45 protein-coding genes (1 of these 45 running past the window's edge) are annotated in these 57,671 nt (G+C 46.0%); 33 read left to right on the forward strand and 12 right to left on the reverse strand.

Features of this window, described 5'->3' with window-relative positions:
- Positions 1-390: 390 nt before the first annotated feature.
- The 4 genes from LI091_RS11965 to LI091_RS11980 all read left to right on the forward strand — a co-directional run bounded on the left by LI091_RS11965 (position 391) and on the right by LI091_RS11980 (position 7,373).
- Complete coding sequence (locus tag LI091_RS11965) at positions 391-2,091, forward strand: AAA family ATPase (RefSeq protein WP_173740677.1); 1,701 nt, start codon at positions 391-393, stop codon at positions 2,089-2,091.
- Between the two features lie 128 nt (positions 2,092-2,219).
- The gene (gene glmM / locus LI091_RS11970) at positions 2,220-3,608 is read left to right on the forward strand and encodes a phosphoglucosamine mutase (RefSeq protein ID WP_129975949.1); all 1,389 of its coding nucleotides are present in this window, start codon (positions 2,220-2,222) and stop codon (positions 3,606-3,608) included.
- Positions 3,609-3,689: 81 nt separating this feature from the next.
- Entirely contained in the window at positions 3,690-5,528 is a 1,839-nt protein-coding gene (gene glmS, locus LI091_RS11975) for a glutamine--fructose-6-phosphate transaminase (isomerizing) (protein ID WP_110102076.1), read from the forward strand.
- A gap of 219 nt (positions 5,529-5,747) precedes the next feature.
- The gene (locus LI091_RS11980; RefSeq protein WP_129975947.1) at positions 5,748-7,373 is read left to right on the forward strand and encodes an LCP family glycopolymer transferase; all 1,626 of its coding nucleotides are present in this window, start codon (positions 5,748-5,750) and stop codon (positions 7,371-7,373) included.
- Between the two features lie 120 nt (positions 7,374-7,493).
- On the opposite strand, the gene rfbD is transcribed toward LI091_RS11980, so the two are convergent.
- The 4 genes from rfbD to LI091_RS12000 all read right to left on the reverse strand — a co-directional run bounded on the left by rfbD (position 7,494) and on the right by LI091_RS12000 (position 11,758).
- Positions 7,494-8,426, reverse strand: coding sequence for a dTDP-4-dehydrorhamnose reductase (gene rfbD / locus LI091_RS11985; RefSeq protein ID WP_092069245.1), 933 nt, complete (start codon positions 8,424-8,426; stop codon positions 7,494-7,496).
- A complete protein-coding gene (rfbB, locus tag LI091_RS11990; protein ID WP_015525710.1) occupies positions 8,423-9,457 on the reverse strand; it encodes a dTDP-glucose 4,6-dehydratase in 1,035 nt (344 codons plus the stop codon). Before rfbB ends, rfbD begins: the two co-directional genes overlap by 4 nt.
- 93 nt (positions 9,458-9,550) lie before the next feature.
- The gene (rfbA, locus tag LI091_RS11995; protein ID WP_015525711.1) at positions 9,551-10,447 is read right to left on the reverse strand and encodes a glucose-1-phosphate thymidylyltransferase RfbA; all 897 of its coding nucleotides are present in this window, start codon (positions 10,445-10,447) and stop codon (positions 9,551-9,553) included.
- A 129-nt stretch (positions 10,448-10,576) separates the two neighbouring features.
- Positions 10,577-11,758, reverse strand: coding sequence for a MerR family transcriptional regulator (locus tag LI091_RS12000; protein WP_021976536.1), 1,182 nt, complete (start codon positions 11,756-11,758; stop codon positions 10,577-10,579).
- 233 nt (positions 11,759-11,991) lie between these two features.
- Between LI091_RS12000 and LI091_RS12005 the strand changes: the two genes are divergently transcribed.
- Positions 11,992-12,990, forward strand: coding sequence for an acyltransferase (locus LI091_RS12005; RefSeq protein WP_265191183.1), 999 nt, complete (start codon positions 11,992-11,994; stop codon positions 12,988-12,990).
- Between the two features lie 170 nt (positions 12,991-13,160).
- Positions 13,161-13,871 (forward strand): hypothetical protein, encoded by a 711-nt coding sequence (locus LI091_RS12010; RefSeq protein WP_265191184.1) that lies wholly within the window; start codon positions 13,161-13,163, stop codon positions 13,869-13,871.
- A gap of 86 nt (positions 13,872-13,957) precedes the next feature.
- On the opposite strand, the gene glgD is transcribed toward LI091_RS12010, so the two are convergent.
- Together glgD and LI091_RS12020 are read right to left on the reverse strand one after the other, a co-directional pair.
- Positions 13,958-15,079 carry a glucose-1-phosphate adenylyltransferase subunit GlgD gene (glgD, locus tag LI091_RS12015; protein ID WP_265191185.1) on the reverse strand — a complete coding sequence of 374 codons (1,122 nt, stop codon included), beginning with the start codon at positions 15,077-15,079 and terminating at the stop codon, positions 13,958-13,960.
- Position 15,080: 1 nt separating this feature from the next.
- Positions 15,081-16,220 (reverse strand): glucose-1-phosphate adenylyltransferase, encoded by a 1,140-nt coding sequence (locus tag LI091_RS12020; protein WP_021651100.1) that lies wholly within the window; start codon positions 16,218-16,220, stop codon positions 15,081-15,083.
- A gap of 356 nt (positions 16,221-16,576) precedes the next feature.
- Here LI091_RS12020 and LI091_RS12025 point away from each other — a divergent pair, with 356 nt between their 5' ends.
- On the forward strand, positions 16,577-17,230 hold the full coding sequence (locus LI091_RS12025) for a DUF3786 domain-containing protein (protein WP_015525717.1): 654 nt from the start codon (positions 16,577-16,579) through the stop codon (positions 17,228-17,230).
- Between the two features lie 159 nt (positions 17,231-17,389).
- Positions 17,390-19,816 carry a two-component system response regulator gene (locus LI091_RS12030; protein ID WP_265191186.1) on the forward strand — a complete coding sequence of 809 codons (2,427 nt, stop codon included), beginning with the start codon at positions 17,390-17,392 and terminating at the stop codon, positions 19,814-19,816.
- Between the two features lie 29 nt (positions 19,817-19,845).
- Here LI091_RS12030 and LI091_RS12035 read toward each other — a convergent pair whose 3' ends face one another.
- Both LI091_RS12035 and LI091_RS12040 read right to left on the reverse strand, forming a co-directional pair.
- Entirely contained in the window at positions 19,846-20,640 is a 795-nt protein-coding gene (locus tag LI091_RS12035) for an ABC transporter permease (protein WP_022426268.1), read from the reverse strand.
- Positions 20,633-21,400: an ABC transporter ATP-binding protein gene (locus LI091_RS12040; RefSeq protein ID WP_022426267.1), complete on the reverse strand. Its 768-nt coding sequence runs from the start codon at positions 21,398-21,400 to the stop codon at positions 20,633-20,635. The genes LI091_RS12035 and LI091_RS12040 overlap by 8 nt, the downstream gene beginning before the upstream one ends.
- A gap of 129 nt (positions 21,401-21,529) precedes the next feature.
- Between LI091_RS12040 and LI091_RS12045 the strand changes: the two genes are divergently transcribed.
- From LI091_RS12045 to LI091_RS12075, 7 genes are all read left to right on the forward strand, one after another.
- A complete protein-coding gene (locus LI091_RS12045; protein WP_022426266.1) occupies positions 21,530-22,195 on the forward strand; it encodes an epoxyqueuosine reductase QueH in 666 nt (221 codons plus the stop codon).
- Positions 22,196-22,346: 151 nt separating this feature from the next.
- The gene (gene argH, locus LI091_RS12050) at positions 22,347-23,726 is read left to right on the forward strand and encodes an argininosuccinate lyase (RefSeq protein WP_015525719.1); all 1,380 of its coding nucleotides are present in this window, start codon (positions 22,347-22,349) and stop codon (positions 23,724-23,726) included.
- A 93-nt stretch (positions 23,727-23,819) separates the two neighbouring features.
- Complete coding sequence (gene asd, locus LI091_RS12055) at positions 23,820-24,905, forward strand: aspartate-semialdehyde dehydrogenase (RefSeq protein ID WP_015525720.1); 1,086 nt, start codon at positions 23,820-23,822, stop codon at positions 24,903-24,905.
- A 99-nt stretch (positions 24,906-25,004) separates the two neighbouring features.
- Complete coding sequence (locus tag LI091_RS12060) at positions 25,005-25,241, forward strand: DUF3343 domain-containing protein (RefSeq protein ID WP_015525721.1); 237 nt, start codon at positions 25,005-25,007, stop codon at positions 25,239-25,241.
- Positions 25,242-25,422: 181 nt separating this feature from the next.
- Positions 25,423-26,178: a formate/nitrite transporter family protein gene (locus tag LI091_RS12065; protein WP_015525722.1), complete on the forward strand. Its 756-nt coding sequence runs from the start codon at positions 25,423-25,425 to the stop codon at positions 26,176-26,178.
- Position 26,179: 1 nt separating this feature from the next.
- Complete coding sequence (locus LI091_RS12070; protein WP_114001427.1) at positions 26,180-28,231, forward strand: DNA topoisomerase; 2,052 nt, start codon at positions 26,180-26,182, stop codon at positions 28,229-28,231.
- The gene (locus LI091_RS12075; RefSeq protein WP_021651109.1) at positions 28,228-28,896 is read left to right on the forward strand and encodes a transferase; all 669 of its coding nucleotides are present in this window, start codon (positions 28,228-28,230) and stop codon (positions 28,894-28,896) included. The genes LI091_RS12070 and LI091_RS12075 overlap by 4 nt, the downstream gene beginning before the upstream one ends.
- Before the next feature lie 124 nt (positions 28,897-29,020).
- Here LI091_RS12075 and LI091_RS12080 read toward each other — a convergent pair whose 3' ends face one another.
- Positions 29,021-29,758 (reverse strand): TraX family protein, encoded by a 738-nt coding sequence (locus LI091_RS12080; RefSeq protein ID WP_015525725.1) that lies wholly within the window; start codon positions 29,756-29,758, stop codon positions 29,021-29,023.
- Positions 29,759-30,004: 246 nt separating this feature from the next.
- Here LI091_RS12080 and LI091_RS12085 point away from each other — a divergent pair, with 246 nt between their 5' ends.
- From LI091_RS12085 to LI091_RS12095, 3 genes are all read left to right on the forward strand, one after another.
- Positions 30,005-30,697: an iron-sulfur cluster assembly scaffold protein gene (locus LI091_RS12085; RefSeq protein ID WP_015525726.1), complete on the forward strand. Its 693-nt coding sequence runs from the start codon at positions 30,005-30,007 to the stop codon at positions 30,695-30,697.
- Positions 30,698-30,737: 40 nt separating this feature from the next.
- Complete coding sequence (locus tag LI091_RS12090) at positions 30,738-31,748, forward strand: GGGtGRT protein (protein WP_015525727.1); 1,011 nt, start codon at positions 30,738-30,740, stop codon at positions 31,746-31,748.
- Positions 31,749-31,960: 212 nt separating this feature from the next.
- Positions 31,961-32,254, forward strand: a complete 294-nt coding sequence (locus tag LI091_RS12095) for a phage holin family protein (RefSeq protein WP_059086307.1) — start codon at positions 31,961-31,963, stop codon at positions 32,252-32,254.
- A 189-nt stretch (positions 32,255-32,443) separates the two neighbouring features.
- Here LI091_RS12095 and LI091_RS12100 read toward each other — a convergent pair whose 3' ends face one another.
- Positions 32,444-33,727: an O-acetylhomoserine aminocarboxypropyltransferase/cysteine synthase family protein gene (locus tag LI091_RS12100; RefSeq protein WP_265191187.1), complete on the reverse strand. Its 1,284-nt coding sequence runs from the start codon at positions 33,725-33,727 to the stop codon at positions 32,444-32,446.
- 512 nt (positions 33,728-34,239) lie between these two features.
- Between LI091_RS12100 and LI091_RS12105 the strand changes: the two genes are divergently transcribed.
- The 10 genes from LI091_RS12105 (at position 34,240) to LI091_RS12150 (ending at position 44,624) form a co-directional block, all read left to right on the forward strand.
- Positions 34,240-35,244 carry a Gfo/Idh/MocA family protein gene (locus tag LI091_RS12105; RefSeq protein ID WP_015525730.1) on the forward strand — a complete coding sequence of 335 codons (1,005 nt, stop codon included), beginning with the start codon at positions 34,240-34,242 and terminating at the stop codon, positions 35,242-35,244.
- Positions 35,245-35,446: 202 nt separating this feature from the next.
- Entirely contained in the window at positions 35,447-36,280 is an 834-nt protein-coding gene (locus tag LI091_RS12110) for a sugar phosphate isomerase/epimerase family protein (RefSeq protein WP_021651116.1), read from the forward strand.
- Positions 36,281-36,325: 45 nt separating this feature from the next.
- Complete coding sequence (locus LI091_RS12115) at positions 36,326-38,434, forward strand: cytidylate kinase family protein (RefSeq protein WP_265191188.1); 2,109 nt, start codon at positions 36,326-36,328, stop codon at positions 38,432-38,434.
- Positions 38,431-39,351 (forward strand): sugar phosphate isomerase/epimerase family protein, encoded by a 921-nt coding sequence (locus LI091_RS12120; RefSeq protein ID WP_195634923.1) that lies wholly within the window; start codon positions 38,431-38,433, stop codon positions 39,349-39,351. The genes LI091_RS12115 and LI091_RS12120 overlap by 4 nt, the downstream gene beginning before the upstream one ends.
- A 374-nt stretch (positions 39,352-39,725) precedes the next feature.
- Positions 39,726-39,854, forward strand: coding sequence for a hypothetical protein (locus LI091_RS12125; RefSeq protein ID WP_265191189.1), 129 nt, complete (start codon positions 39,726-39,728; stop codon positions 39,852-39,854).
- Positions 39,855-39,860: 6 nt separating this feature from the next.
- Complete coding sequence (gene nadA / locus LI091_RS12130; protein WP_195634922.1) at positions 39,861-40,766, forward strand: quinolinate synthase NadA; 906 nt, start codon at positions 39,861-39,863, stop codon at positions 40,764-40,766.
- Positions 40,767-40,839: 73 nt separating this feature from the next.
- Positions 40,840-42,099 carry an FAD-binding protein gene (locus LI091_RS12135; RefSeq protein WP_195634921.1) on the forward strand — a complete coding sequence of 420 codons (1,260 nt, stop codon included), beginning with the start codon at positions 40,840-40,842 and terminating at the stop codon, positions 42,097-42,099.
- Between the two features lie 101 nt (positions 42,100-42,200).
- Entirely contained in the window at positions 42,201-43,055 is an 855-nt protein-coding gene (gene nadC, locus LI091_RS12140; RefSeq protein WP_021651122.1) for a carboxylating nicotinate-nucleotide diphosphorylase, read from the forward strand.
- Between the two features lie 188 nt (positions 43,056-43,243).
- Complete coding sequence (locus tag LI091_RS12145; protein ID WP_021651124.1) at positions 43,244-43,756, forward strand: transcription repressor NadR; 513 nt, start codon at positions 43,244-43,246, stop codon at positions 43,754-43,756.
- 217 nt (positions 43,757-43,973) lie between these two features.
- A complete protein-coding gene (locus LI091_RS12150; RefSeq protein WP_022426741.1) occupies positions 43,974-44,624 on the forward strand; it encodes a trimeric intracellular cation channel family protein in 651 nt (216 codons plus the stop codon).
- A gap of 110 nt (positions 44,625-44,734) precedes the next feature.
- Here the strand turns inward: LI091_RS12150 and LI091_RS12155 are convergent, their stop codons facing one another.
- Both LI091_RS12155 and LI091_RS12160 read right to left on the reverse strand, forming a co-directional pair.
- Positions 44,735-46,459 carry an ammonium transporter gene (locus LI091_RS12155; RefSeq protein WP_022426742.1) on the reverse strand — a complete coding sequence of 575 codons (1,725 nt, stop codon included), beginning with the start codon at positions 46,457-46,459 and terminating at the stop codon, positions 44,735-44,737.
- A 292-nt stretch (positions 46,460-46,751) separates the two neighbouring features.
- Positions 46,752-48,854 carry a glutamine synthetase III family protein gene (locus LI091_RS12160; RefSeq protein ID WP_110102042.1) on the reverse strand — a complete coding sequence of 701 codons (2,103 nt, stop codon included), beginning with the start codon at positions 48,852-48,854 and terminating at the stop codon, positions 46,752-46,754.
- Between the two features lie 391 nt (positions 48,855-49,245).
- On the opposite strand from LI091_RS12160, the gene purF reads away from it, so the two are divergent.
- The 5 genes from purF to LI091_RS12185 all read left to right on the forward strand — a co-directional run.
- Positions 49,246-50,640, forward strand: a complete 1,395-nt coding sequence (gene purF / locus LI091_RS12165) for an amidophosphoribosyltransferase (RefSeq protein ID WP_015525743.1) — start codon at positions 49,246-49,248, stop codon at positions 50,638-50,640.
- A 287-nt stretch (positions 50,641-50,927) separates the two neighbouring features.
- The gene (locus LI091_RS12170) at positions 50,928-51,152 is read left to right on the forward strand and encodes an HPr family phosphocarrier protein (protein ID WP_022426744.1); all 225 of its coding nucleotides are present in this window, start codon (positions 50,928-50,930) and stop codon (positions 51,150-51,152) included.
- A gap of 321 nt (positions 51,153-51,473) precedes the next feature.
- Positions 51,474-53,102 carry a CTP synthase gene (locus tag LI091_RS12175; protein WP_022426745.1) on the forward strand — a complete coding sequence of 543 codons (1,629 nt, stop codon included), beginning with the start codon at positions 51,474-51,476 and terminating at the stop codon, positions 53,100-53,102.
- On the forward strand, positions 53,099-57,652 hold the full coding sequence (gltB, locus tag LI091_RS12180; RefSeq protein ID WP_215638515.1) for a glutamate synthase large subunit: 4,554 nt from the start codon (positions 53,099-53,101) through the stop codon (positions 57,650-57,652). The genes LI091_RS12175 and gltB overlap by 4 nt, the downstream gene beginning before the upstream one ends.
- A 13-nt stretch (positions 57,653-57,665) precedes the next feature.
- Positions 57,666-57,671, forward strand: partial view of a glutamate synthase subunit beta gene (locus LI091_RS12185; protein ID WP_173759092.1) — the beginning only. The gene runs 1,482 nt beyond the window's last position; 6 of the gene's 1,488 nt are visible here — the first part of the coding sequence; it begins with the start codon at positions 57,666-57,668; the stop codon falls past the right edge of the window.

Genomic DNA, 57,671 nt, shown 5'->3' on the forward strand with positions numbered 1-57,671 from the left:
TTGTGAAAAAGCTTCAGAGCTGCGCAGGTAAGGCGGATATGTTTGTCGAACGGAGTCGAAATAAATCAATAGACAAAAAGAGCGTATTGTGCTACTCTGAAAGCACGAATCACGTGGCGATTGGCATATTTGTATGTGATTTTTCGCATTGAAAGGGAGTGGAACGCGGAATATGAAGAGACCGAAGCTACCGGTGGGAATTGAGAATTTTCAGGAAATTGTGAAAAAGCTTCAGAGCTGCGCAGGTAAGGCGGATATGTTTGTCGAACGGAGTCGAAATAAATCAATAGACAAAAAGAGCGTATTGTGCTACTCTGAAAGCACGAATCACGTGGCGATTGGCATATTTGTATGTGATTTTTCGCATTGAAAGGGAGTGGAACGCGGAATATGAAGAGACCGAAGCTACCGGTGGGAATTGAGAATTTTCAGGAAATTCGTCAGGCGGATTTTTATTATGTAGATAAGACCAGGCTTATCGAACAACTGATCGATCAGTGGGGGAAAGTAAATCTTTTTACAAGACCTCGGCGTTTTGGGAAAACATTGAATATGAGTATGCTTCGTTGTTTCTTCGAGATCGGGGCAGATGAAGCGCTGTTTGAAGGTCTTTATATTTCCCGGAAACAAGAACTGTGTGAACAGTATATGGGGAAATTTCCGGTAGTGTTTTTATCGCTGAAGAATGTTGATGGACTTACCTTTGAGAATGCACGCTATCAGCTGACAGAACTGGTAGGCAGAGAGGCCAGTCGTTTTCTGTTTTTATTGGAGAGTGACAGACTGACAGAAACGGATAAAGATATATATCGTACATTGATCTCTGTGGAGAATGGCCGATATTCTATGGATGAAAATATTCTTTCTTCTGCGTTGCAGATGTTGTCTCAGCTGTTGCATAAGCATTATGGGCAGAAGACGATCATTCTTATAGATGAATATGATGTTCCTCTGGATAAGGCTTTTCAGCATGGATATTATAAAGAAATGGTGCTCATGATACGCGGTGTGTTCGGACAGGCACTTAAGACTAACGATTCTCTGTATTTTGCAGTATTAACAGGGTGTCTTCGCGTGTCTAAAGAGAGTATTTTTACAGGACTTAATAACTTCAAAGTGCTTTCGATCACGGATCATCGATTTGATGAGCATTTTGGTTTCACAGATGATGAGGTCTGCAGATTGCTTACAGCATATGGCATGGAGGATCATCTTTCCGAAACAAAGGAATGGTATGATGGATATCATTTTGGAAATACGGATGTGTACTGTCCATGGGATGTGATCAATCATGTAGATTGTCTGCGTGGGAATCCGGATGCGGAGCCGCTGTCTTATTGGATCAATACCAGTGGGAATGAACTGGTAAGGAGATTTATTGACAGGGCAGATAAGACTACGAGAGATGAGATAGAGCGTCTGATCGCAGGTGAGTCTATTGAGAAAACGATCCGTATGGAGTTGACCTATGATGAAATCGATAACAGTCTGGATAATCTCTGGAGTGTATTATTTACTACAGGATATCTTACACAGGCAGGGAAGACCGAACGGGGAGTGTATCGTCTGACCATTCCGAACAGGGAGATAAGAGAAGTTTATGTGCTTCAGATAAAGGAATGGTTTGACCGCGCAGTGCTGAAAGAGGCGGAGCCGACGAAAAATCTGCTGAAAGCAATAAAAGAAGGGAATGCAGGTGAGATTGAGGAACGCCTTACAAAGATTCTGGGAAATACGATCAGTATTTTTGATACAAAAGGACGAAATGAAGAAAAAGAAATTTTTTATCATGGACTTTTGTTGGGGCTTTTGCGTAGTGATCCAAACTGGCTTGTTCAGTCTAATGCGGAATCTGGAGATGGTTTTGCAGATATTCTGGCAGAACCGGAAGATCCGGATGCCGGGATCGTTATCGAGCTGAAGTATTCTCAGACTTTTTCAGGACTGCAAAATGCATGTGAAAGAGCGCTGGCACAGATCAGAGAAAAGCGGTACGATGAACGGTTACGTAATGAAGGAAGAAATAATATTCTGGCGTATGGAGTTGCTTTTTGTAAGAAGCGATGTAAAGTGGCTGTTCAGAGGCTGTAAATCTGCTGGAAATATAGATAATATTATTGATGTTCATACAGAAAGATAAGAACAATTCTGATCGATCTGTATGACACATCAATATATAAGATAAGTTATAAATATTAACACACAAAGGAGAGCAAGAAATGGGAAAATATTTTGGTACAGATGGCTTCCGTGGAGAAGCGGGTGTTTCGTTAACTGCAGATCATGCATTTAAGATCGGGCGTTTTCTGGGATGGTATTATAATGAGCTGCGCAGAAGAGCGGGGGAGACGGCTGCGGCCAGGATCGTGATCGGCAAGGATACCCGACGTTCCAGCTATATGTTTGAGTATTCGCTGGTTGGCGGGCTGGTGGCATCCGGAGCGGATGCTTATCTTCTTCATGTGACAACAACGCCGTCTGTGGCTTATGTTGCCCGTACCGATGGCTTTGACTGCGGTATCATGATCTCTGCCAGCCATAATCCTTATTATGATAACGGGATCAAGCTGATCAACGGCCAGGGTGAGAAGATGGAGGAGGAGATCATCGCTCTGGTGGAGGATTATCTGGATGACCGTCTTCAGCTGTTCGGAGAGAAATGGCATGAGATTCCTTTTACAAAGGGCGGTGAGATCGGCAGGACGGTGGATTATTCGGCAGGCCGGAACCGTTACATAGGATATCTGATCTCCTTGGGAGTATATTCCTTTAAGGGAATGCGGATTGGACTGGACTGTGCCAACGGAAGTGCATGGAATATCGCAAAGGCGGTTTTTGATGCGCTGGGAGCGAAGACTTATGTGATCAATGCTGAGCCGGATGGTACCAATATCAATAACAATGCCGGTTCCACCCATATCGAGGGTCTCCAGAAGTTTGTAGTGGAGAAGGGACTGGATGTTGGCTTTGCCTACGACGGAGATGCGGACCGCTGTCTCTGTGTGGATGAGAAGGGAAATGTGGTTAGCGGGGATGCGATCCTTTATGTGTACGGCCGTTATATGAAGGAGCGCGGAAAGCTTCTCACCAATACGGTTGTGACTACGGTAATGTCCAATTTTGGCCTTTACAAGGCTTTTGATGCTCTTGATATCGAGTATGCGAAGACTGCAGTAGGGGATAAATATGTTTATGAATATATGATGCAGAATGGCTGCCGTATTGGTGGTGAGCAGTCCGGGCACATTATTTTTTCCAAGTATGCATCTACCGGGGATGGCATCCTTACAAGTCTGAAGATGATGGAAGTTATAATGGCAAGGAAGAAAAAGCTCAGTGAGCTTACTGCTGATCTGGCGATCTATCCCCAGGTTCTTGAGAACGTGCGTGTCCATGACAAGGCAGCAGCGCAGGCAGATGTGGATGTGCAGGCAGCAGTAGAGAGTGTGGCTGAGGCGCTTGGAGACACCGGAAGGATCCTGGTGAGAGAATCCGGCACAGAACCTCTGCTTCGTGTTATGGTAGAGGCAGAGAGTGAGGAGCTTTGCAGAAAATATGTGGACCAGGTGGTTGAGATCGTCCGTAAGAAGGGGCATGTGGCAGAGTGATGTCCTGGATGCAGACCGCAGGTGTCTGAAGAACGGAGCAGTCAGAAGAATATAAAAATGCAATAAGAGGAGAAAAAAATCATGTGTGGAATTGTAGGTTTTACAGGCAGGCATCAGGCAGCACCCATCCTTCTGGACGGGCTTTCCAAACTAGAATACAGAGGATATGATTCCGCCGGCATCGCAGTGCGTGACGGGGAAAAGGATATTGAGATCATTAAGGCGAAGGGCCGTCTGAAGGTCCTTCTGGAGAAAACAAACGCAGGTGAATCTGTTCCGGGTATGTGCGGGATCGGTCATACCCGCTGGGCAACTCACGGAGAACCATCAGAGGTCAATGCCCATCCTCATGTCAGTGATAACGGAAATGTGGCAGCTGTGCATAACGGTATTATCGAGAATTACCAGGAGCTGAAGGAGAAGCTTCTCCGCAGGGGATATTCTTTTTATTCTTCCACAGATACGGAGGTTGCTGTGAAGCTGGTGGATTATTACTACCAGAAATACGGCGGATCTCCGGTTGAGGCAGTGCGTCATGCCATGGTGCGTATCCGTGGTTCCTATGCGCTGGTAATGATGTTCCGTGATTATCCGGAAGAGATCTTTGTAGCGAGAAAAGACAGCCCTATGATCCTGGGTGTGGAGAATGGAGAATCCTATATCGCATCGGATGTTCCTGCGATCCTGAAGTATACAAGAAATGTTTATTATATCGGAAATCTGGAGCTGGCATGTGTAAAACCGGGTGAGATCACTTTTTACAATCTGGATGGTGAGGAGATCGAGAAGGAGCCTAAGATCATTGAGTGGGATGCAGAGGCAGCGGAGAAAGCCGGTTTTGAGCATTTCATGATGAAGGAGATCCATGAGCAGCCGAAGGCAGTCGCAGATACACTGAATTCCGTTATCCGGGAGGACAAGCTGGATCTGACAGAGATCGGTCTGGATGATGAGAGGATCCGCAGCATCAGCCAGGTTTATATCGTGGCCTGCGGCTCTGCTTACCATGTGGGAATGGCTGCACAGTATGTGATCGAGGATCTTGCAGGTCTTCCGGTGCGTGTGGAGCTTGCTTCGGAGTTCCGTTACCGGAAGCCGCTTCTGGATCCTGCCGGCCTGGCAGTGATCATCAGTCAGTCCGGTGAGACTGCGGACAGTCTGGCTGCGCTTCGGGAATGTAAGGAGAAGGGGATCCGCACGCTGGCTATTGTCAATGTGGTGGGCTCTTCCATTGCAAGAGAGGCGGATCATGTATTCTACACACTTGCAGGACCGGAGATCTCGGTTGCTACCACCAAGGCGTACAGTACACAGCTGATCGCTTCCTATGTGCTGGCATTGCAGATGGCACTGGTCCGCGGAAAGATCTCAGAGGAGCAGTGTGAGTCCTACATTAAGGAACTGAAGACACTTCCGGACAAGATCGGCAGGATCATCGAGGATAAGGAAAGGCTTCAGTGGTTTGCCTCCAAGCAGGCCAATGCAAAGGATATCTTTTTTATCGGAAGAGGGATCGATTATGCCATCAGCCTTGAGGGCAGCCTTAAGATGAAGGAGATCAGCTACATCCATTCTGAGGCGTATGCGGCTGGCGAGCTGAAGCATGGCACCATTTCCCTGATCGAGGACGGCACCCTTGTGATCGGTGTCCTGACACAGCCGGAGCTTTATGAGAAAACAGTCAGCAACATGGTGGAGTGCAGGAGCCGTGGAGCGTATCTGATGGGGCTTACTACGTTTGGAAACTATAATATCGAGGATACTGCAGATTTTACGGTTTATATCCCGAAAACAGACCCGCATTTTGCAACTTCTCTGGCAGTGATCCCGCTGCAGCTTCTGGGTTACTATGTCAGTGTAAATAAAGGTCTGGATGTGGATAAGCCGAGAAATCTTGCCAAGAGTGTTACCGTGGAATAAGGAGATCCATTTCACAGAAGGAACATTTTAGCGGCAGTTCCGTGACATCGTGAGAGCATAAAAGGATCATGATATCACGGAACTGTTTTTGCATTTGGCGATTTACGATATTTCTTGCTTTTATCAGTAAAAAAGCGTAAAATGATTAGGATATTTGAATCTGTACAGAGAGTGTCCATATGTAATATTCTCTGTACCATCAAAAATGGAGGATTGCATATGAGAAAAATGGGGAAACATATCCCAGGGCTGATCGTGACGCTTGTGGTTCTGATCACAGCAATCGTATTTGCGGTCATGCTTCTGAATATGAAGGTGATCCCGACGAAGTTCATTGCAGTGATCGGACTGGTAATGCTGGTCCTGATCGTGATCGTCGGGGCGCTTGTATGGAGTACGGATGGTAAGATAAGATTTGTAGTGGGAGTGATCCTGGCAGCAGTTTTTGCAGCAGTATTCATTCTCGGAAGTATGTATGTTTATAAGACACATTCCACACTGGCAGGGATCTCCGGTGTGAACACAGAGATTACGGAGGTCGGCATTTATGTCCGTGCAGATGATTCTGCAGATTCCATAGAGGCTACAGCAGATTATGTGTATGGTGTGCTGACAGATCTTGACAGAGCCAATTCGGACAAGGCTATCCAGGAAGTGGATTCCGAGACAGGCAAGACTGTGCAGGTCCAGGAGTATGCAGGACTTACAGAGCTGGTTGACGGTCTTCTGAACGGACAGACAGGTGCGATCGTGCTGAACAGCGCATATTTAAGTGTTATTGAAGAGATGGATGGATATTCCGATATTTCTTCCAGGATCAAAGAGCTGACCGTGAAGAAGGTGGAGACGACCATTGAGCCCCAGGAGACAGAGGCGAAGGCTGAAGAGCGTACCAATGACGGTTCTGTATATACCATCTTTATCAGTGGTATCGACAGCCGCAGCGGCCTTGTTGCAAAGAGCCGAAGCGATTCCAATATCATTGCTACGGTAAATACAGCTACCAGACAGGTGCTTCTGGTTTCCACACCTCGTGATTATTTTGTACCGCTTTCTATTTCAGGCGGACAGAGAGATAAGCTGACACATGCAGGTATCTATGGTATCAATGTATGTATGGATACTCTGGGAATGCTTTATAATGAGGATATCAACTATTATTTCCGTATCAACTTTGCGGGATTTGAGCAGCTGATCAATTCGCTTGGCGGAGTTACTGTTTATTCTGACTATGACTTTGATTCCAAGAATGAGACAGGATATCACTTCAATCAGGGAGAGAACTACCTGAACGGTGAGCAGGCTCTGGTATTCAGCCGTGAGCGTTATGCCTTTAAAGAGGGCGACCGTCAGCGTGGCAAGAACCAGATGGCAGTGATCAAGGGTGTGATCAACAAGGCTCTTTCACCGGAGCTTCTGAAGAATTATTCTTCTGTTCTTTCCAGCATCCAGGGATGCTTTGAGACCAATATCTCCTACGAGGAGATCGCCAGACTGCTCCAGCAGCAGTTGAACAACGGCGGTGACTGGAACATCGTAAGCTACAGTGTAAATGGTACCGGTGACACACAGAAGCCGTATTCTATGAGCCAGAAGGCTTACGTTATGATTCCGGATGAGTCTACCGTTCAGAAGGCGGAGGCCATGATGAAGAAGGTTCGTGACGGAGAGACTGTTTCCCAGGAGGAGGCAGACAGTGCAACATCAGCGGCAGCAACTACGGATAATGATGCACAGGCAGCTGCAGAGGGAAGTACAGCAGAAGCGCAGGGTGAGACTGCAGATGCCACACAGAATGGCACAGCAGATGCCCAGGCAGCAGACGGAACTGTTGCACAGCAGTAAGATAAAATTATTAAATTTTAGCATAAGAACAGCCGGGGAAGCGTAAAGCTTTCCACCGGCTGTTTTTTCATGAGAAACAGAACGAAAAAAATCCACCGGCGATCACCGATGGATTTTTTTTTACAGGATCTCTTTCAGATATCTTTCCAGGGCATCCTGCCATGTTGGAAGTGGCTGAAAGCCGTTTTTTACAAGCTTGGATTTATCCAGGCGGCTGTTGAATGGACGTACAGCCTTGGAAACGCCGTACTCTGCAGTTGTGACAGGAGATACCTCTACTTTTTCGTATTCCTTGTGGCCGAGGGCAGCAGCCTGGCGGAAGATCTCTTTAGTGAAATCATACCAGCTGATGAAGCCGCCTTCGTTGGTTGCGTGATAGTAGCCGTATTTCTCTGTCTCGACCATGTCTACCAGAAGACGTGCAAGGTCGTAGGTGTAGGTCGGAGTTCCGATCTGGTCACTGACTACGGTAAGCTTGTCATGGGTTTTTCCCAGATTTACCATGGTACGGATAAAGTTTTTGCCGTTTTTGCCGAATACCCATGCAATACGTACGATAAAGAATTTATCTACAGTGCCGGATACTGCCAGTTCACCGTCAAGCTTGGTCTGACCGTATACGTTCTGTGGAGCGTAGTCCTTGCAGTCCGGATCCCATGGTGTGGTTCCCTGGCCGTCAAAAACGTAGTCTGTGGAAATATACATCATCTTGATGCCAAGCTCCTTGCAGATGTCCGCAATGTTCTGTGTTCCTACAACATTGACAAGACGTACCTTCTCACGGTTTTCCTCGTCCTCTGCAGCGTCTACGGCTGTCCATGCGGCACAGTGTACCACTGCATCAGGCTTTACCTCACGGATGGTTTTTGCTACCGCTTCTTTATCTGTGATATCAAGCTGCACATAAGGCATGGTGGTAACAGGAGTACCATCAGCGATGCCGCTGTAGGAAGGAGCAATGTCACTTCCTACGCCTTCATGTCCACGGCCGGACAGTTCATTCATTACGTCATGGCCAAGCTGGCCGCCAACACCTGTTACGAAAAATCTCATGCTTTAACCTCCTCGCGGTTTCCATACATTTTTTCGTAGTAGTTCTGATACTCACCGGAGATGATGGTTTCCCACCATTCCTTGTTGTCAAGGTACCATTTGATGGTCTTTTTGATTCCGTCTGCGAATTTTGTTTCAGGAAGCCATCCAAGCTCATTGTGGATCTTGGTCGGGTCGATAGCGTAGCGCATGTCATGGCCTTTACGGTCTGCTACATGTGTGATCAGGCTTTCCGGTTTGCCAAGCTCCTTGCAGATCAGTTTTACGATATCGATGTTTTTCATCTCATTATGTCCGCCTACATTGTAAACCTCGCCTACACGTCCTTTGTGGATGATCAGGTCGATGGCACGGCAGTGATCCTCAACATAGAGCCAGTCGCGGACATTTTCGCCCTTTCCGTAAACCGGGAGTGGTTTGTCGTTCAGAGCGTTGGCGATCATCAGCGGGATCAGCTTTTCCGGGAAGTGATACGGGCCGTAGTTGTTGGAGCAGCGGCTGATGGTCACAGGCAGGCCGTAGGTTCTGTGGTATGCGAGAACAAGAAGGTCAGCACCTGCTTTGGAGGAGCTGTACGGGCTGCTTGTATGGATCGGAGTTTCCTCTGTGAAGAAGAGGTCCGGTCTGTCAAGCGGAAGATCTCCGTAAACCTCGTCTGTGGAAACCTGATGATAACGCTGGATTCCGTATTTACGGCAGGCATCCATGAGAACAGCAGTCCCCTTGATGTTGGTGTCAAGGAATACCTCCGGGTTTTCGATGGAACGGTCTACGTGGCTCTCAGCTGCGAAGTTTACCACGATGTCAGGATGCTCCTCCTCGAAAAGCTTGTAAACAGCGTCACGGTCTGTGATGCTTTCCTTTACAAAGCGGAAGTTCGGTTTGTCCATGACCGGTGCAAGAGTGGAAAGGTTTCCGGCATAGGTCAGGCAGTCCAGGCATACGATACGGTAATCCGGATGAGCCTCCATCATATGAAAAATAAAGTTGCTTCCGATAAATCCGGCGCCGCCGGTAACGATGATTGTCATAAAAAATCTCCTTTATAATAAATGATTGATCTTATGCGGATTCCGTCGAAACGGAGTCCGCAGGTAAATGCAGTGTCGGAAAATCAGATCGGCTTAGTGAAGCGCGTCCAGATATTTTCCGTCCAGAACATCCTTGAGATACTGGCCATACTGGTTTTTCTTAAGGATTTCGTAAACCTTGAGCACGTCCTCCTTTGTGATCCAGCCGTTTAAGTAAGCAATCTCCTCAAGGCATGCGATCTTGCGGTGCTGATGCTGCTCCATGGTTTTTACGAAGTTGGTTGCCTCTACAAGGCTTTCGTGTGTACCGGTATCCAGCCATGTGAAGCCCTGGCCCAGAAGCTCAACGTTCAGCTGTCCCTTCTCAAGGTAGATACGGTTCAGGTCAGTGATCTCAAGCTCGCCTCTTGCGCTTGGCTTTAGATTTTTTGCGTACTCTACAACCTTGTTGTCGTAGAAGTAGAGACCGGTTACACAGTAGTTGCTTTTTGGCTTTTCCGGTTTCTCTTCAATGGAAACAGCTTTTCCGTTCTGGTCGAATTCCACGATGCCGAAACGCTCCGGATCATCTACATAGTATCCGAAAACAGTGGCACCTTTGCCTGTTTCTGCGTTGTCTACAGCAGCTTTCAGGCGCTTTTTGAGGCCATGTCCTGCGAAAATGTTGTCACCAAGGACCATACATACGGTGTCGTTGCCGATGAATTCCTCGCCGATGATAAATGCCTGAGCAAGTCCGTCCGGGCTTGGCTGTACAGCGTAGGTAAGGTTGACACCGAACTGATGGCCGTCACCGAGAAGCTCCTCAAATCTCGGGGTATCCTGCGGGGTGGAGATGATCAGGATATCACGGATGCCTGCGTTCATAAGAACAGACATAGGATAGTAGATCATCGGTTTGTCAAAGATCGGCAGAAGCTGTTTGGAGGTCACCATGGTAAGTGGGTAAAGACGTGTTCCGGAGCCTCCGGCTAAAATAATTCCTTTCATATGTTTTCTCCTTTGCGTGATGATGTGCAGCATAAGTCGTGCCTGCACATAACTTTGTTACTGTAACTGTATTATAAAAGGTGACGCAAGGTCACCTTCAAGAGCTTTTTTCATATTTTTTATTTTTGGCTATTTTTCACAAAGAAATACGCCGGCATCCTTGGTAATGCGGAATCCTTTGGCAGTTTTTCTGGCGGTGTAGGCCCGGAATTCCTTGTAACGGTCCAATATATACTGATTCTGGTTGCCGTGGCAGGAGAGGACGTAGGAGATCAGCGGCTCCGCATCCTGGACCAGAAGGCAGTCTTCATAAGAAAGCCACTGAGCCTTTGGGAAAAAGGGCGCCAGGATACTCTGGCCGTTTTCACGTCCGAACCGTTCATAAAGCCGGTCTGCGGAAAGCACGATCCGTTCATCAAAATCCTGCACCAGCTGGCTGACCTCCTGCATATGTGCCTTTCCGTAAGCACTGCAGAGAAATCTTCCGCCGGGAGCGAGGACACGGCGGACTTCCTTCAGGACGGAGGGAATATCATCGCAGTAAAAAAGCACGTGATTGGCGATCACCAGATCAAAGCTTTCGTCCTTGCAGGGGATTTTTCTGCAGTCAAAGGCCCGGAACGCAAACCGGGTATCCGAGGAACCGATGGCTCGTCTGGCATCGCGGAGCATACCGCTGGAAATATCGGAAAGTGTGATGGAGATATCCTCCGGCAGAAGGGAAAGGTTGTCGGTCCATAACGTTCCGTCCCCGCAGCCCAGCTCCAGAATACGAAGACCGGGTGAGATCCGGCACTGCTCAAAGATCCAGGGAAACCATCCCTGTTTGTTCTGGGAGTACAGGCTGTGAAGGTTGATCCTGGAGGAAATGTTGGTGGCATTCTGATACTGATTCTTGAGGCTTTTTTCCATGCCGGTCAGGTGGATCAGGTTCAGCATCTGGCTCCAGTCAATGGTGTGCTGTTCCTTTATCATCTGTGCGGTATCCTGGATCGCTTTTTCCACCAGCTGCATCTGTTCGATCCGGTCACGGACCAGACGAAGCTGGATATTCAGAGAATTCAGCATGAAATGATAATCGGAATCACCGATGGTCATTTCACGGATGTCATCCAGGGAAAAGCCCAGGTATTTCAGAAGGAGGATCTGCTGAAGCCTTGCAAAATCCTCATCTGTATAAAAACGTGCGCCGGATTCGGTGACGAGAGAGGGTTTCAGGATATCCTGTTTATCATAATAGCGGACAGTACGCAGAGTTACGTGTGCCATGCGTGCAAATTCGCCGGAAGAATAGTAGCCGTCTTTTTTCATAAAAAATAGAATCCTTTCTGAGGAAATAACAAACATCCTGTCATAGAAGTCATAAAAGAATTATAATTCAGATCCGGAAGCCGTACAAGAGTAAAACGTATAAGAGTAAACCGTACAGGAGAAAAACAGCATTGACAAAATTCTGCTGGTTTGTTAGTATATCGTTTCGAAAAAAAGGAACCCCGGAATCATATTTCCGGGATAAGCGTTCGATATAAAAAGGAGTAATTTTTATGCGAAACCGTACTCTGGATATGGTAAAGGCGATCTGTGCTTATGCAGTTGTGCTTCTTCACGTCCATTTTCCGGGAAATGCCGGAATTATAGCCAATGTACTTGCCAGATTTGCAGTACCTGTGTTTTTTATGGTATCCGGATATTTTTGTTTCCGTGGCGATGATACGGAATTTATAAGAACCGGAAAAAAGATCCGGCATGTTCTGAAGCTGATGCTTGTGGCATTTCCGGTCTGCTGTCTGTGGGAGCTGATCCAGAACCACATCGACGGAGCAAGCCAGAAGGAATGGCTGGAAGCCCTGGTTTCGGGGGAACATATCCGCCAGTTTCTTCTATATAATAACAGCTCTCAGGTGAAATGGCATCTGTGGTTTCTCCCGGCACTGCTCTATTGTTATCTTCTTTTTGCCCTGGCAGCAAGATTCCGGATTTGTAAGCAGGCATATGTTCTGATACCGGTGCTTCTTCTGATCCATTTCGGAATGGAGGAATTTTCGACCTTCCTGTTCCCGGAAAGGCATTTCCGTGTTATGCAGTTTCGCAACTATCTGTTTACCGGATTTCCGTTTTTTATGTTGGGACATCTGATACACAGATATCAGGAAAAGCTGGAAGCCTGTTTTGCAGGAAAAAAAGTGCTTCTTTTGTATGGCATGGCAGCTGGCGGCGGGATCGCAAGTCTGCTGGAATACCGGTATTTTGGCAAACTGGAATTGTTTCTGGGTTCAGTATTTATGGCTGTTGGCCTTTTTCTCATTGCAATCATGGGAAAGAATCGGAAAGTGCCCGAGCTTCCGGTAGCCATCGGTCAGAAATATGCATTTTTTATTTATCTGTTCCATCTCTGTGTGGCTGACATCCTGAAGGATGTGGCTGTGGCAGCAGGAATTGAGAAAAATCTCTTATATTTGTGGATGAGACCGGTGATGGTCTGTGTTCTTGTGACTGCTGTGGCGGTAATGTATGGATATGGAATGAGGATCTGTCGGAAATAGAAGAGTTTATGGTATTTTCATATTTATGCGCTGTGATTTTGTACCAAAATATGCTAAAATATCCTTTATTGATAAGTCACAGCACCCACCCGGAAGATGCGGGGAAAGCGACTGGAATATCCCGCTTCAGGGTAAAAAATACTGAGATATGAAAGACAAAGGAGATTTTTATGGATTTACAAAACAGAGCGGAGGCCGGCAGTGACGGACACGATGAGAGTGTACTGAATCCGGAGATGCCCAACGAAACTGATCTGACGAAGAAGGAACGCCGCCGGATCGAAAGAGAGAAACTGAAGGGAATGGGAACAGGTAAGAAGATTCAGTATATCTGGATGTATTATAAGATACATATGCTGTGCGTGCTTCTTGCCATTGGCGGAGTCTGTCTGGGAGTGAATATTTATCGTCACGCACAGATGAAGACGGTGCTTTCCATTGCGGTGGTGAATGCAGGAAATTATGACTCTGAGAAGGTGGAAGAGGATGCTCTGAAGACACTGGGAACAGAGGATAAATATGCAGAAGTCAGTGTGGCGCAGAATCTGATGACGGACGAGACAGGAGAGGATTTTGATTACTATGCCAGGATCGCATATGTGACGGAAATCCAGAGTGCTACCGTTGATGTCCTGATCATGCCGAAGGAACTCTATGAACATGAGAAAGACAGCGGAATGTATGCAGATCTCAGGGAAACGTTTGGAGATGAGGTGTTTGAGTCTCTGGGCGCTGTGGATGATCAGCATCTGGAGCTTGACGGCAGCAGTAGTGTTGCTCAGGAATTTGGCCTGAGATATGATCCGGTGTGCATCTGCCTTCCGGGTAATGTGAAGAATAAAGAGAATGCGTTGAAATGGATCCAGTCTGTTCTGAAATGATGGATCCATATGCTTAGCTGAGTACAGAGATAAATAAGGCCTCCGGTTCGTAACACAGGAACCGGAGGCCTTATTATATATGAATATTACAGTGTATCGTTACGTTTGATGTATCCTAGCTCATCCGCAGGACGGATGATCTCCTTGGCATGCGTGATCTTGGCATGCTTGTCTACCACCAGATTTTCGATATGGACATTCTCACCGATGGTGCAGTCTGCAAGAACTACACAGTTCTTGATAACAGCGCCCTTTTTGATGGTACAGCCACGTCCGACAATGGAATTCTCTACAGTTCCCTCGATCATGGAGCCGTTGGAAATAACGGAGTTGGAAACATTGGCTGTGTCAAAATAATGGGTCGGACAGGAGTTGTTGGTGCGTGTATAGATCGGCCAGTTATCATGGAAAAGATCGGTTGCAGTTTTGTAGTCGATCAGATCCATATTTGCATCGTGATAGCTCTTGAAATCAGTGATCGATGCAAAATATCCGCGATGAGATATACCACGCACATCCAGCTCACCGTCTCTGCAGCCGGCATTGATCACGTCTGCAAGGGTATAAAGAGAGGAGATCTCTTTTGCCTTATGGATGAGGCTGATGAAAAGCTCCTTGCTCATTACGTAGGTATCCATGAAAATGTTGCGGTTCTTTGCATTGCCGTGGTTGTGCTCAATGGAGAGAACACCCTTCTGACGGTTCAGGTTCAGGATGTGGCAGTTCAGATAGTTCTCCTTGGCATTATCAACGGAATGATAAAGCATGGTCACATCTGCACCGGATTCGATATGGGCATCGATCAGCTTGGAATAGTCGGTGGTGTAGATCATGTAATTCGGAGCGATAACAACATACGGATAATGAACTGCTTCGATGCACTCCAGATTGGAGTAGTAGTTGTCGATATCGGTGTTATAGATATCGTTGACTCCGGAATGCTCTGAAAAGAGGAGTTGGAGATTACCGCTCTTGGAGTTGATGTTGTAGTGACGTCCGGTTCCGAGATGTTCTACAAGAGAACGGGGTTTGTTCTTTACATAGACCTGAATGTACTCAATTCCGCTGTTGGTCATATTTGAGATCGGGAAGTCGATGACACGATATCTTCCGAGAAATGAAAAGGCGCCGATCGCACGGTAGTCCTGAAGCCCCTCCACATGGATATTTCTTTCTGAGGAATTCACGATTCCAAATGCTTTAAACATATTACTCAGCCCCCTTTACACGTTTTGATACAAGTTCGATGTGCTCACTGTCCTTGGAACCGACACGAGCATTGGCACCGATCACGACTCCGTCTGCAACGAGAGCACGCTGGACAACGGCACCTGCTTCAACAACAACACCCGGCATCAGGACACTGTCGATGATCTTGGCACCAGGACCGACCTTGACGCCTGTGAAAAGTACGGAGTTGGTGATCTCACCTTCTACAACACAGCCCTGAGTAATGAAAGCAGTGTTGATCACAGCTGTATCACAGATATACTGTGGAAGAGAGGTAGCATCCTCAGTGTAGATTTTCCAGGTAGGATCGTTAAGATCCAGTTCACTGTTAGGACTGAGAAGATCCATGTTTGCTTCCCAGAGGGAATCGATGGTTCCTACATCCTTCCAGTAGCCTTTGAACTTGTAGGCGTAGAGTGCTTTGTCCTGTGCAAGGAGTGTAGGGATGATGTCTTTACCGAAATCGTGATTGGAATCCGGATTTTTGATATCTGCCAGCAGGAGCTTGCGCAGAAGCTTCCAGTTGAATATGTAGATACCCATGGAGGCAAGATTGCTCTTCGGGTGTTCCGGTTTCTCCTCAAATTCCACGATGCGATCATCTTCACCGGTGTTCATGATACCGAAACGGCTGGCTTCCTTCATGGGAACCTCGATAACTGCAATAGTCGCATCTGCCTTATGCTGGATATGGTCATCAAGCATCTTTGCATAATTCATCTTATAGATATGGTCACCGGAAAGGATCAGAAGGTATTCCGGGTTCTGTGAGTCGATGAAATCAATATTCTGAGAGATCGCATCAGCTGTTCCACGGTATACATCCAGACCGGCATCAGCCTTCTCACGTGGGGGAAGTACATAAACTCCGCTGTCCTTGGCATCAAGGCCCCAGCGGCCACCGGCTGCTACATAGCTGTTCAGTAAAACTGATTCATACTGTGTCAGTACACCTACGACATCAATGCCGCTGTTGGCACAGTTACTGAGCGGAAAATCCACGATACGGTATTTACCGCCATAACCAACGGCTGGCTTGGCAACTTTATTCGTCAACTCGTGAAGACGACTTCCTCTTCCACCGGCCAGGATCATTGCTAACATACTGTTTTGTTTCATGGCGAATCCTCACTTTCATTTCTTGTTTACTGCCAGGTGTCTTTAACCATAAAAACAATAAACTTTGTTAATATTATACACCTTTCAAAAAAGAAAATCCAGTTTTTTGTGCAAAAAAACGTTATTTTTATATTGGGAAATTAGACGGATTTGGGAAAATTGATGGATGATCTGTCGAAAAAAAGAAACGCTTAAGAAGGTTCCGGGATGCTGAAAAAACAGTAACACTGAAAATAGCCGGATTTCGGATACATCGGCGAAGATTCTTGCGGAAAATGTGAAAGCAGTGTATTCTGTAAAAAAAGTCCGGAATACAGCGGAGAAAGGATATCGATATCAGACAGGGAGAAGACAGGATGAAAGAAGAAAGAATTTCCAATTATGTAAAACTATGTGAAGAGTGGGCACAACGCTTTTTGAAGATGGATCAGGCAGATCTGCATAAACGGGTGCCGGAACTGAAGGAAGAAAACGGGTTTCTCACGATCATTCATTTCGGAAGAAGATATGGGGTGAGTCTGGAAGACGGCAGTATCCGGAGCCTGGATGGACAGAGAGAACCGGATACTACGGAGATGCTGAATATTTATACGCTTCTGGGGTATGCGAAAGAGGGGGCTTTTATTATGGATAAGTGGGTCCCTTTTGCAGATCTCAGGAATGCAAGACCATTTGCGCCGGCGTATCAGATCGGAGAGACGGATGTGTTCAGTGCTACATTTTCCGGCCATGAAAAGGAATTGAGGGAGGCGTTTCAGAAGCTTGACGGCAGGGAACTGCCCCAGGGTGATGTGGGATATGAGATCAGGGCCTTTGACTGTATGCCTATGAGATTCTTTTTCTGGGAACGGGACGAGGAGTTTGAAGCACAGGGAAATATCCTGTTTGATTACAGTGCCACAGATTTCAATCATGTGGAGAGTGCGGTATCCATAGCAGATTCCGGGATCAAAAGGCTTGCGGAGCTTGCAGGGGTTCCGCTCAGGGGGAAATCCTTTCAGATGCGCTGATAATCGAAATATAATAAAACCAATATGAAAAATAAATAATACGAAAGATAATTGCAGTTATCAGAAAAATCGTATATAATGAAGGAATATTTAAGGATTTTGAGACAGTAACTGTCACGAAGGATCTATGAGAAATTTACGAATCCGGAGGTGATGCTCGTGGGGAAAAATGCATCGGGAATGTATGTCATAGATGAGGATTATAAGATTATCAGCTATAACCTGGCAGCACGTGAGATCTATCCGCAGCTGAAGAGGGGCGAGAAATGCTATCACTGTCTGAGAAACAGAGAAACTCCCTGTGAGATCTGTCCGGTCGTTAACGGGATCAAAGGTCCGAAGAACTATCTGGAATCGGGACGGAATATCCTGCGTTCGGTTGATGCTGTGGAGATTCCGCTGGAATCCGGCGGGACAGGACATGCCCTTGTTTTTTCGGATACAGAGACGAATGATGAGATCAGCAGCGGAATGATGGAGAATCCGCTTCTTATGGGGATCATTAATGTTCTCGGAAAAAATTTTATCAATATCTACTCTGTTGACAGAGAGACTCATAAGGTTCAGGTATGCCGCTTCCAGGGGCAGAGTGGAGCTTATGGGGAGGAGGGACTTCGCAGGGATGAATCCTATGAGAAGATCATGGATATTTATATTGAGAGCAGTGTTGCGGCAGAGGACAGGATCCGGATGCATCAGATGATGGATTTTGAGAAGATATGCCAACGTCTTACAAGGATTCCCCAGTTGATGGTACATTATCGTGTACGCCGAAGCAACGGGAGGATTGAATATTTCTATGTGAAATGTGCCAGGGTAGGAACGGCTGAGGATTTTCAGACCGTGGTGTTTGCTTTTGCCAATGAGGATATGGATGTACGGTACAGTGAGATGGAGTCCATACTGGAACCAGGAGGAACAGCATCCGGAAGAAAACTTCTTATTGTAGTGAATGACGAGACGGATCGGAAAGCGCTTACAGAACATCTGGAGGGCAGTTTTGAGGTTATCACTGCGATGAATGAAGCAGAGGGGATGAAGCGTCTGTCTGAGAATTACAAAACCCTTTCTGCAATTCTTCTTGATATGAGTGTGCCGGTATGTGATGAATTTCAGTTTCTGGAGCTGATCCGTGATGATGTGATGCTGACCTCTGTGCCTGTGATCATCATGACCGGAAGTAACCGGTTGGAGGATGAGGTGCGATGTCTGGAACTGGGAGCAGTGGATTTTGTACGGAAACCGTATAATGTCCGTATATTAAAAAGTAAGATCAACAATGTGATCAAGCTGAGAGAGTCCGTGATGGTACTCTCAGCTCTGGAATATGATGATCTTACAGGGCTTTATATCAGACAGGCCTTTTTCCATCATGCAAAGACGCTGATGCGCTTTAATACGAATCAGGATTTTCATGTGGTGGTGGCAGATATAAAGAACTTTAAATGGATCAACGGAACCTATGGAGAGAAGACCGGTGATCAGGTTCTTACTTATCTGGGAGATACGTATAGAAATCAGGTTCGCTACGGGACGGTGGGCAGATATGGAGGAGACCAGTTTGTAGCCATCATATATGGAAAGAAAGAGATCCGTATGGCAGATATGGAGAAATTTATCCACAGGGTCGAGAGTGGAGCACCGATTCCTAATCTGGTGGTCAACTATGGGGTCTATGAGAATGTGGATAAGACACTGCCTTTTACCCTGATCTGTGACAGGGCTTTTCTGGCCATGAAGAGTATCCGGGATGACTATGAGCACCAGATCGCTTTTTATGATGATGAGATGAGACAGAGGCATATCCGTAACGGACAGATGGAGAATGCTTTCGTGGAGGCTATACGCAATGAAGAATTCGTAGTCTACCTGCAGCCGAAATACAGTGTGGAGACAGAAGAGATCGTTGGGGCGGAGGCACTGGTGCGCTGGAAGAGAGCGGAAGGAACTATGGTTTCGCCGGGAGAATTTATCCCTCTTTTTGAGAAGGATGGTCTGATCGTACGCCTTGATGAATATGTTTTCCGAAAGGTATGCAGCATCCAGGGGGAACGTATAAGATCAGGGAAAAAGATACTTCCGATTTCGGTGAATCTGTCACGTGCCAGTATCCATTACGATAATATGATCTGTCGTTATGTGAAGATCGTGGAAGAAAATGGCATTCCGTTTTCTTCTGTTCCCATTGAATTGACAGAAACTGCTGCGTTGTATAATGATCAGATCAGTAAACTCATAGAGGAGATGGTGGATGCAGGATTCAAGCTTCATATGGATGATTTTGGCTCCGGCTATTCATCTATGACAAGCCTGAACCAGCTGCCATTCGATACTCTGAAGCTGGATAAAAGTCTGATCGATTACATAGAGAATTTTCGTGGGCAGCAGGTGATCCGTCATACCATTTCGCTGGCACACAGCCTGGGAATGAAGGTTCTTGCCGAGGGCGTGGAGAAAGCAAAACAGGTGGAGATATTGCGAAGCCTGAACTGCGATGAGATCCAGGGTTTTTATTATGCACGGCCTTTGTCGTGGGAAAACTTTGAAACAGAGGTTATAAGAGCAAAAGGGGCGTGTAAAAAATGAGAGATCATTTTTACACGCCCTTTTTACAGCTAATGCTTCCGGACCTGCTTTTCAATAAGATAAAGTGCAAAATACAGCAGCATGGCAATGATGCAGAGGATCACAATGGACATCAGGACCCATGTAAGCCTGAATGTCTGGCTTCCGTAAATGATCAGGTATCCCAGGCCTTTTCGGGCACCGATAAATTCTCCGATGATCACGCCCACCAGGCAAAGCCCGATGTTGACCTTCATCACACTCAGGATAAGAGGAACGGAGGAGGGCAGGACGATCTTCAGAAGCTTTTCCTTTTTGTGTCCCCCCAGAGTTTCAATCAGCTTCAGCTTTTCCGGATCTGCCTGGCAGAAGCCGGAGTACAGATTGATAACGGAACCGAAGATGGCTACAGACATGCCGGCGACCACAATGGTACGTTCGTTGGCACCAAGCCATACGATCAGAAGAGGGGCCAGAGCAGATTTCGGGAGACTGTTCAGTACCACCAGACATGGCTCCAGGATCCGTGCGATCCGTCGGGAGCACCAGAGAAGTACTGCGGTTCCTACACCCAGGATCACAACAAAAAAGAAACTGACAAGAGTTTCTGCCAGTGTCACGGCAATATGTGCAAACAGGGACTGATCCCTGCACATGGAAAGAAAGGTCTTTGCGATCAGGGAAGGACTGCTGAAGATAAAGGAATCGATCCATCCAAGATCAGAGGATATTTCCCAAAGTCCCATAAACAGAACAAAAAGAAGTGTCCGTGCAGCCAGGATAATGTGTTTTTCTTTTTTCTGCCGTGCAAGGTATTGTTTCTGCTGTCTGGAAATTTCAGGCATTTTCATTGAGCTCCTTCCATATGATGTTAAAATATTTCTTAAAATCCGGAGCATTTCTGGAGGAGAGGGGAGTGCGGTCGCTGATATCCAGATCGATATCAATGATCTTTCGTACAGTGGCAGGACGTGCAGAAAGGATCAGTACCCGGTCGGCCATGCTGATGGCCTCTGAGATATCGTGAGTGACCAGGATCGCAGGCTTGCCGGAGCTTTTGAGGATTTTTCCGATATCATCACTGACATTTAAGCGGGTCTGGTAATCCAGAGCGGAAAATGGTTCGTCCAGAAGAAGGAGCTCCGGTTCCAGCACCAGGGTCCGGATCAGAGCGGCACGTTGGCGCATTCCGCCGGAAAGCTGGGAAGGGCGGGCATCACGGAAACGGTCCAGACCGTAGGTCTGAAGAAGGGCTTCTGCATGTGCCAGTTTTTCAGGTGTGAGCTCTTTCCGGATCTCCAGGCCGAGAAGGATGTTTTTGTAGATGCTCCGCCATTCCAGAAGATGATCCTTCTGGAGCATATATCCTACAGCGGCACTGCCGGAGGATATCGGACGGTCTCCCAGAGTAATGGAACCGTGCTCCGGAGTGAGCAGGCCGGCAATGAGATTCAGAAGAGTGGATTTTCCGCATCCGGAAGGTCCTACAATGGACAGGAATTCACCGGGCATCAGGTCAAAGGATATATGAGAAAGGGCGGGTGTCTCACCGGACAATGTGTGATAGGAGAGACACACGTCCCGCACTTTCAGGACAGGATTCATGGATGTTGCCTCCTTTTCGTAGATAATGATATAATATTATCATATGTCTGAAACATGAGAAGGCCAATGGCAGAGATGCATACTTTGATGTCTGCCTGAAAACAGTCATAGAGAAAGGAATTACAAACATTGAACAAGAGAAACTACCAGAAAGAACTGGATAAACTGATTGAAAGAAACCAGAAAGAAGGGAAAACCCCCAGACTTTTTCTGCATGCCTGCTGTGCGCCATGCAGCAGCTATGTGATGGAATATCTGTCGCAGTATTTTGAAATCACGATATTTTTTTATAATCCCAATATTGCACCGGTGGAGGAATATTCACACCGCGTGGCTGAGATCCGCCGCCTGATCGGGGAGATGGAGTTTGTCCATCCGGTAACGCTGGTGGAGGGACGGTATGACCCGGAGGAGTTTTACGAGATGGCCAAAGGCCTGGAGAACGTTCCGGAAGGAGGAGAACGGTGCTTTCGGTGTTACCGCCTGCGGATGGAAGAGGCGGCAAAGCTGGCGAAGGAGGGAGGATATGATTATTTCACCACAACATTAAGTATCAGTCCGCTGAAAAATGCACAGAAGATCAATGAGATTGGCGAGGAGCTGGCAGAAATCTATAAAGTGCCACATCTGACTTCAGATTTTAAGAAAAAGAATGGCTACAAGCGTTCTATTGAACTGTCTCATGAGCATGCTTTGTACCGGCAGAATTACTGCGGCTGTGTATTTTCAAAGAAAGAAGCCATGGACAGAGAACGGCTGGTTACTGAGAACCGAGTGAACAGTAACAACGGCTGAAGACAGCAAACGTATAATTATGAAAAACTTTGCATTTTTATAAAAATATGTTACACTAACACAGAAAAGTGCAGACGTCCGGGAGACGGAGCTCGTGTATGTCCGGAGAAGACAGTTCTGCCGCAAAAAAGAAAAGTGAGGAAGAATCAATATGGCACAGTTATGGGGAGGCCGTTTTACAAAAGAAACGGACAAGCTGGTTTACAATTTTAACGCATCCATTTCCTTTGATCAAAAATTTTACAGACAGGATATCCGTGGAAGCAAGGCACATGTTGCCATGCTTGCAAAACAGGGGATCCTGACAGAGGAAGAAAAGGAGCAGATCACAGAAGGACTGGACGGTATCCTTGCAGACGTGGAAGCAGGCAAGCTGGAGATCACAGCGGAGTATGAGGATATCCACAGCTTCGTGGAGGCAAACCTGATCGACCGTATCGGAGATGCCGGAAAGAAGCTTCACACAGGAAGAAGCCGTAATGACCAGGTAGCTCTGGATATGAAGCTTTATGTCCGCGACGAGATCGATGAGACAGATAAGGAGCTGAAGGACCTTCTTCTTGCCCTGCAGAAGATCATGGAAGAGAATGTTCACACCTACATGCCGGGATTTACCCACCTTCAGAAGGCACAGCCGGTAACTCTGGCACACCATGTAGGCGCATATTTTGAGATGTTCCGCAGAGACCGTGACAGACTTTTTGATATCCGTAAGAGAATGAATACCTGTCCGCTTGGAGCGGGAGCACTGGCAGGAACCACTTATCCGCTGGATCGTGCCTATACTGCAGAGCTTCTCGGCTTTGATGCACCAACCAGAAACAGTATGGATTCCGTATCTGACAGAGATTATGTCATCGAGCTTCTCAGTGCATTTTCTACGATCATGATGCATCTGAGCCGTTTTTCCGAGGAGATCATTCTGTGGAATTCCAATGAGTACCGTTTCGTTGAGATCGATGACGCATACAGCACAGGCAGCAGTATCATGCCGCAGAAGAAGAATCCGGATATCGCAGAGCTTGTCCGTGGAAAAACAGGCCGTGTTTACGGAGCGCTGACATCTATTCTCACAACCATGAAGGGAATCCCGCTTGCATACAACAAAGATATGCAGGAAGACAAGGAGCTGACCTTTGATGCCATTGACACCGTAAAGGGCTGTATCGCCCTGTTTACCGGCATGGTTTCCACTATGCAGTTCAACAAAGCCAACATGGAGGCAAGTGCAAAGAGAGGCTTTACAAACGCCACAGACGCAGCAGATTATCTGGTTAACCACGGTGTACCGTTCCGTGATGCTCATGGCATCGTCGGAAGACTGGTCCTTCTCTGTCTGGATAAGGGAATCTCTCTGGATGAGCTTCCGCTTTCCGAGTACAAAGAGATCAGTCCTGTGTTTGAGGAGGACATCTATGAAGCCATCAGTATGAAGACCTGCGTGGAAAAACGTGTGACTCTGGGAGCGCCGGGACCGGACGTGATGGAGCAGGTGATTGCTCAGAATAAAGAGTATCTTGAAAAAAATTAAGATAATGCTTGCATTTTAGGAAAAATTGGTATAGTATTTACAGAAAAGACAAATGTGTGCCATGGAGGGACACAAGATGAGGAGAGTTTTATTATGAGTGAAAAGCTTAAAGTCGGTATTTTAGGTGCAACTGGAATGGTTGGTCAGAGATTCATTTCTCTTCTGGAGAATCACCCGTGGTTTGAGGTGGTTACTGTAGCGGCAAGCCCGAGAAGCGCAGGCAAGACCTACGAGGAGGCTGTAGGCGGCAGATGGAAAATGGATACTCCGATGCCGGAGGCAGTAAAGAAGCTGGTTGTTATGGATATCCACGAGGTTGAGAAGGTTGCAGCTACGGTTGACTTTGTATTTTCCGCAGTTGATATGACTAAGGATGAGATCAAGGCGATCGAGGAAGAATATGCAAAGACAGAGACACCGGTTGTGTCCAACAACAGCGCACACCGCTGGACACCGGACGTTCCGATGGTAGTTCCGGAAATCAATCCGGAGCACTTCGAGGTTATCGAATTCCAGAAGAAACGTCTCGGAACAAAACGCGGCTTTGTAGCTGTTAAACCGAACTGCTCTATCCAGAGTTACGCTCCGGTACTTACCGCATGGAAAGAGTTCGAGCCGTATGAAGTAGTTGCCACTACATACCAGGCTATTTCCGGAGCAGGAAAAACCTTCAAGGACTGGCCGGAGATGGAGCACAACATCATTCCGTACATCGGTGGTGAGGAAGAGAAGAGTGAGAAGGAGCCGTTAAGACTCTGGGGCAAGATCGAGGACGGCGTGATCGTTCCAGCTACCACACCTGTCATCACATGCCAGTGTGTACGTGTTCCGGTCCTCAACGGACATACAGCAGCTGTATTCGTTAAATTCCGCAAGAAACCTACCAAAGAGCAGCTGATCCAGAAGCTGGTTGAGTTTAAGGGACTTCCGCAGGAGCTTGAGCTTCCAAGCGCTCCGAAGCAGTTCATCCAGTATCTTGAGGAGGACAACCGTCCGCAGGTACAGATGGATGTAAACTATGAGAATGGAATGGGAGTATCTGTAGGACGTCTTCGTGAGGATACTGTTTATGATTACAAGTTCATCGGACTTTCCCATAACACAGTAAGAGGTGCCGCAGGCGGAGCAGTTCTCTGTGCAGAAACTCTGAAAGCGAAAGGATATATCCAGGCTAAATAAGAACTGGATCCTTTACATGAAATAAAGAAAATCATCAGAAACGGGATATCGGTTTTTCCGGTGTCCTGTTTTTGCGTATGTGGAAGGAACAAAGGAGATATGCGCAGAAAAGTAATTACTACAGTTGTGACATTTTCCACAACCACGGCTGCCATGAAAATGGAAAGAACGGCCAAGGAATCTGAATTTCCGGGAAGGCTGATCCCGATCCCTTCAGAGATCAGTGCCCAGTGCGGACTGGCATGGAAATGCGTGGAGCAATCAGAGGAGGAAACAGAAAATTTCCTGAAAAAAAAGGAACTGGCCTGGGATGGCATCTATCGTGTTCTGGTATAAAACGGATATTGTTTGTTGTATGTAACAAAACGGAAATTTTTGAAAATTTTCGCATTTTCATTGTGGAATAATTGGTAAAGTGTTACAATATAACAAGCAGATTTCCGGAAAGCGTGTTACTGTGAACAAAGAAGCAGTAACAAAGTGCCACGCTTGCTAAAAATATGTGGAGGTGCTATTTATGAACAGGGAGGATGTAGAGAAACTGTCAACCGCTGCGAAGGGTAAGATAAACTTACTGAACAGCAATTTCGGAAAATACTTTATGCGGGCAATCATGGCCGGATTTTTTATTGATGTGGCGATGATCTACAGTAACGTTGTTGGAAATGTATTTTCCAAGACATTCCCGGAATGGGGGAAATTCCTTGGAGCCATCGTGTTCTCCATTGCGGTCCTGCTGATCGTAATGGTAGGAGGAGAGCTGTTTACCGGTAACAATCTGGTAATGGCTTTTGGTGCGTATGACAAGAGCGTATCATGGAAAGATGTTGGAAAGGTCTGGGGAATCAGTTACATCGGCAATTTTGTGGGCTGCCTGATCCTGGCACTGATCTTTGTAGGTGCCGGAGCGTCCGGTACAGCAGATTATTTTGCCGGATTTATAAACGGAAAACTGAGTATTCCGGCAGGTCAGATGTTTTTCCGTGCGGTACTTTGTAATTTCTTCGTCTGTCTTGCTGTTCTCTGCGGCATTAAGCTGAAGAGTGAGTCAGGCAAGTTCCTGATGATCGTGATCTGTATTTCAGGTTTCGTTGTCAGCGGATTTGAGCATTGTATTGCAAATATGGGTATTTTTACAGTTGCATTCTGTATGGTGCCAGGATTGTCTGTCGGCGCTATGCTTAAAAGCATGGTGATCGTAACACTGGGAAATATAGTTGGCGGAGCTGTGCTTCTGGCATGGCCGCTTAGAAAGATGAGTGCAGATAAATAGTATGGCAAAGGCTTTATACATAGCGGAGAAGCCCAGCGTGGCACAGGAATTTGCGAAGGCTTTGAAGATCAACGGTCAGAGAAAAGACGGATATCTGGAATCTGATGATTCTGTGGTAACCTGGTGTGTAGGACACCTGGTTACCATGAGCTATCCCGAAAAATATGATATCAAGTTTAAAAGGTGGAGTTTTGATACCCTGCCTTTTTTGCCGCGCGAATTTAAATATGAAGTGATCCCCGGGGTCAAAAAGCAGTTCGAGATCGTAAAAGGACTGCTGAACCGGCCGGATGTGGATACCATTTATGTGTGTACCGACTCCGGACGTGAGGGTGAATATATCTACCGTCTGGTAGCCCAGATGGCAGGAGTAAAGGGGAAAGTCCAGAAACGTGTGTGGATCGATTCCCAGACAGAGGAAGAGATCTTAAGAGGGATCCGTGAAGCGAAGGATATCTCGGAGTATGATAATCTGGCAGCATCTGCGTATCTCCGCGCAAAGGAAGATTATCTTATGGGAATCAATTTTTCCAGAGTTCTGACCTTGCGCTACGGAAGCAGTGTCACCAATTATCTCCATTCCAAATATCAGGCCATTGCAGTTGGGCGTGTGATGACCTGTGTTCTTGGCATGGTGGTGCGGAGAGAACGGGAGATCCGTGTCTTTGTGAAGACACCGTTTTACCGTGTCCTTGGCAGCATTGGACTTGCAGGCGAAAATTTTGACGGTGAATGGAGAGCTGTGGAAGGCAGCCGGTATTTCCAGTCCCCGTATCTTTATAAAGAAAACGGCTTCAGGAAAAAAGAGCATGCACAGATGCTGATCGATCAGCTGATGGTGAACCAGCCCCTTTCCTGTATTGTGGAAAAGGTGGAACGAAAAAAAGAAAACAAAAATCCGCCGCTTCTTTTTAACCTGGCGGAGCTTCAGAATGTGTGCTCAAAGCTGTTTAAGATCAGTCCGGACGAGACACTCCGGATCGTACAGGAGCTTTATGAGAAGAAGTTGGTGACTTATCCGAGAACGGATGCCAGAGTTCTTTCCACGGCAGTGGCCAAGGAGATATACAAGAATATTTCCGGTCTTCGAAATTATCAGCAGGCCGGTGCTGCGGCGGCAGAGGTTTTGGGGATGGAATCCTGGAAAAGCATTGCAAAGACCAGATATGTGAATGACAAGCAGATCACAGACCATTACGCGATCATTCCTACCGGTCAGGGACTGAACGCGCTGGGAAGTGTGTCTCTTACTGCACAGCGTGTGTACGAGACCATTGTACGGAGATTTTTGTGTATTTTTTATCCGCCGGCCGTTTATCAGAAGGTGAGTCTTGTGACGAAGCTGGACGGCGAGGCATTCTTTTCATCCTTTAAGGTTCTCAAAGAAGAAGGCTATCTGAAGATCGTCACGAATTCTTTTTCGCGGAAAAGGGCTTCAGACAGTGAGAAAAACGGAAATGGAGAGGAAGACGAGGTTTCCTGTGATACTGTGCTCCTGGAGGCGTTGCAGAAGCTGAAAAAGGGTGATATACTTCCTGTGAACGGTTTGAGTATCAAGGAGGGTGAGACTTCACCGCCCAAACGATACAATTCCGGTTCCATGATCCTTGCCATGGAAAATGCAGGACAGCTGATCGAGGATGAGGAGCTTCGAGCCCAGATCAAGGGAAGCGGGATCGGCACCAGTGCTACCCGTGCCGAGATCCTGAAGAAGCTTTTTAACATCAAATATCTGGCACTGAACAAAAAGACCCAGGTGATCACTCCAACGCTTCTTGGGGAAATGATCTTTGATGTGGTAAATTGTTCTATCCGGCAGCTTCTGAACCCGGAGCTTACGGCAAGCTGGGAAAAGGGGCTCACCTATGTGGCAGAGGGCAGCATCACGGAACAGGAATATATGGACAAACTGGAGCATTTTGTGCGGGTACGTACCCGGCAGGTGGAGGCAAGCAATTATCAGTATAACCTGCGGCAGTTTTTTGATGCGGCCGCTGTAAACTACAGGAAGCCGGAGCGAGCTTCCAGACAGGGAGGAAAGAGATCATCATGATGAAAGATTTTACTATCAGCAATATGCTGGATCTGAATGAGACCATTGCAGCAGAGCTTTTTGAGGGAAAAACCTATCCGTGGGAGGTTCTTCCGGAGATCGGAGATTTCATTATCAAGCTGGGAAAAACACTGGATCCTTCTGAATATGAGGAGAAGGGCGAAAATGTATGGATCGCAAGATCCGCTACAGTTGCGCCGACTGCAAGTATCACCGGACCGGCTATCATTGGCAGAGACGCCGAGGTGCGCCACTGTGCATTTATCCGCGGCAAGGCTATCGTTGGTGAGGGCGCAGTTGTGGGAAATTCCACAGAGCTTAAGAATGCAGTGCTGTTTAACAAGGTTCAGGTTCCTCATTATAATTATGTTGGAGATGCTGTGCTGGGATATAAGTCCCACATGGGTGCCGGATCGATCTGTTCCAACGTAAAATCAGACAAGAAGCTGGTTGTCGTAAAAGACGGGGATGAAAAGATCGAAACCGGTCTTAAGAAATTCGGAGCGATGCTCGGAGATCATGTTGAAGTCGGATGCGGTTCTGTGCTGAATCCCGGTACTGTGATCGGACGGAATTCCAATATTTACCCGCTGTCACCGGTACGTGGATGTGTTCCGGCGGATTCCATTTATAAAAATGCAAAAGAGATCGTAAAGAAAAAATAAGAAACAGATTCTTCTGGACACGCATTTAGGCTGCACTTTTGAGAAAGTGCAGCTTTTTTTTGATGGGGTGATGGATGCAACAGTATTGGTCGTGGAAGGATGAAACGACCGGGAGCGGGCGGGATTAAGATAAAAACAAAAGCTGTCGAAGTATGACCAGTCCCATAATATGGACTGGGTAAAACCAGTAAAAGAAATATTTTGCTGATTTTCCGCGGATGAAGCCTCTTTTTCCATTGTACAGGTTAATGGACAGAAAGGCAAAGGAGGCTCTCCATTCATAGTAAAGCCAGCAGCTTCCGAGGATTGCCTGGCCTGGCTTATCGTTTCGCATATAGTACATGATCAGCAGGAAGATATACCCCCGCCATCCATAGTCTGCTTTCAGAAAAATGGAAATGACAAGCAGTCCCAGGATGCAGAGAAGCTGCATCGAAGGTCTGGTCTGGAAATATTCGATGGCACAAAAGGCCAGATATCCGAGGAAAAGCGTGAAAAACACATTTTGTCTTTCGTAACGCAGCGTATTTGTAAACATCAGATTCCACGGAATTTCTGAGAGCAGCGCAAAAAGAAGGAGATTTCTTCCATAGAGGAACCGGCTCCGTGTATGACGGAAGCCTTCCAGCAGGAGAAAACAGAAGATGGGAAAAGCAGCTCTTCCGATATCGCGGAAAATAAGATATACAGTATATTCTCTGCCGAAAAGTGTAAACAGGATTTTCTGTGCAGGCTGATACATACTGAGCAGCACAGCTCCGATATGATCGATCAGCATGGTGATGACCGCGATCATCTTCAGAGCGCTTCCGCTGAGAATGCGGTATTTTTCTGGAAAAACAGAATCCACAGATGCATTCATGAAAAATATACCTCCAGGGTTAAACTTGCTAATATATTATCACATACATACAGCAGTTGCCAGAAATATTTGACAGTTAGGCATGCAATACTGCCGGAATAACTACCAATATTATGCGTTTTATGGCAAAATTTTATTAAATATGACTGGACGAAACAAAGGTTTTGTGAGAAAATAGCGATAGGGTGTTATCGAACTTTTTTTCTCAATAACATCGGTCAATCTATACTTGAAAGGAGTTTTAAAATGATTTATTCACGCGAAGTAGAAGAAATGTGTCCAGTGGCACAGGGCGTACATCATGGTGCCGCTCCGATCCCGGAAGAAGCAAAATGGGTTCAGGCAAAAGAAGTAAAGGATATCTCCGGATTTACACACGGTGTTGGCTGGTGTGCTCCGCAGCAGGGTGCTTGCAAGCTTTCCCTTAACGTTAAAGAGGGAATCATCCAGGAGGCACTTGTTGAGACAATCGGATGTTCAGGAATGACTCATTCTGCAGCTATGGCTTCTGAGATCCTTCCAGGACTTACCGTTATGGAGGCGCTGAACACAGACCTTGTATGTGATGCAATCAATACAGCTATGAGAGAGCTTTTCCTTCAGATCGTTTACGGACGTTCCCAGTCTGCATTCTCCGAGGACGGACTTGCAGTAGGCGCTGGTCTTGAGGACCTTGGAAAAGGACTTCGTTCTCAGGTTGGTACAATGTATGGAACTCTGAAAAAAGGACCTCGTTACCTTGAGATGGCTGAGGGTTATGTTACAGGTATCGCTCTTGATGAGAACGATGAGATCATCGGATATCAGTTCGTAAGCCTTGGAAAAATGACTGACTTCATTAAGAAAGGTGATGACCCGAACACAGCATGGGAGAAAGCAAAAGGTCAGTACGGCCGTGTTGCAGATGCTGTTAAGATCATCGACCCAAGAAAAGAGTAATTACACTTCGTAAGGTGAAAATATCAGGAGGTTACAGGAAATGGCTTTATTTGAATCATATGAGAGACGAATTGACAAGATCAATTCTGTTTTAAACAGCTATGGAATCGCTTCTATCGAAGAAGCTGAGAAAATCACTAAAGACGCAGGACTGAACGTTTACGATCAGATCAAAGGCATTCAGCCGATCTGCTTCGAGAACGCTTGCTGGGCTTACACAGTAGGTGCAGCTATCGCGATCAAAAAAGGCTGCAGAAGAGCCGCTGATGCAGCAGCAGCTATCGGAGAAGGCCTTCAGGCTTTCTGTATCCCGGGATCCGTTGCAGACACACGTAAAGTAGGTCTTGGACATGGAAACCTTGGAAAGATGCTCCTTGAGGAAGAGACAGACTGCTTCTGTTTCCTTGCAGGACATGAGTCTTTTGCAGCAGCTGAGGGTGCGATCGGTATCGCTGAGAAAGCAAACAAGGTTCGTAAAAAACCTCTTCGTGTTATCCTGAATGGTCTTGGAAAAGATGCTGCTCAGATCATCTCCCGTATCAACGGCTTTACATATGTAGAGACAGAGTATGATCCATATAAGAACGAGGTTAAGGAAGTATTCCGTAAATCCTATTCTGAGGGACTTCGTGCAAAGGTTAACTGCTACGGCGCTAACAGCGTTCCGGAAGGTGTTGCGATCATGTGGAAAGAGGGCGTTGACGTTTCCATCACAGGAAACTCCACAAACCCGACTCGTTTCCAGCATCCGGTAGCAGGAACATACAAAAAAGAGTGCAACGAGAAAGGCAAAAAATACTTCTCCGTTGCTTCCGGCGGTGGTACAGGACGTACACTTCATCCGGACAACATGGCAGCAGGTCCTGCTTCCTACGGTATGACTGATACACTTGGACGTATGCATTCTGACGCTCAGTTCGCAGGATCTTCTTCCGTACCGGCTCACGTAGAGATGATGGGTCTTATCGGCGCTGGAAACAACCCGATGGTTGGTATGACAGTTGCTGTAGCTGTTTCCGTACAGGAAGCTGCTGACGCTGGCAAGTTCTGATTTCAGATAACGAAAAATAGTGGGAAAGGCTGTAAACCTTAGGGTTTATGGCCTTTTTCTTTTTGAATCGGAATAGAACAAAATATTTTCAAAAAGTGCGAAAAAACAGCAATAGCGAACACGTAGCTAACATTTTTGGGGAATTTATGAAATATTTTTTGGAGAAATTCATAAAATAAATCAAAGCGGCAGGGGAGATATTGAGAATATTTATGGAAGCGCTTGTGGATTATATTAAACCGGAATTGCTGATCACAGCGATCGCTTTGTATTTTATGGGGATCGCACTGAAGGAGGCTCAGGCTGTGAAGGACAAATATATTCCGCTGATATTGGGGTGTGCAGGAATCCTTATATGCGGAATTTATGTTTTTGCTACCTGTTCCTGTAAAAATGCACAGGATATTGCAATGGCAGTATTTACATCCACAACACAGGGAGTCCTGGTGGCGGGGCTTTCTACATATGTGAACCAGCTGATCAAACAGCTGGAAAAAGATGAATAATGGATTTTGTAAGGTAGTTTCAGATACATGCAGCAGCTGCAGGAATTTATGCGCCAGAAGAAAGCCTTTCAGAACAGGATGCAGGTAATTTGCGGAAATGCCATAATTGAGAGTAGGAGAAAATATATCATAAAAAGGAAGGATACATCATGCATGAGCAGATGCATCCTTCCTTTTTGAATTGGTTATTTATGCATTTTTCAGTGCCTGATCCAGATCCTTGATAATATCATTCACATTTTCGATACCAATGGAAAGACGGATCATTCCGGGAGAAACTCCTGCTTCAACCAGCTGCTCGTCGTTCATCTGACGGTGGGTATGGCTGGCTGGGTGAAGGACCATAGTGATGGAAGCAGCAACATGAGTTGCGATGGTGGCAAGCTTCAGACTGTCCATAAAACGGACTGCTGCATCACGGCCACCGGTCAGTTCAAAGGAGATAACGCCGCAGGTATGACCATCCTTCATATATTTCTGAGCCAGTGCGTGATATTTATCCTCCGGAAGTCCTGCGTAATTTACATGAGAAACCTTTTCGTGTGCGTTCAGGTATTCTGCAATCTTCTGGGCGTTGGAGCAATGGCGTTCAACACGCAGCGGAAGCGTTTCCAGACCGAGGTTCAGAAGGAAGCAATTCATCGGAGACGGAATAGAGCCCAAATCACGCATCAGCTGGGAAGTAGCCTTAGTGATGTAAGCTTTTTTTCCGAACTGCTTTGTATAGATAACGCCGTGATAGGATTCATCCGGCTCTGTCAGGCCGTGATATTTATGGCCGTAGGCATCCCAGTCGAAGTTACCACTGTCGACAATGGCGCCGCCTACCTGAACGGCATGTCCGTCCATATATTTGGTGGTGGAGTGGGTAACGATATCTGCACCCCACTCGAAGGGACGGCAGTTTACCGGTGTGGCAAAGGTGTTATCCACAATAAGAGGCACGCCGTTCTGGTGTGCAACGTGTGCAAATTTCTCGATGTCCAGGACGACCAGAGCCGGATTGGCGATAGTTTCTGCAAAGAGAACCTTTGTGTTCGGTTTGAATGCGGCAGCGATCTCTTCTTCTGTTGCATCGGTATCAACAAAGGTGCAGTCAATGCCAAGTTTCTTGAAGGTGACGGCAAGAAGGTTGAAGGTTCCTCCGTAAATGGTAGAAGCGGCAACAACGTGATCGCCTGCCTCACAGATATTAAATACTGCGTAGAAGTTGGCTGCCTGTCCGGAAGAAGTCAGGATTGCAGCAACACCGCCTTCCAGATCTGCGATCTTTGCGGCTACGGCATCGTTAGTCGGGTTCTGGAGACGGGTGTAAAAATATCCGTCTGCCTTCAGATCAAATAACTGGCCCATTTCGTCGGTGGTGTCATATTTGTAAGTGGTGCTCTGATAGACAGGAAGTGCACAGGGCTCGCCTTTGGATGGGGTATAGCCGGAGTGGATACATTTAGTCTCTAAATTATAGTCGCTCATAGGGATAAGTCCTTTCTGCTGTGTTTTTCGTATGAATTTAACCGAATCAGGGAAGTTTGCCTGCGTTTCAGGGATTTCTGAGAGAAGCTTTTATCCTTAAAGTTCGGTTAAATAAAGTATGAAAAATGCATTTGTGTATTTTGAATAAAACTACATATAAGTATAACTCTTTATGTGTTGAAATACAATAATATTCTACATAAACTCTACTAGGGTATAAGGGAAATGAAATATTGCGTTCTGGTGCACATAATAAAACGCTATATGAACAACGTTTGTAATAAGCATAGTAAGTCATTTTATAGATGCAAAAATGTGAGTGAATGCCGAAAAAATACTGTAAAACAAACAAAATATGTGAATGAAGTAACAAATAGTGAAAATCGCATAAAAACAAAATGGAATTTTTGTACAAAAAAGACATTGCGTTCACGTGCACAAAATGATAATATAACATCATCAAAAAGAACACAAAAACAGAAAACAATAAAAAATGAACGGAGGAATTTAAAATGTTAAGAGTAGGAGTTATCGGATGCGGCGGAATGGGAAGAGATCATATCAGAAGACTGACAGAGAAGATCCAGGGAGCAGAAGTAGTAGCTGTTTCCGATGTATTTGAGGAAAGTGCCAGGAAAGCAGCCGAGATCTGCGGAGCAAAAGTCTATGCAGACAGTAAGGAGCTCATCAATGCAGAGAACGTAGATGCAGTATTTATCGTATCTCCGGGCTTCGCACATGTAGATTCTCTTCTTCAGGCGATCGAGGCCGGTAAGAGGATTTTCTGTGAGAAACCATTATGTACAACTGCTGAGGACTGCCTGAAAGTAGTAAAGGCAGAGGAGGCAGCCGGCAAACATCTCATCCAGCTTGGATTTATGAGACGCTATGACAAGGGATATCAGCAGATCAAGGAAGCACTTGCAACCGGAGAATACGGCGAGCCGCTGATCCTTCACTGTACACACAGAAATCCGGAGGTAGGTACCAATTACAATACACCAATGGCTGTGCACGATACCGCAATCCATGAGATCGATGTCCTTCACTGGCTTGTAGATGATGAGTATGAATCAGCACAGGTAGTAATGCCAAAAGTGACGAAATATTCCCACTCTGAGCTGAAGGATCCGCAGATCATGATGCTCCGTACTAAAAAAGGTGTATGCATTGATGTAGAAGTATTTGTAAACTGCAAGTTTGGATATGACATCAACTGTGAAGTTGTATGTGAGGACGGTGCACTGAAAATGGCACAGCCGGCTTATCCGTCTATCCGCAAGAATGCGGCAGTGTCCACTGCTATTGACACAGACTGCTTCGTAAGATTTAAAGACGCTTATGATAAAGAGGTTCAGGACTGGGTTGATAACGCAGAGGCAGGAGTGATCACAGGACCGAATGCATGGGATGGATACCTGGCAGCGATCACAGCAGATGCTCTTGTAAAAGCGCAGGAAACCGGACAGATCGAGAAAATCGTTTCAGCAGTTGAGAAGCCGGAATTTTATAAATAAATATATTTTACGAGCTCCACCTCATCAAGTGTGAGTTATCATACCAACTTATTGCTACAGACTTCCCCAATGAGTCTGCGGCGGCAGTTACCGGCAGGATCCGATTCCGCTTCGGCTTTGTTGAAACTGCAGTGGAAAACCTGCCGGTGAGATTAACCGGAAAAATTGGCTGAAAAGTAAAAACATATGGAGGGTATTGAAGATGAAATTAGGATTTAATGAAGCAACTGCACTGGAATGTAAAGGACAGTCTCTTATGGCAGACCTGGAGATGTGCGAGAAATATGGTTTTGATTATATTGAGATCCGCTTTGACTGCGTAAAGGACTATCTCAAAGAGCATACACTGGAAGAACTTGCAGACTGGTTTAAGAATCATCATCTGAAACCATGGGCATACAACACTCTGATCTTCTTTAACCAGAGAGATGAGGCAGGGGAAAAAGAGATTGACGAAGAAGTTGATTTTATCCTGAAGGTTTCCAAAGCGATCGGAATGAAAATGCTGATCACCGTTCCAAGCTTTGATGTAAAAGACAAATCTGTCAGTGAGATCAAAGAAGAAGCAGTTGCACGTCTTCGTTATCTTTCCGATAAGGTTGGCGCGGATATGAAGATCTCCTTGGAGTTCTGTGGTGCACCGAACTGCTCCATCAACCAGTTTGGAACAGCCTATGATGTGGTAAAAGCAGTAGACAGAGATAATGTAGGCGTTACCGTGGATACCTTCCATTTCCATGAGATGTGCTCCCGCCTTGAGGACCTGAGAGCTGCTGATGGCAAGAAGATTTTTGCATACCATTTAAATGACTGTGAGGATCTTCCGCTTGGCTCCTGCGGAGACGACAAGAGACTGTGGCCGGGTGAGGGTGTTGTAGATCATGCAGGAATCGCAGCTGCACTGAAGGAGATTGGTTTTGATGGCGTTTGCACCATCGAAGAGTTCCGTCCGGAGTACTATGCAATGAGCCATGAGGACAACGTGAAAAAGGCTGCGGAAGTTACCAGAGACTTTGTGCAGAAATATTTCGGATAATTCATTCAGAAAGGTCCGACCTTAAACCGATAGGAGGTAGATACTATGGCTGGTAAGGGAATCCCTGAATTGTTGAATTACAAGCAGAAGGGGAAAGACTTGAATGAATTCATCAAGGTTCCGTTGTCGGAAAAGCTGGCATACTGTTTTGGTGATCCGGCACTGACCTTGATGTATACCATGACTACAACTCTGCTGATCTATTTTTATACCAACGTTGTTGGAATATCAGCAGGTGCGGTAGGAATGATCATGCTTTTGTCCCGTGTTTTTGATGGATTTTCCGATGTGCTGATGGGAACTATTATCGACCGGACTCATTCCAAGTATGGAAAAGCCAGGATCTGGATCTTAAGACTTGCGGTTCCTTATGCGCTGGCAGCGGTGCTTTTGTTCACCATGCCGCCAATGGGAAATATGGGAAAGATCATCTATGCTTTTGTTACCTATAATATCATGAATACGGTTGTATACACTGCTATCAGCCAGCCATTCCATGCACTGGGATCTCTGATGAGCCGTGACCGTCGTGAACGTGATGTGATCTGTAACATCCGCATGGTATTGTCGATCACAGCAAGTATGATCATTACTGCGTTCACACTGCCGCTGATCAATATCGTAGCGAATATTACCGGCAATCAGCAGATGGCCTGGATCCTGGTAACTGCCGGCTATGCGATCATTTCTGTCGGTGTACTTGTGAATACTTATATTGTCTGTACAGAGCGTGTTTCTGCAGCAAAACAGGAAAAGGAAGATATTCCTTTTGTGGAAGCATTTAAAGCAACCGTTACCAACCGGTATTTCCTTATCGCTCTGGGGCTGATGATCTTTTATACCGCATATCAGATTATTATCGGAACGGACCTTACCTATTACTGCCAGTATGTACTCGGAAATGTAGACCTCGTCATGCCTCTTTCCGCAGCTGAGAAACTGGCAACTGTGGCAGGAATTGCCCTTTTGCCGAAGGTGCTTCCCCGCTATGGAAAAAGAAATCTCATCTGTGTCGGCTGCATCCTGGGCGTTGCAGGACAGCTTCTGTTCCTGATGAATATTACCAGTGTTTCGCTTGGTGTTGTAACCTGTATCATGAGAGGTATCGGAATCGCCCCATTCTATGGTGTGCAGTATTCTCTTCCAAGCGATGCTATTGAGTATGGCCAGTGGAAAACAGGCAAGCGTGTGGAGGGTCTGATGTTCTCATCTATGAGCATGGGTCAGAAAGCCGGTTCCGGACTGACTTCTGCTATTATGGGAGGAATTCTTTCGGCGGCATACTTTGACGGAACAAAGGCGACAGCGGCAGAGCAGTCTGCAGAGGCAATCCGCGTGATCAAGGGATTTTATCTGTATGTTCCGATAGCAATCTGGGTAGTGATGTTTGTGATCGCAGCATGCTACCAGCTGGACAAAGTTTATGACAAAATGATGCGTGAACTGATCCAGCGAGAATCGGGAGAGGAAAGCGTCTCTGTGCCGGGCGAGATTCAGTCCATGCCGTTACCGGAAGCTTCCGGAAACCGGATCAACGTGGCAATTGGAAGACTGTATGGCAGCAGTGGAAGAAAGATTGCCGAGGATGTTGCAAAAGCACTGGACTGCAAGGTTTATGATCGTCAGATCATCTGTCTTATGGCAGAAAAGTTCGGTATGGAAAAAGCAGATCTGGAAAGTGTAAGGCAGTATCTGGATTCCTACAATTATGAGGATTCTGAGCTTACATTTTCCCCGTATGGACATTCATCGGCAGGTGCGGCAGCAGATTATACAGGTGTTCAGATGTTTGAGGTGCAGAGCCGGATCATCCGTGAGCTTTCTGAGAGAAGACCAGGTGTATTCCTGGGAAGATGTGCCAACTATGTGCTTCGTGGAGAGCCACATGCATACAGCTTTTTCGTTTATGCAGATGATGCTTACCGGGAAAAAGAGGGCCAGGAATATTATAAAGGCCAGTCTCTTGGAGAACTGGAGAAACGTGATCAGATCCGAAATGAATACTATGAGAAGTTTACCGGAATCCGCAGAGACGATCCCCATTATTACGATATGGTGATCAATGTATCCAAAACAGGTGCAGCCGGAGCGGCCAGCCTGATCCTGGATTATATCCGGAATAAAGAAGAGGAAAAAGGAGGGAATGCATCATGAAGATCGCATTTGACGTAGATGTTCTTGCAAAACAGATGGATATCAACCGTATGGTCCATCAGGTGGCGGACTGGGGATATAAATATATTGAACAGTCTCCGCATCCGAGGATCAATCCGTTCTATAAGCATCCACTGTTTTCAAAAGAATGTGAACAGGAATACAGACAGGCTCTTAAAGAGACTGGCGTTGAGATTTCGTCCTTTATCGTGGTGTATCGCTGGTCTGGTCCGACGGAGGAACAGAGACAGTTTGCAGTTGCAAACTGGAAACGGATGATCCAGATCGCCGGAGATATGGGAGTGAAGGTTATCAATACAGAGCTTTCGGGTGATCCGAACCAGCAGGAGATCTGCAATGGAATGTGGTTTAGATCCATGGAGGAATTGCTTCCGCTGATCGAGCGTGAGGGTATCCGTGTGGAGATCCAGTCTCATCCTTATGATTTCTGTGAGCTGAATAATGAGACCTGTGATATGGTGAAATCCTTCCGTTCTCCAAACCTTGGTTATGTGTATTCTTCTCCTCACGGCTTCTTCTACGATGAGGGCAAAGGAGATGTGCGGTCCATGCTGAAATATGCGGGAGATGAACTGACCCATGTACTTTTTGCGGATACCTTTAACCAGACCATGGACTGCAGATACATTTTAAATCCACCGTGGCTGAATGGCCGTGGAAAAGCGGATGTGACGGTACATCAGCATCTTGCAATGGGTGAGGGTGATGTGGATTTTGATGGTATTTTTGAAATATTGAGAGAAATGGATTTTGCCAGCAAGCAGCTGAAACCGAATGCACCGAAAGCCGGCGGCGATAACATTGCCTGCGTTTCCATGTTTGGTTTTCCGGAAAAGATGGATAAGCAGGCACCGGAAGCAAGAGAGCGGATTGAGAGAGAACTGCTGGGAAAATGATCGGGTAATCGCGGCAGATCAGAAGGAAAACTGCAATAAATGAGCAGCTGACAGTACGCAGAATGGCGAATAAGAATAATAAAATAAGGAATGCGTGCAGAAACACGGTTTCCAGGATGAAAGTTTCATTGTGGAAACCGTGTTTTTTGATGTCTTTCTTTACAAAAAAACTTTATATATATCAAACAACTGTCTTGTCACATGTAAAGGACTGTGGTATTATGTGTAAGATGTTTTGAAAAAAGTTACATGATAATAAAAAAGCAGATCAGAAGCATCTGCATAATAAAGACTAGTACAGTGAAAATTAAGTTTCTGCTATATTGACGCAGGATGATTTCTTCATCTGCAAGGCGGAGGAATGAGGCGTAGCGGTGGCTACAACGATTGACGACAACGCAGCAGATGAAAAATCAGACAAGTCAATATGGCGGTTACTTAATATTTGCTGTACTAGAAAGCAAAAGCAGGAACTCAAAAAAGAAATCCTGCAGGAAAGGTGAAAGATAATGACAGTTGCAGAAGAAATCCAGAAATTAAAAAAAGAAAAAGATGCCATCATCCTTGCACACTACTACGTGCGTCCCGAAGTACAGGATGTAGCTGATTATATAGGAGATTCCTTTTATCTCAGCAAGATCGCAGCTAGTGCGAAAGAGAAGACAATCGTGTTCTGTGGAGTAGGATTTATGGGAGAGAGCGCGAAGATCTTAAGTCCGGATAAAACTGTTCTGATGCCTGCCATGGATGCAGACTGTCCGATGGCTCATATGGCAACAGAAGAAGGCATCCGCAAGGTGCGAGAGGAATATGACGATGTGGCAGTTGTCTGTTACATTAATTCCACAGCAGCATTGAAGGAGCTTTCTGATGTATGTGTTACTTCCGCAAATGCAGTAAAGATCGTAAAAGCGCTTCCGAACAAAAACATCTTTTTTATCCCGGACAGAAATCTTGCACATTTTATTGCAGAACAGGTTCCTGAGAAGAACTTTATTTATAATGAAGGTTTCTGTATTGTCCATGAATTTATGGATCCGGAAGAAGTAAAAGCAGCAAAAGAAGCGCACCCGGATGCACTGGTTCTGGCACATCCGGAATGTCCTCAGACAGTTCTGAAACAGGCTGATTACATCGGAAGCACATCTGGAATCATCAAATATGCACAGGAAAGTGACAATAAAGAGTTTATCATCTGCACAGAATGTGGCGTTCAGTATAAGCTGGAAACTACATGCCCGGATAAAAAATTCTACTTCACAGAAACCGTACCGATCTGCAAAAACATGAAAAAAGTATTTCTGGAAAAAGTTCTCCACGTTCTGAAAACCGGGGAGAATGAGGTTCATGTAACAGACGAGACACGTGAAAACGCGAAGAGACCGCTGGAGCGGATGCTGGAACTGGCAAAATAAATAAAACACATTTGTATAAAAGATTTGTCTGAGTTGGCTGAAAAGAGAAATCAAGACAGAGAGGCGAAAAGCAATGAGAATTAAAACAGACGTAGTGATCGTGGGAACAGGTGTTGCAGGTATGTTCAGTGCCTTGAAGCTTCCGCGGGACAAAAAGATCGTGATCATCACAAAAGAGGATATGAGGAGTAGTGATTCTTTCCTGGCGCAGGGGGGAATCTGTGTGCTTCGTGATGAAAACGATTACGACAGCTATTTTGAAGATACCATGAAGGCAGGACATTACGAAAACAGAAAAGAGTCGGTAGACATTATGATCCGAGGCTCCAGAGACATCATTAATGACCTTGTCGGATATGGTGTGGATTTCAAGATGGATGGAGATGATTTTGCCTATACAAGAGAAGGTGCACATTCCAGACCGAGGATCCTTTATCATGAGGATATCACAGGAAAAGAAATTTCCGAAAAACTGCTCCAGCAAGTCCTGAAGCTTGAAAATGTAACAATTCTGGAATATACTACCATGCAGGATATTCTTGTGGAAAACGGCAAATGTACAGGTCTGAAGGTAGTTTCCGCAGAAGCGAACAGGGCACGTCTTGAAGCTATGGAAGCCGGAAAAGCAGTGAAAACCCAGGAAGAGATCCAGCCTGGCGGAGAAATCCCGGTAGAGATTTATGCACAGGATACGATCCTGGCCAGCGGCGGGATCGGAGGAAGATATGCGCATTCCACCAACTATCCGCATCTTACAGGGGATGCTCTTGATATTGCAAAAAAACACAATGTGCGTCTGGAACATCTGGATTATGTGCAGATCCATCCGACAACGCTGTATTCCAAGAAACCGGGCCGCAGATTCCTGATCTCAGAATCGGTTCGAGGAGAAGGTGCAGTACTTTATAACAGCAAAAAAGAGCGTTTTGTCAATGAACTTCTTCCAAGAGATGTAGTAACAAATGCGATCCGGGAAGAAATGAAAAAAGAAGGAACAGACCATGTATGGCTTTCCATGGAGAATATTGATAAAGATACGATCCTGAATCATTTTCCGAATATTTATCAGAGGTGTCTGGAAGAAGGCTATGATGTGACAAAAGAATGCATCCCTGTTGTTCCTGCTCAGCATTATTTCATGGGCGGTATCTGGGTGGATTCTAACAGCAAGACCAGCATGGACCAGCTTTATGCAGTGGGAGAAACCAGCTGCAACGGTGTACATGGCGCGAACAGACTGGCAAGTAATTCCCTGCTGGAGAGCCTTGTATTTGCAAAACGTGCAGCCAAAGCAATCTCAGCAGAAAAGAAAAGTGCTGCAGGTGCGGCATAAATGCAGCTGGAATATAAATATCCGTATTATGAAAGACAGGAGCAGCCTTGCTTTGGAGAACAGGGCTGCTGTGATAATTAAGAAAGAGAAGGTATTGTAAAATGAATAAGATCACAATGACACTTCAGGTAGATCACCTGATCCTGGAGGCTTTAAAGGAAGATATTTCAAGCGAAGACGTTACCACAAACTCTGTTATGAAAGAAGCAGTTCCGGGAGAGGTAGATCTGATCTGTAAAGAGGATGGAATCATTGCGGGACTGGAAATCTTCAGCCGTGTATTTACGCTTCTGGATGCTGACACAAAAGTGGAGCTGTTCTGCAAGGATGGCGATGAAGTAAAAAAAGGTCAGAAAATGGGAAAAGTTACAGGAGATATCCGGGTGCTTCTTTCCGGCGAGCGTGTGGCACTGAATTATCTTCAGAGAATGAGCGGGATCGCAACCTATACACATTCGGTTGCGTCACTTCTTGAAGGAACAGGGATCACATTGCTGGATACCAGAAAAACGACGCCGAATATGCGTATTTTTGAGAAATATGCTGTTCGTGTAGGTGGCGGACAGAACCACAGATATAATCTTTCAGATGGAGTTCTTTTGAAAGACAATCACATCGGAGCAGCAGGAAGCGTTGCGAATGCTGTAAAAATGGCGCAGGAGTACGCTCCTTTTGTCCGCAAGATCGAAGTTGAGGTAGAAACTCTTGATCAGGTAAAAGAAGCTGTTGAGGCCGGCGCAGATATCATCATGCTTGATAACATGACTCCGGAGATGATGAAAGAAGCGGTGCAGCTGATCGGCGGAAGAGCAAAAACTGAATGTTCTGGAAATGTTACAAAAGAAAACATTGCAAAGATCAGGGATGTTGGTGTAGACTATGTATCAAGTGGTGCATTAACGCATTCTGCACCGATCCTTGATATTTCGCTTAAGAATCTTCATCCGCTTTCCTGAAAAATGCAGGATTTTACAGAATACCGAGTGCTGTGACAGGAAATACCCCGAATATCAGAAAAGAAGCGTGAATTGCCGGAAGCAGAGGCATAGCAGGTGATGTCGGGCCGGGGTGGAGAGATCGCGAGAATGAAGGAGAGAGGTATCGGAACAAAAAGTACAGGCACAGCCAGGAAAGGGGAACTTAAATGACTGGTTCAGAACGCAGGACAGCGATCATGGATCAAATTAAAAACAGTGAACGGCCGGTCTCAGGAAGTGCTTTGGCCAGAACATTTCAGGTCAGCAGACAGGTGATCGTGCAGGATATTGCGCTGATACGCGCGGAGGGGAATGATGTGATCTCCACCAATAGAGGGTATATTTTTACTGCTCCCCATACTGTGAGTCGGATATTCAAGGTGCATCATACAGATGCGGATCTGGAGAACGAGCTCTGCGGGATTGTGGATCTTGGCGGAAAAGTGATCAACGTAATGGTGAATCACAGAGTTTACGGACATATCGAGGCAGAACTGAATATCAGTTCCAGACGCCAGGTTGAGAATTTTATGGAGGATATCCGAAGCGGCAAGTCCAGTCCTCTGAAGAATATCACATCGGATTATCATTATCATAAAGTAGAAGCAGAATCCGAGGAAATCCTGGATATGATCCAGGATATGCTGAAACGGCGAGGATTTCTGATCGAAGCAGAATAGCAGAAGTCAGATACAAAAAGAAAAGATATACAGAATGAGAAAATTCTGTTAATATGAAAATATAGTGACCACGAAAATAGGAGAAGGAATCCTGCATGGCAGGGTTCCTTCTTGTACCCTGCGGAAATGTGCACCTTGTGGAAATGTGCAGACAGGGAAAACAGGATGCAGATATGAGGGTGAGAAAAAATACGGCTTGATATGCATGGAGGGGGAAATGGATTATCAGAGTATGTTTACATTTATGCTGGAGATGGCAGGAACTATTGCGTTTGCTGCTTCCGGAGCTATGGTGGGGGCGCAGAGAGGAATGGATATTTTCGGGGTCTGCGTTCTTGGAGTGGTGACTGCAGTGGGCGGAGGAGCTACCAGGGATATTATCCTGGGAATCGTGCCGCCGGGAATGTTTCAGGATCCGCTGTATACCATTGTGGCAACCGTGACGTCCTGTATTGTATTTGCAGTAATGTACTGGAAGCAGGAGCTTTTGGAAGGCGGGAACCGGCTGGTCTATGATAAGGTGATGCTGGTGATGGATACGGTTGGCCTTGGTGTGTTTACTGTCATGGGGGTTGATAAGGGGATTTCCCAGGGGTATATGGAAAGAACATTTTTTCTTGTATTTCTTGGGACTGTCACAGGAGTTGGAGGCGGCCTTATCCGTGATATGATGGCAGGAGTACCGCCATATATTTTTGTGCGCCATATTTATGCCTGTGCGTCTATTGTAGGGGCCATTGCCTGTGTTTGGATATACAGGCTGTGGGGCGGAGTGCCGGCCATGGTGATCGGAACGGTAGTAGTGATCCTGATCCGGTACCTGGCGGCACATTACCGGTGGAATCTGCCGAGACTGAGAAGAGAATAAAAAAGATATGAAAAGCTCCGGAACATTTAAGGAATAATGTTCCGGAGCTTTTTGGCTTTTATTTGGTTTATATTGCGTAGAAGATTTTATCTGTTCCTCTCATAAGAGAATCATGCGTCTGTATCCTGCAGAGCCAGGAAGCCTTCCTCGCCGGTACGGATCTTGACAACGTTTTCGATATCGTAAACGAAGACCTTACCATCACCGATCTGACCGGTATGAAGAACTTCTTTGGCAGTATCAATAACCTTCTGAACCGGTACAAGACTTACAACGATCTCGATCTTAACCTTCGGACGGAGGTTCATGTCGACTTCAACACCACGATAGTAGGTTGGAGCACCCTTCTGAACACCACAGCCCATAACGTTTGTGATAGTGATACCGGTTACGCCGATCTCGTTCATAGCCTGCATAAACTCATCTAGCTTGTTCTGACGTGTGATGATAACAACCTTTGTCAGTTTGTGTACGCCGTCTGCAGGAATTTCAGGAACAGATTCAGCAGGAGCAGAAGGAGCATGTTTTACAACAGGGGCTTTTACGGAAGTTCCCATTGGAGTCGGAGCCTTTGTCATGGTATCCTGTACAAAGAATCCATCGTAAGCACTTGCGAGGCCATGCTCTTTCATATCCAGACCTGCGATCTCTTCCTCTGCGGAAACACGAAGACCGATGGTGTGTTTGATCACCTGGAAGATAATTGTCATAGTAACAGCAACCCATGCGATGGTGATAACCATACCAATAAACTGAACACCGAAGCCATGGAAACCACCGCCTGTGAGAAGACCTTTCCACTCGGTACCTGCACCGTCGGAGAAAAGACCGACAGCAAGAGTTCCGAAAGCACCGTTAAGACCGTGAACGCCAACAGCACCAACCGGGTCATCAATTTTGAGAACTTTATCAACAAATTCAATACCAAATACTACAATGAATCCGGAGAGGATTCCGATGATAGCTGCAGATGTAGGAGATACGGTATCACAGCCTGCTGTGATGGCTACCAGTCCTGCAAGAGAACCGTTCAGGGACATGGAAACATCCGGTTTTTTATAGCGGATCCATGTGATCAGCATAACTGTTACAGTAGCAACAGCAGCTGCAAGGTTTGTTGTTACGAAGATCTTTCCGGCGCTTACAATGGCATCGCCTTCCATGCTGACAGTAGATGCACCGTTGAAACCGAACCAGCAGAACCAGAGAATGAATACACCAAGTGCACCAACCGTAAGGTTATGTCCCGGGATTGCTCTGGATTTACCGGATTTGGAATATTTTCCGATACGAGGTCCGAGGATGATGGCACCGATCAGTGCAGCAACACCACCAACCATGTGAACGGCACAGGAACCTGCGAAATCATGAAATCCCATCTGGCTGATAAAGCCGCCGCCCCAAATCCAGTGACCGGATACCGGATATACAACGAGACTAATCAGTAAACTGTAGATACAGTAGGAGATGAATTTAGTACGCTCTGCCATGGCACCGGATACGATGGTAGCAGAAGTAGCACAGAATACAGTCTGGAAGATGAGAAATGCCCAGAAAGGAACTCCATCCGGAAGCATTGCGTTTCCGTAGTTTGCCTCTGAGGCGATTCCGCCGATCTTGCCGAAGAAACCGTTTCCTGCACCGAACATGATGCCAAATCCAACCAGCCAGAAGACCGGTGTACCGATACAGAAGTCCATCAGGTTTTTCATGATGATATTTCCAGCGTTTTTTGCTCTTGTGAATCCTGTTTCGACCATTGCAAATCCAGCCTGCATGAAGAAGACCAGTGCTGCACCGACGAGGACCCAAGTTGTGTTTACTGAAGAATACATAGTAACACTCCCTTTCCCAATTTTTTTCTTTCCTATTATGTATAGAAAGAATTTTTGTAATACCGGACAGAAAAAATAGATATAATTTATCCAGTATCAGTATAACGAAAAAGCGCAGGAGAGAGGAAATTCTCTTCCGCGCCTTTACGAAATCAAAATTAGTATATGTAAAACAGGGGATATCTGTATCGTGTGATTAATGGATGAGGAAATCGATAATGAATTATGAAGTAGAGTTCATAAGGGATATCCCCTGTATTTACCGTATGAAATTGTTATCTGATATCCGTGATCAGATGGAGAATAACAGCTCGTCGTAGGTCGGATAAGGAAGTAACTCATCCGGGATCAGAGCCTCTGCCTCATCTGCAGATTTTCTTAAAGTTTCCATGTCTTCCAGAACAGTTTCCTGATAAGCCTTGGAGCATGCAAGTACATCGTCAGAAGAAGCAAGAGCTTTTGCTGTATCTGCTTTCAGAGTTTCCAGATCTTTTGCCATGGTGTCTGCAAGTGTACTCAGTTTGGAGATCAGAGCAGCTTCACTTGCTACAGAAATATCAGCTACTACGGATTTCTTTGCAGCTGCAGTATCTGCAAGCTTTTCAACATATGTATATACAGAAGGAATTACCTGCTTCTGGATCATCTCAGCCAGAGTGTTGGACTCGATGTTGATGGTCTTGTAATAGTTCTCAAGCCAGATCTCGTAACGGGAGAAAAGCTCTTCCTTTGTAAAAATGCCATGCTTTGTAAACAGCGCAATGTTCTTCTCAGCAATGAAATGCGGAAGTGCATCCGGAGTTGTTTTCAGATTGTAGAGACCACGTTTCTCAGCTTCTTCAACCCATTCGTCTGTATATCCGTTTCCGTTAAAGATGATGCGTTTATGCTCTTCAATGGTCTTCTTAAGAAGTGCATGTACTGCGTTTTCCATTTCTTCTTCCGGAACATCCTTAAGAGCTGCGCTGAATTCTGCAAGAACCTCTGCAACAGCGGTATTCAGTACGATGTTCGGGTTTGCGACAGATGCTGCAGAACCAAGCATACGGAACTCAAATTTGTTTCCGGTAAATGCAAATGGTGAAGTACGGTTTCTGTCTGTGGTATCCTTTATGAAGTGCGGAAGTACCTTTGCTCCGATATCCATCTGTACCGCATGCTTATTGCTGAAGAAGGTATCGTTTTCAATAGATTTCAGTACGTCTGTCAGCTCATCTCCAAGGAAGATGGATACGATCGCAGGAGGTGCCTCGTTTGCTCCAAGACGATGATCGTTTCCGGCGCTTGCAACGGATACGCGGAGAAGATCAGCATAATCGTCAACGGCTTTGATGACAGCTACCAGGAATACCAGGAACTGTGTATTTTCTGCCGGTGTTTTTCCTGGATCAAGAAGGTTTACACCTGTGTCTGTGCTCATAGACCAGTTGTTGTGTTTACCGCTTCCGTTGATTCCCTCAAATGGTTTCTCGTGAAGGAGGCAGACCATGTTGTGCTTGTCGGCAACCTTCTTCATGATCTCCATGGTCAGCTGGTTGTGGTCAACAGCAACATTTGTGGTATCAAATACAGGAGCCAGTTCGTGCTGTGCAGGAGCAACCTCGTTATGTTTTGTTTTTGCTGGAATGCCAAGCTTCCAAAGTTCTTCGTCAAGATCATGCATGTAAGCAGCAACGCGAGGCTTCAGGGCTCCGAAGTAATGATCTTCCATTTCCTGTCCTTTTGGTGCAGAAGCGCCCAGAAGAGTACGGCCGCAGAAGATCAGGTCTTTTCTCTTTTTGTAAAGATCCTTGTCAACCAGGAAATATTCCTGCTCAGGTCCTACGGTTGTGTCGATGTGACGGACCTCTTTGTTTCCAAGGATGTGAAGAATACGAACCGCTTCTTTGTTCAGAACATCCATGGAACGAAGAAGAGGAGTTTTCTTATCCAGTGCCTCTCCGCTGTAGGAACAGAATGCAGTAGGAATGTAAAGAGTTTTATCTTTAATGAATGCAGGTGAAGTAGGATCCCATGCTGTATATCCTCTTGCTTCAAAAGTAGCACGAAGTCCGCCTGACGGGAAGCTGGATGCATCCGGCTCACCTTTTACCAGCTCTTTACCGGAGAAATCCATGATCACCTGTCCGTCACCTGTAGGGGAGATGAAGCTGTCATGCTTCTCAGCAGTTACGTTTGTCATCGGCTGGAACCAGTGTGTGTAATGTGTCGCACCGTTTTCAGTAGCCCATTCTTTCATTGCAACTGCTACGGAATTTGCAACGTCCAGTTCCAGATGAGTTCCGTTTTCAATTGTTTTCTTTAATGCTTTGTACATGTCCTTTGGCAGTTTGCTTCGCATCACTTTGTCATTGAATACAAGGCTGCCATACATTTCAGGGATACTCTGTGCCATATAGGTACACTCCTTTCGATTTCACTCATTCATTATAATTTTTAATTATTTTATAAGGACCGCTGCCGGAAGAACCGGGTATAAACGGACCGGAAAACAAAAAAAGCGCTTCAGATACTTGCCGTATCCAAAGCGCCTTTGCTTTATGTGTTGCAGTATACACCAAAATAAAATATTGTCAAGAGCTTTTTTGAAAAAATCTAAAAAATTGACCAGGGCGATCGGACTGTCGGAAAATAGGCAGGGTTGACAAATCTTGTCCTTTTATTATAATCTGATATCGTAGTTATACAGTCGAAAAGTCAGCAATCGCTATAAGTGATTGAGGCAAAAGAAGCTTTTTGACCAGTGACAAAGATGTACAATACGGAAAGAACAGATGGAGGGAAATATGTCAGGAGTAAAGGAAGAATGTGGCGTATTCGGGATTTATGATCTGGATGGAGGGAATATTGCACCATCTATTTATTATGGTCTTACCTCGCTGCAGCACAGGGGACAGGAGTCCTGCGGAATGGCCGTTTCAAGGACGGACGGAGAAAGAGGAAACGTACAGTTCCATAAAGATCTCGGACTGGTAAGCGAAGTTTTGCGAAAAGATGTTGTACATAATATGAATGGTGATATTGGAATCGGACATGTTCGTTATTCCACCACCGGAGAATCTGTCGCAGAGAATGCACAGCCGCTGGTACTTTCTTATATCAAGGGAAGTCTGGCACTTGCGCACAACGGAAATCTGGTTAATACAGAAGCTCTGAAATGGGAGTTGATTCAGACAGGCGCAATTTTCCATACAACTACCGACTCAGAGGTTATCGCGTTCCATATCGCAAGAGAACGTGTGCATTCTGCCACTGTAGAGGAAGCAGTACATAAAACCGTAGAGAAGATCCGCGGAGGATATGCTCTTGTGATCATGAGCCCCCGGAAGCTGATCGGTGCCCGTGATCCTTACGGACTGAAACCCCTCTGTCTTGGAAAAAGAGATAATGCCTATGTCCTTGCATCTGAAAGCTGCGCGCTGACATCTGTAGGAGCGGAATTTATCCGTGATATTGAACCGGGTGAGATCGTCACGATCACCAAGAACGGACTGAAATCCAGTAAACTGACTGAGAAGAAAAAGCATGCTCATTGTGTTTTTGAATATATTTATTTTGCAAGACTGGATAGCACCATGGATGGCGTGAAAATCTATGATGCAAGGATCCGTGGAGGAAAATCTCTTGCAAAATCCTATCCGGTAGAAGCGGACCTGGTGACCGGTGTACCGGAATCCGGACTTCCGGCAGCAAAAGGCTATTCTGAGGAATCCGGAATCCCGTTTGGCTTTGCGTTCTATAAAAACAGTTACATTGGAAGAACTTTTATCAAGCCTACACAGCAGGAGAGAGAGTCCAGTGTCCATCTGAAGCTGAGCGTTCTGGAATCCGTGGTGAAGGGGAAGAGAATCGTTCTGGTGGATGATTCCATTGTCCGCGGAACTACCATTGCCAATCTGATCCACATGCTGAAAGAAGCAGGAGCAAAAGAAGTCCATGTACGTATCAGCTCCCCGCCATTTTTACATCCCTGTTATTTTGGTACCGATGTGCCGTCCAATGACCAGCTCATCGCAGCACAGCACAGCACGGAAGAAATCCGTAAGATGATCGGTGCAGACTCCCTGGGTTATATGCAGATCGATTATCTGGAAGGCATGGCAGGTGGACTTCCGCTGTGTAAAGCATGTTTTGATGGCAATTATCCGATGGAAATACCGGCAGAAATCAAACAGGATTAATGAACTATGTGGAATTAATCTCACAGTAAAAAATAATGGATTGAAAAACGAAAATGTAAAAACTGCACAATAAATATATAAAAAACCCGGATTTTGTCATATAAAATCCGGGTTTTTATAGAAAGACTCTTAAAAACGATAAAAAACATCAACTTGACAAATCTGACAACATGAGACATAATGTGGAACAGCCAGATGAAAAAGGCCGCTGGTCTGGAATATACAGGAAAACAGCAAGGCCGAAAAAAGGCCGGTTTTTTGCCGAGATAAAAGAGAGGATGATATTTATGTCTAAAAAAATTAGATTGAATGCGACAGAGGATGTTAAAGAATTTGTTAAGGCTGCAAGTAAATGTGATTTTGATGTAGATATTTCATATAACAGAATTTTAATTGATGCAAAATCTATTCTTGGAATCCTCAGCATGGATCTGACCAGAGTTCTTACAGTAACCTGTCATGGCGAGGATCATGAGTTTGATCGTTTCCTTCAGAAATATGCAGTTGCCTGACAGACAGTGCAGAGACAGACAAGATATGAAAGACATAAAAAGAAAAGGCAGACGTGACTGCAGAGACAGGAGATCAGTTTGAAATCCTCAGCAGGCGTCTGTTTTTTCTTTGCATCCATTTCATAGGAAGAAATTCCGCAGACTATATGAAAAATCAGTTATTGACAAATAAAAAAAAATAGTTTATAGTAAACCATATTTTATATGAAAGATAACTGACAAAGGCGTCAGGAACGGATACCACAGGGGAATTCTCACCCCTTGGAATCTGTTCCGGACGCCTTTTTGTTGTGGGACACAAAATGGAGGAGGAAATCGAAGATGGCAGTAAAGTATGTTTTTGTAACAGGTGGAGTTGTTTCCGGTCTGGGAAAAGGAATTACCGCAGCGTCTCTTGGGCGCCTTCTGAAAGCCAGAGGGTATCAGGTGACCATGCAGAAATTTGATCCCTACATTAATATTGACCCGGGAACTATGAATCCCATTCAGCATGGAGAGGTTTTTGTAACGGATGACGGTACAGAGACTGACCTTGACCTTGGACATTATGAGCGTTTCATTGATGAAAGCCTTGACAAAAATTCCAATGTGACAACCGGTAAGATTTACTGGTCTGTTCTTCAGAAAGAGCGTCATGGTGATTTCGGCGGAGGTACCGTTCAGGTGATCCCGCATATTACCAATGAGATCAAGAGCCGTTTTTACAGAGCAAAATCCGCAGACGAAGACAGAATTGCCATCATCGAGGTTGGTGGTACAGTCGGTGATATTGAGAGCCAGCCGTTCCTGGAATCCATCCGTCAGTTCCAGCATGATGTGGGACATGACAATGCGATCCTTATCCATGTAACTCTGATCCCGTATCTCCGTGCTTCCGGAGAGATGAAGACCAAACCCACCCAGGCCAGTGTAAAAGAACTTCAGGGAATGGGAATCCAGCCGGATGTCCTGGTATGCAGAAGTGAATATCCTCTTACCGAGGATATCCGTGGAAAGATCGCCCTGTTCTGTAATGTGCCTGTAAGCAATGTGCTTCAGAATCTGGATGTGGAATATTTATATGAAGCTCCTCTTGCAATGGAGAGAGAAAAGCTTGCAGACGTAGTACTGCAGAGCTTAAGACTGGAGAATCGCAAACCAGATCTTACAGACTGGGAAAATATGGTAGAAAATCTCCGCCACCCGGATAAAACAGTAAAGATCGCCATGGTTGGTAAATATACACAGCTTCATGATGCATATTTGAGTGTTGTGGAAGCACTGAAGCATGGCGGGATCTCTTGCCGTGCAAAGGTTGATATCACCTGGGTGGACTCCGAAGAACTCAATGAAAAAAATCTGGATCAGACTCTCCATTCTGTAGATGGAATCCTGGTTCCGGGAGGATTCGGAAACCGTGGTACAGAAGGAATGATCCTTGCGGCACAGTATGCAAGAGTTCATAAGATCCCATACCTTGGGATCTGCCTGGGAATGCAGATGGCTATTGTGGAATTTGCCCGCCATGTGCTTGGATATGAAGATGCCAACAGTATTGAGCTGGCACCGGAAACAACACATCCGGTCATTGCCCTGATGCCGGATCAGGAGGATGTGGAAGATCTTGGAGGAACTCTTCGTCTTGGAAGCTATCCGTGTGTGCTTGCAGAAGGCTCCAGATCCTATGAGCTTTTTGGAAAGAAAGAGATCCAGGAACGTCACAGACATCGTTATGAGGTAAACAACGCATTCCGTAAGGAACTGGACGAAAAGGGAATGTCCATTGTAGGAACATCCCCGGATGCTCACATTGTTGAGATGATCGAAATTGCCGGACATCCGTTCTTTGTGGGAACACAGGGACATCCGGAATTTAAATCCAGGCCAAACCATGCACATCCACTGTTCCGTGGATTTGTGCAGGCGGCAGTTGATAAAAAGACGGCAGAAGAAGCTGCAATGAAAGGATGAGAAAAATGAGAGAAGTAGCAAATCAGCAGCAGGGCCTCTACCGCCCTGAATTTGAACATGATAACTGCGGTATCGGAGCCGTTGTTAATATAAAAGGAAAGAAAACACATGATACAGTTGCCAATGCTCTTAAGATCGTAGAGAATCTTGAGCATCGTGCTGGTAAGGATGCAGAAGGAAAAACCGGTGATGGTGTCGGTATCCTTCTTCAGATCTCCCACAAATTTTTTAAGAAGGTCTGTAAAAAAGAAGGCTTTGATATCGGCGGAGAGAGAGAATACGGTGTAGCCCAGCTCTTTTTCCCACAGCAGGAGATCAAACGTGCCCAGGCAAAGAAGATGTTCGAGATCATCGTGGAAAAAGAGGGTCTGGAGCTTCTTGGATGGCGTACAGTACCGGTCTTCCCGGAGGTTCTTGGTCATAAAGCGAAAGAGTGCATGCCGTGCATTATGCAGGCATTTGTTAAAAAGCCGGAGGATGTGGAAAAAGGTCTTGCCTTTGACCGTATGCTTTACATCGCACGTCGTGAATTTGAACAGAGTAATGATAATACTTACGTAGTTTCCATGAACAGCCGTACCATCGTATACAAAGGTATGTTTCTGGTAGGACAGCTCCGTACCTTCTTTGGCGATCTTCAGAGCCAGGATTACGAGTCTGCCATTGCAGTGGTACATTCCCGTTTCAGTACCAACACGAATCCAAGCTGGGAGAGAGCTCATCCGAACCGTTTCATCGTACATAACGGTGAGATCAACACAATCCGCGGAAACGCCGATAAGATGCTTGCACGTGAGGAAAACATGGAGTCTCCGTATCTGAAGGATGAGCTTCACAAGGTCCTTCCTGTAGTTAACCGTAATGGTTCTGACTCTGCAATGCTTGACAATACCCTGGAATTCCTGGTTATGAGTGGAATGGATCTTCCACTTGCAGTGATGATCACGATTCCGGAGCCATGGGCAAACAACGATACGATCTCTCAGGAGAAGAGAGATTTTTATCAGTACTATGCGACTATGATGGAGCCATGGGACGGTCCTGCGTCCATTCTGTTCTCAGATGGTGATGTGATGGGAGCGGTTCTTGACAGAAACGGTCTTCGTCCATCCAGATACTATATCACATCTGATGGCTATATGATCCTTTCCTCCGAGGTTGGTGTTCTTCCTGTGGATGAGGAGAAGATCGTATTAAAAGAACGTCTTCATCCGGGAAAAATGCTTCTGGTTGATACCGTTCAGGGTCGTGTCATTGATGACAATGAGCTCAAAGAAAAATATGCGAAAAAACAGCCTTATGGTGAGTGGCTGGACAGCAATCTGGTACAGCTTCGTGATATCAAGATCCCGAATCAGAGAGTTGTCGAATACACTCCGGAGGAGAGAGCACGCCTTCAGAAAGCCTTCGGATATACTTATGAGCAGTACCGTACTTCGATCCGAAACATGGCATTAAACGGCGCAGAAAGCATCGGAGCCATGGGACATGATACTCCCCTTGCAGTATTTTCCAAGGAACATTATCCGTTGTTCGATTATTTCAAGCAGCTTTTTGCACAGGTAACAAACCCGCCGATCGATGCGATCCGTGAAGAGATCGTTACTTCTACAAGTGTATATGTAGGTAAAGACGGAAACCTTCTGATCCAGAAGCCGGAGAACTGTCAGGTGCTGAAGATCAACAATCCGATTCTGACCAATACCGATATGCTGAAGATCAAGAATATGAAAAAGGACGGCTTTAAGGTTGTAACACTTTCTACATTATATTATAAGAGCACAAAGCTTGAACGTGCCATTGACCGTCTGTTCGTAGAGGTAGACAAAGCCTTCCGTGAGGGAGCAAACATCCTGGTCCTTTCTGACCGCGGTGTGGATGAGAACCATATGCCGATCCCGTCCCTGCTGGCGGTTTCCGCAGTACATCAGCATCTTGTAAAAACAAAGAAGAGCACTTCCCTTGCCCTGATCCTGGAGTCCGGTGAGCCGAGAGAGGTACATCATTTCGCAACACTCCTCGGATATGGTGCAAGTGCAGTCAATCCGTATCTGGCACTGGATACGATCCATGAGCTGATCGATACACATATGCTGGATAAGGACTATTACGCAGCCGTTGATGATTACAATCATGCAGTGATCAGCGGTATCGTAAAGATCGCTTCCAAGATGGGTATTTCCACTATCCAGTCCTATCAGGGATCTCAGATCTTTGAGGCAATCGGAATTTCCCAGGATGTGATCGATCGTTACTTTACAGGAACCGTAAGTCGTGTAGGCGGAATCACATTGGAAGATATCGAGGATAATGTAGAAAAACTTCATTCTGAGGCATTTGATCCCCTTGGACTTGCCACAGATCTTACTCTGGACAGCGTAGGTGCCCATAAGATGAGAAGCCAGGGTGAGGAGCACAAATATAACCCGCGTACCATTCATCTTCTCCAGCAGTCCACAAAACAGGGCAGCTATGAGATGTTCAAGGAATATACAAAGCTGGTGGATGACGAGGGTCATGGAAACTTAAGAGGTCTTCTGGACTTTAAGTTTGCCAAGGAGCCTATTCCGATCGACCAGGTTGAGAGTGTTGAGGATATTGTAAAACGATTTAAGACAGGTGCCATGTCCTACGGTTCTATTTCCCAGGAAGCACATGAGACACTGGCTATTGCCATGAACCATCTCCATGGAAAATCCAACACCGGTGAGGGTGGTGAAAGTGATGAGCGTCTGGATTCAGCAGGAACAGACAATGACCGCTGCTCTGCGATCAAACAGGTAGCCAGCGGACGTTTCGGCGTTACCAGCCGTTATCTGGTTTCCGCAAGAGAGATCCAGATCAAGATGGCACAGGGTGCAAAGCCGGGTGAGGGCGGACATCTTCCTGCAAAGAAGGTATATCCGTGGATCGCAAAAACCCGTCATTCCACACCGGGAGTCAGCCTGATCTCTCCGCCGCCACATCATGATATCTACTCTATCGAGGATCTGGCAGAATTGATCTATGACCTGAAAAACGCCAATAAATATGCGGATATTTCCGTAAAGCTGGTTTCTGAGGCGGGTGTTGGTACGGTTGCAGCCGGTGTTGCAAAGGCCGGTGCACAGACTGTTCTGATCTCCGGATATGACGGAGGTACAGGAGCAGCGCCAAGAAGCTCTATCCATAATGCAGGACTTCCATGGGAGCTTGGACTTGCAGAAACACACCAGACGCTGATCATGAACGGACTTCGTAACCGTGTACGTATCGAGACAGACGGTAAGCTGATGAGCGGCCGTGACGTTGCCATTGCAGCACTTCTCGGTGCAGAGGAATTCGGTTTTGCAACAGCGCCACTTGTAACGATGGGCTGCGTGATGATGAGAGTCTGCAATCTGGATACCTGCCCGGTAGGTGTGGCTACACAGAACCCGGAGCTGCGTAAGAGATTCCGCGGAAAACCGGAGTATGTGGAGAACTTCATGCGCTTTATTGCACAGGAGCTGAGAGAGTACATGGCACGCCTTGGTGTTGCCACCATCGATGAGATGGTAGGTCGTACAGACCTTCTTACAGTTTCTGACAGTGTGCAGGAGCCGCATAAGGGTAAGGTTGACTTAAGTGCCATCTTGAATAACCCATATGCAGGAAAGGGCAAAGTAACCTTTGATCCGAAGGCTGTATACAATTTCAATCTTGAGAAAACTCTGGATGAAAAAGTTCTGGTCAAGAAATGTGCACCGGCGATCCAGAAGGGTGAGAAAGTTTCTGTTGATGTAAATGTTACCAATACAGACCGTGCATTTGGTACCATCCTCGGATCTGAGATCACAAGAAATCATAAGGATGGACTTCCGGAGGATACGGTAACTGTAAACTGTACAGGTGCAGGCGGACAGAGCTTCGGTGCCTTTATTCCGAAAGGACTGACATTGAAACTGACCGGTGACAGCAACGACTACTTCGGAAAAGGCCTTTCCGGTGGAAAGCTGATCGTTAAGGTTCCGGAGAAGGCCGGATACAAGGCTGAAGAGAACATCATCGTCGGAAACGTGGCACTCTATGGTGCGACCAGCGGAACTGCATTTATCAACGGTGTTGCCGGTGAGCGTTTTGCAGTACGTAACTCCGGTGCGGTTGCAGTTGTTGAGGGTGTTGGCGAGCATGGCTGCGAGTACATGACAGGCGGCCGTGTGGTAGTTCTTGGAAAAACAGGAAAGAACTTTGCAGCAGGTATGAGCGGCGGTATCGCTTATGTCCTTGATGTGGATAACGTTCTTTATAAGAACCTCAATAAAGCAATGATCTCCATTGAAAAAGTGGAGAATAAATATGATAAAAAAGAGCTTCGTGATCTTATCGAGGCTCATGTGGAAGCAACAGGCTCTGAGATCGGTAAGAAGGTGCTGGCTGATTTTGATTCCTATCTGCCTCACTTCAAAAAACTCATTCCGGATGAGTACAAGAGAATGATCACATTAAGTGCAAAGCTGGAAGAAAAAGGTCTGACCAGCCAGCAGGCACAGATGGAAGCGTTCTATGAGAGCATCGGCGTGAAACATTAAGGAGGATGAGGAAATGGGA

This window comes from Blautia sp. MSK20_18 (assembly GCF_020553125.1).
Taxonomy (GTDB): Bacteria; Bacillota; Clostridia; order Lachnospirales; family Lachnospiraceae; genus Blautia_A; species Blautia_A fusiformis.

Excerpts from the sequence above, each read along its gene's own strand:
- LI091_RS11965 (WP_173740677.1), top strand. The coding sequence starts at position 391 with ATGAAGAGACCGAAGCTACCGGTGGGAATTGAGAATTTTCAGGAAATT.
- glmM (WP_129975949.1), top strand. The coding sequence starts at position 2,220 with ATGGGAAAATATTTTGGTACAGATGGCTTCCGTGGAGAAGCGGGTGTT.
- glmS (WP_110102076.1), top strand. The coding sequence starts at position 3,690 with ATGTGTGGAATTGTAGGTTTTACAGGCAGGCATCAGGCAGCACCCATC.
- LI091_RS11980 (WP_129975947.1), top strand. The coding sequence starts at position 5,748 with ATGAGAAAAATGGGGAAACATATCCCAGGGCTGATCGTGACGCTTGTG.
- rfbD (WP_092069245.1), bottom strand. The coding sequence starts at position 8,426 with ATGAGATTTTTCGTAACAGGTGTTGGCGGCCAGCTTGGCCATGACGTA.
- rfbB (WP_015525710.1), bottom strand. The coding sequence starts at position 9,457 with ATGACAATCATCGTTACCGGCGGCGCCGGATTTATCGGAAGCAACTTT.
- rfbA (WP_015525711.1), bottom strand. The coding sequence starts at position 10,447 with ATGAAAGGAATTATTTTAGCCGGAGGCTCCGGAACACGTCTTTACCCA.
- LI091_RS12000 (WP_021976536.1), bottom strand. The coding sequence starts at position 11,758 with ATGAAAAAAGACGGCTACTATTCTTCCGGCGAATTTGCACGCATGGCA.
- LI091_RS12005 (WP_265191183.1), top strand. The coding sequence starts at position 11,992 with ATGCGAAACCGTACTCTGGATATGGTAAAGGCGATCTGTGCTTATGCA.
- LI091_RS12010 (WP_265191184.1), top strand. The coding sequence starts at position 13,161 with ATGGATTTACAAAACAGAGCGGAGGCCGGCAGTGACGGACACGATGAG.
- glgD (WP_265191185.1), bottom strand. The coding sequence starts at position 15,079 with ATGTTTAAAGCATTTGGAATCGTGAATTCCTCAGAAAGAAATATCCAT.
- LI091_RS12020 (WP_021651100.1), bottom strand. The coding sequence starts at position 16,220 with ATGAAACAAAACAGTATGTTAGCAATGATCCTGGCCGGTGGAAGAGGA.
- LI091_RS12025 (WP_015525717.1), top strand. The coding sequence starts at position 16,577 with ATGAAAGAAGAAAGAATTTCCAATTATGTAAAACTATGTGAAGAGTGG.
- LI091_RS12035 (WP_022426268.1), bottom strand. The coding sequence starts at position 20,640 with ATGCCTGAAATTTCCAGACAGCAGAAACAATACCTTGCACGGCAGAAA.
- LI091_RS12040 (WP_022426267.1), bottom strand. The coding sequence starts at position 21,400 with ATGAATCCTGTCCTGAAAGTGCGGGACGTGTGTCTCTCCTATCACACA.
- argH (WP_015525719.1), top strand. The coding sequence starts at position 22,347 with ATGGCACAGTTATGGGGAGGCCGTTTTACAAAAGAAACGGACAAGCTG.
- asd (WP_015525720.1), top strand. The coding sequence starts at position 23,820 with ATGAGTGAAAAGCTTAAAGTCGGTATTTTAGGTGCAACTGGAATGGTT.
- LI091_RS12060 (WP_015525721.1), top strand. The coding sequence starts at position 25,005 with ATGCGCAGAAAAGTAATTACTACAGTTGTGACATTTTCCACAACCACG.
- LI091_RS12065 (WP_015525722.1), top strand. The coding sequence starts at position 25,423 with ATGAACAGGGAGGATGTAGAGAAACTGTCAACCGCTGCGAAGGGTAAG.
- LI091_RS12070 (WP_114001427.1), top strand. The coding sequence starts at position 26,180 with ATGGCAAAGGCTTTATACATAGCGGAGAAGCCCAGCGTGGCACAGGAA.
- LI091_RS12075 (WP_021651109.1), top strand. The coding sequence starts at position 28,228 with ATGATGAAAGATTTTACTATCAGCAATATGCTGGATCTGAATGAGACC.
- LI091_RS12080 (WP_015525725.1), bottom strand. The coding sequence starts at position 29,758 with ATGAATGCATCTGTGGATTCTGTTTTTCCAGAAAAATACCGCATTCTC.
- LI091_RS12085 (WP_015525726.1), top strand. The coding sequence starts at position 30,005 with ATGATTTATTCACGCGAAGTAGAAGAAATGTGTCCAGTGGCACAGGGC.
- LI091_RS12090 (WP_015525727.1), top strand. The coding sequence starts at position 30,738 with ATGGCTTTATTTGAATCATATGAGAGACGAATTGACAAGATCAATTCT.
- LI091_RS12095 (WP_059086307.1), top strand. The coding sequence starts at position 31,961 with ATGGAAGCGCTTGTGGATTATATTAAACCGGAATTGCTGATCACAGCG.
- LI091_RS12100 (WP_265191187.1), bottom strand. The coding sequence starts at position 33,727 with ATGAGCGACTATAATTTAGAGACTAAATGTATCCACTCCGGCTATACC.
- LI091_RS12105 (WP_015525730.1), top strand. The coding sequence starts at position 34,240 with ATGTTAAGAGTAGGAGTTATCGGATGCGGCGGAATGGGAAGAGATCAT.
- LI091_RS12110 (WP_021651116.1), top strand. The coding sequence starts at position 35,447 with ATGAAATTAGGATTTAATGAAGCAACTGCACTGGAATGTAAAGGACAG.
- LI091_RS12115 (WP_265191188.1), top strand. The coding sequence starts at position 36,326 with ATGGCTGGTAAGGGAATCCCTGAATTGTTGAATTACAAGCAGAAGGGG.
- LI091_RS12120 (WP_195634923.1), top strand. The coding sequence starts at position 38,431 with ATGAAGATCGCATTTGACGTAGATGTTCTTGCAAAACAGATGGATATC.
- nadA (WP_195634922.1), top strand. The coding sequence starts at position 39,861 with ATGACAGTTGCAGAAGAAATCCAGAAATTAAAAAAAGAAAAAGATGCC.
- LI091_RS12135 (WP_195634921.1), top strand. The coding sequence starts at position 40,840 with ATGAGAATTAAAACAGACGTAGTGATCGTGGGAACAGGTGTTGCAGGT.
- nadC (WP_021651122.1), top strand. The coding sequence starts at position 42,201 with ATGAATAAGATCACAATGACACTTCAGGTAGATCACCTGATCCTGGAG.
- LI091_RS12145 (WP_021651124.1), top strand. The coding sequence starts at position 43,244 with ATGACTGGTTCAGAACGCAGGACAGCGATCATGGATCAAATTAAAAAC.
- LI091_RS12150 (WP_022426741.1), top strand. The coding sequence starts at position 43,974 with ATGGATTATCAGAGTATGTTTACATTTATGCTGGAGATGGCAGGAACT.
- LI091_RS12155 (WP_022426742.1), bottom strand. The coding sequence starts at position 46,459 with ATGTATTCTTCAGTAAACACAACTTGGGTCCTCGTCGGTGCAGCACTG.
- LI091_RS12160 (WP_110102042.1), bottom strand. The coding sequence starts at position 48,854 with ATGGCACAGAGTATCCCTGAAATGTATGGCAGCCTTGTATTCAATGAC.
- purF (WP_015525743.1), top strand. The coding sequence starts at position 49,246 with ATGTCAGGAGTAAAGGAAGAATGTGGCGTATTCGGGATTTATGATCTG.
- LI091_RS12170 (WP_022426744.1), top strand. The coding sequence starts at position 50,928 with ATGTCTAAAAAAATTAGATTGAATGCGACAGAGGATGTTAAAGAATTT.
- LI091_RS12175 (WP_022426745.1), top strand. The coding sequence starts at position 51,474 with ATGGCAGTAAAGTATGTTTTTGTAACAGGTGGAGTTGTTTCCGGTCTG.
- gltB (WP_215638515.1), top strand. The coding sequence starts at position 53,099 with ATGAGAAAAATGAGAGAAGTAGCAAATCAGCAGCAGGGCCTCTACCGC.